Annotated in this window: 36 protein-coding genes, 1 riboswitch and 1 other annotated feature (1 of these 38 running past the window's edge); of the genes, 2 read left to right on the top strand and 34 right to left on the bottom strand. The window is 38.6% G+C overall.

The window, feature by feature from the left end; all coding sequences use genetic code 11:
• From WAA20_RS00180 to WAA20_RS00080, 21 genes are all read right to left on the bottom strand, one after another.
• Nucleotides 1–2039: the 5' portion of a hypothetical protein gene (locus WAA20_RS00180; RefSeq protein ID WP_073388337.1), read on the bottom strand. The gene continues 493 nt to the left of window position 1, outside the view; only the first 2039 of its 2532 coding nucleotides appear in the window; it begins with the start codon at nucleotides 2037–2039; its stop codon lies beyond the left edge, outside the window.
• Between the two features lie 145 nt (nucleotides 2040–2184).
• Nucleotides 2185–2895: a hypothetical protein gene (locus WAA20_RS00175; RefSeq protein ID WP_073388339.1), complete on the bottom strand. Its 711-nt coding sequence runs from the start codon at nucleotides 2893–2895 to the stop codon at nucleotides 2185–2187.
• Between the two features lie 44 nt (nucleotides 2896–2939).
• The gene (locus WAA20_RS00170; RefSeq protein WP_073388340.1) at nucleotides 2940–3278 is read right to left on the bottom strand and encodes a hypothetical protein; all 339 of its coding nucleotides are present in this window, start codon (nucleotides 3276–3278) and stop codon (nucleotides 2940–2942) included.
• 87 nt (nucleotides 3279–3365) lie between these two features.
• Nucleotides 3366–3674: a hypothetical protein gene (locus WAA20_RS00165; protein WP_073388342.1), complete on the bottom strand. Its 309-nt coding sequence runs from the start codon at nucleotides 3672–3674 to the stop codon at nucleotides 3366–3368.
• 42 nt (nucleotides 3675–3716) lie between these two features.
• Complete coding sequence (locus WAA20_RS00160; RefSeq protein WP_073388343.1) at nucleotides 3717–4016, bottom strand: hypothetical protein; 300 nt, start codon at nucleotides 4014–4016, stop codon at nucleotides 3717–3719.
• A 175-nt stretch (nucleotides 4017–4191) separates the two neighbouring features.
• Nucleotides 4192–4318, bottom strand: a riboswitch (cyclic di-GMP riboswitch).
• Nucleotides 4319–4584: 266 nt separating this feature from the next.
• Nucleotides 4585–4779: a hypothetical protein gene (locus tag WAA20_RS00155; RefSeq protein WP_073388345.1), complete on the bottom strand. Its 195-nt coding sequence runs from the start codon at nucleotides 4777–4779 to the stop codon at nucleotides 4585–4587.
• 49 nt (nucleotides 4780–4828) lie between these two features.
• Nucleotides 4829–5920 (bottom strand): hypothetical protein, encoded by a 1092-nt coding sequence (locus tag WAA20_RS00150; protein ID WP_073388346.1) that lies wholly within the window; start codon nucleotides 5918–5920, stop codon nucleotides 4829–4831.
• 131 nt (nucleotides 5921–6051) lie between these two features.
• Nucleotides 6052–7056 carry a leucine-rich repeat protein gene (locus WAA20_RS00145; protein WP_073388348.1) on the bottom strand — a complete coding sequence of 335 codons (1005 nt, stop codon included), beginning with the start codon at nucleotides 7054–7056 and terminating at the stop codon, nucleotides 6052–6054.
• Entirely contained in the window at nucleotides 7016–10372 is a 3357-nt protein-coding gene (locus WAA20_RS00140) for a hypothetical protein (protein WP_338801966.1), read from the bottom strand. Before WAA20_RS00140 ends, WAA20_RS00145 begins: the two co-directional genes overlap by 41 nt.
• Nucleotides 10373–10716: 344 nt before the next feature.
• Entirely contained in the window at nucleotides 10717–11520 is an 804-nt protein-coding gene (locus tag WAA20_RS00135; protein WP_073390568.1) for a hypothetical protein, read from the bottom strand.
• Complete coding sequence (locus tag WAA20_RS00130; protein WP_338801965.1) at nucleotides 11510–15178, bottom strand: hypothetical protein; 3669 nt, start codon at nucleotides 15176–15178, stop codon at nucleotides 11510–11512. The genes WAA20_RS00135 and WAA20_RS00130 overlap by 11 nt, the downstream gene beginning before the upstream one ends.
• 218 nt (nucleotides 15179–15396) lie before the next feature.
• Complete coding sequence (gene essC / locus WAA20_RS00125; protein WP_073389320.1) at nucleotides 15397–19977, bottom strand: type VII secretion protein EssC; 4581 nt, start codon at nucleotides 19975–19977, stop codon at nucleotides 15397–15399.
• Between the two features lie 52 nt (nucleotides 19978–20029).
• The gene (locus WAA20_RS00120; protein ID WP_073389322.1) at nucleotides 20030–21058 is read right to left on the bottom strand and encodes an AAA family ATPase; all 1029 of its coding nucleotides are present in this window, start codon (nucleotides 21056–21058) and stop codon (nucleotides 20030–20032) included.
• A 16-nt stretch (nucleotides 21059–21074) separates the two neighbouring features.
• The gene (locus tag WAA20_RS00115; protein ID WP_073389324.1) at nucleotides 21075–22796 is read right to left on the bottom strand and encodes an FHA domain-containing protein; all 1722 of its coding nucleotides are present in this window, start codon (nucleotides 22794–22796) and stop codon (nucleotides 21075–21077) included.
• Nucleotides 22796–23047, bottom strand: coding sequence for an EsaB/YukD family protein (locus WAA20_RS00110; RefSeq protein WP_073389325.1), 252 nt, complete (start codon nucleotides 23045–23047; stop codon nucleotides 22796–22798). The genes WAA20_RS00115 and WAA20_RS00110 overlap by 1 nt, the downstream gene beginning before the upstream one ends.
• Nucleotides 23048–23079: 32 nt before the next feature.
• The gene (locus WAA20_RS00105) at nucleotides 23080–24024 is read right to left on the bottom strand and encodes an FHA domain-containing protein (RefSeq protein ID WP_073389327.1); all 945 of its coding nucleotides are present in this window, start codon (nucleotides 24022–24024) and stop codon (nucleotides 23080–23082) included.
• A 323-nt stretch (nucleotides 24025–24347) separates the two neighbouring features.
• The gene (locus tag WAA20_RS00100; protein WP_073389328.1) at nucleotides 24348–27218 is read right to left on the bottom strand and encodes a hypothetical protein; all 2871 of its coding nucleotides are present in this window, start codon (nucleotides 27216–27218) and stop codon (nucleotides 24348–24350) included.
• Nucleotides 27219–27501: 283 nt separating this feature from the next.
• Complete coding sequence (locus WAA20_RS00095; protein ID WP_073389330.1) at nucleotides 27502–31071, bottom strand: glycoside hydrolase family 2 TIM barrel-domain containing protein; 3570 nt, start codon at nucleotides 31069–31071, stop codon at nucleotides 27502–27504.
• A 268-nt stretch (nucleotides 31072–31339) separates the two neighbouring features.
• Entirely contained in the window at nucleotides 31340–35596 is a 4257-nt protein-coding gene (locus WAA20_RS00090; protein ID WP_073389331.1) for an Ig-like domain repeat protein, read from the bottom strand.
• 593 nt (nucleotides 35597–36189) lie between these two features.
• On the bottom strand, nucleotides 36190–37698 hold the full coding sequence (locus WAA20_RS00085; protein WP_073389333.1) for an alpha-N-arabinofuranosidase: 1509 nt from the start codon (nucleotides 37696–37698) through the stop codon (nucleotides 36190–36192).
• Between the two features lie 264 nt (nucleotides 37699–37962).
• On the bottom strand, nucleotides 37963–38211 hold the full coding sequence (locus WAA20_RS00080) for a hypothetical protein (protein ID WP_242951218.1): 249 nt from the start codon (nucleotides 38209–38211) through the stop codon (nucleotides 37963–37965).
• Between the two features lie 36 nt (nucleotides 38212–38247).
• Between WAA20_RS00080 and WAA20_RS00075 the strand changes: the two genes are divergently transcribed.
• Together WAA20_RS00075 and WAA20_RS00070 are read left to right on the top strand one after the other, a co-directional pair.
• Nucleotides 38248–39405 (top strand): MBOAT family O-acyltransferase, encoded by a 1158-nt coding sequence (locus tag WAA20_RS00075; protein ID WP_330393666.1) that lies wholly within the window; start codon nucleotides 38248–38250, stop codon nucleotides 39403–39405.
• A gap of 134 nt (nucleotides 39406–39539) precedes the next feature.
• Nucleotides 39540–40628: a hypothetical protein gene (locus WAA20_RS00070; protein WP_073389336.1), complete on the top strand. Its 1089-nt coding sequence runs from the start codon at nucleotides 39540–39542 to the stop codon at nucleotides 40626–40628.
• A 201-nt stretch (nucleotides 40629–40829) separates the two neighbouring features.
• Here WAA20_RS00070 and WAA20_RS00065 read toward each other — a convergent pair whose 3' ends face one another.
• From WAA20_RS00065 to dnaA, 13 genes are all read right to left on the bottom strand, one after another.
• Nucleotides 40830–41426, bottom strand: coding sequence for a zinc ribbon domain-containing protein (locus WAA20_RS00065; RefSeq protein ID WP_073389337.1), 597 nt, complete (start codon nucleotides 41424–41426; stop codon nucleotides 40830–40832).
• A 203-nt stretch (nucleotides 41427–41629) separates the two neighbouring features.
• A complete protein-coding gene (gene trpA, locus WAA20_RS00060; RefSeq protein ID WP_073389339.1) occupies nucleotides 41630–42424 on the bottom strand; it encodes a tryptophan synthase subunit alpha in 795 nt (264 codons plus the stop codon).
• 104 nt (nucleotides 42425–42528) lie between these two features.
• The gene (trpB, locus tag WAA20_RS00055) at nucleotides 42529–43716 is read right to left on the bottom strand and encodes a tryptophan synthase subunit beta (protein WP_073389340.1); all 1188 of its coding nucleotides are present in this window, start codon (nucleotides 43714–43716) and stop codon (nucleotides 42529–42531) included.
• 69 nt (nucleotides 43717–43785) lie between these two features.
• Nucleotides 43786–44466, bottom strand: coding sequence for a phosphoribosylanthranilate isomerase (locus WAA20_RS00050; protein WP_073389342.1), 681 nt, complete (start codon nucleotides 44464–44466; stop codon nucleotides 43786–43788).
• Nucleotide 44467: 1 nt separating this feature from the next.
• Entirely contained in the window at nucleotides 44468–45289 is an 822-nt protein-coding gene (gene trpC / locus WAA20_RS00045; RefSeq protein WP_073389343.1) for an indole-3-glycerol phosphate synthase TrpC, read from the bottom strand.
• Nucleotides 45290–45370: 81 nt separating this feature from the next.
• Nucleotides 45371–46399: an anthranilate phosphoribosyltransferase gene (gene trpD / locus WAA20_RS00040; protein ID WP_073389345.1), complete on the bottom strand. Its 1029-nt coding sequence runs from the start codon at nucleotides 46397–46399 to the stop codon at nucleotides 45371–45373.
• A 188-nt stretch (nucleotides 46400–46587) separates the two neighbouring features.
• Nucleotides 46588–46885, bottom strand: a binding site (T-box leader).
• A 136-nt stretch (nucleotides 46886–47021) separates the two neighbouring features.
• Nucleotides 47022–48491 carry a GGDEF domain-containing protein gene (locus tag WAA20_RS00035; protein ID WP_073389347.1) on the bottom strand — a complete coding sequence of 490 codons (1470 nt, stop codon included), beginning with the start codon at nucleotides 48489–48491 and terminating at the stop codon, nucleotides 47022–47024.
• A 293-nt stretch (nucleotides 48492–48784) separates the two neighbouring features.
• The gene (gene gyrA, locus WAA20_RS00030) at nucleotides 48785–51475 is read right to left on the bottom strand and encodes a DNA gyrase subunit A (protein WP_073389348.1); all 2691 of its coding nucleotides are present in this window, start codon (nucleotides 51473–51475) and stop codon (nucleotides 48785–48787) included.
• A 101-nt stretch (nucleotides 51476–51576) separates the two neighbouring features.
• Nucleotides 51577–53526: a DNA topoisomerase (ATP-hydrolyzing) subunit B gene (gene gyrB / locus WAA20_RS00025; protein WP_073389350.1), complete on the bottom strand. Its 1950-nt coding sequence runs from the start codon at nucleotides 53524–53526 to the stop codon at nucleotides 51577–51579.
• Nucleotides 53527–53560: 34 nt separating this feature from the next.
• Entirely contained in the window at nucleotides 53561–54664 is a 1104-nt protein-coding gene (gene recF / locus WAA20_RS00020; protein ID WP_073389351.1) for a DNA replication/repair protein RecF, read from the bottom strand.
• Complete coding sequence (locus tag WAA20_RS00015) at nucleotides 54661–54876, bottom strand: RNA-binding S4 domain-containing protein (RefSeq protein ID WP_073389353.1); 216 nt, start codon at nucleotides 54874–54876, stop codon at nucleotides 54661–54663. The genes recF and WAA20_RS00015 overlap by 4 nt, the downstream gene beginning before the upstream one ends.
• A 12-nt stretch (nucleotides 54877–54888) precedes the next feature.
• Entirely contained in the window at nucleotides 54889–56007 is a 1119-nt protein-coding gene (gene dnaN / locus WAA20_RS00010) for a DNA polymerase III subunit beta (RefSeq protein WP_073389354.1), read from the bottom strand.
• 272 nt (nucleotides 56008–56279) lie between these two features.
• Nucleotides 56280–57671 carry a chromosomal replication initiator protein DnaA gene (gene dnaA / locus WAA20_RS00005; RefSeq protein ID WP_073389356.1) on the bottom strand — a complete coding sequence of 464 codons (1392 nt, stop codon included), beginning with the start codon at nucleotides 57669–57671 and terminating at the stop codon, nucleotides 56280–56282.

The following is a 57671-nucleotide window of genomic DNA, read 5'->3' as shown; positions in this document are numbered from 1 at the left end:
TTCGTAGCTATTCTATCAACATCTATCCTTAAACCTTCTGCTGCATTATTTGATGCTTGAGTAAATGAATCTCCCAAGCAAAAATCAAATTTGTAAATAGTAAATTCTTTATTGTAACTAAGAGCATCTGTTTCAATATTTGGTGTAACCTTATTCTTGTGGTATGTCTTTACACTGATCTTATACTGATCCCCTACCTCATTTATAGATATTTTTAGAGTGTCTCCATCATCATGCACACCCAAACCAGCTGCATTACTAAAAGATCCTCCTTTAAATGTACTATCTGTAGCATAAGTAACTGCATAAAGCAAATTATAATTATCCATTTTATGATTTGCTTTTTCAATTCTTTTTTTGGCATCTTCTGTTGATTCTCCATCTCTAAGAGTTACATCAAACTCAGAAAGAGACAATCCAAAGTTTTTACAATAAACTTTGGTAAACATTTCAAATGTTTCAGAACGTGTATATTTGTAATAACCACTTCCACCACCAGTTGTAGAATAATCTGTATATACCTTCTCGCATTTAAAACCTGCTTGTATAAACTGTTCCTTTTGAGAATTATCATTTGAATTTTTATCCATTTCATCGAACAGTTCACAAAGTGCTAAATATTCTGAGATAGTTATATCCAATGGCTCTTTGTTCATGTAAGCGCAAATATCATCCATCTTCAAAGAACCATCTTTATTCTTTAACTGACTCACATGATACTCACATAGCTCTGCAACAATATTGTTATATATTATTTCAGCATCCGATGTACTATGAGCATTTGCTCCATACAATTGACTTAACAGTTCCGGATGATTATCAATTAAGTACGTCATCTCTTCATCTGAGAATCCATACTGCGTCTGGAGAGATTCATAATTCGGAGTTTTCTGGTTTCCATTATTAGTTGTCTTGGTTCCTGTGTTTTGCTTGTTTTGGGTGTTTTTAATTTGGGCTATAGAGTTTCCATTCGAAGCATTAGATGTTTTATAATCCATATTTTTTGCTTTAAAAGAAGATGCATTATTTTTCAAAAGTTGATACATGCTTTTCCCAAAGATAGATTTTCCATTTAAAGAACCTGTTTTCAATCTATCACAACGCTCTAAAATGATACCAATTTGTGTAGCCGACAATCCCATTTCCATTAGAACTGCCTTTCGCTTATCTTCTGGAAGATTAATTAGTGCAATATCAAAATCCTTTTCGGAAAGAGAGGCAACATCAATAGCTCTTTTTCCAAAGAGCATTTTAAGAATATTGTCCAACTGCGCTTCAGTGAATTTGCCACCAATTTCCACGCCTTGATAGTCTTCAAGGAAATTGATAACATCTCCATCCTTCATATGAATCTGATCACCAAGTTCAAGGCATGAAGGATCAAATGGTTCAGGCACTGTTATTGGTGTTGCACCTAGTAGCTCATTTGAAAATGTATTATCCATATCCTGAGTCTTCTGCTCATAACGACTAACTGCGCTATTGTAAACACCTGTTCGATCTGCAACATTCTGTGTCTGAGTTTTAATAGGATCTGTGTATGATGAGTAATCGAATCTTGCTACATCTGTTTCAAGCTCTGCAAGGATACTTTCAGCACTTTCAACCTTACTCTTTACGTTTAATGCTCTCTGTCCAGCTTCAAGCATAGAATCAATAAGAGAAGAACAGCTGTCATCATCACATAAAAGATCTCCATTGCATACGCCCTGGTCTGACTCTGAAGGCATGGATCCACTTCTGAATATCTGCGGAAATCTGTTGCAGAAATTCTTTGATTCATATGCTGTCTTTTGAGCTTTCTGTATAGCTTCATTACATATATCAAGTTCTTTCCATGTCTCTGCCATCTCCTTGCTAAGAAGGTCATGAAGCTGGTCCCTTGCCATATCTGCATCTTCGCCTTCCCAGACCTCTTCTGTCATGGATGAAAGATCAGCTTTTCCGCTATTGATTACCTGTTCTGTTGTAGCCATTGCTTCATCATGCTGCTGCTTCACCTCTTCAAGAAGATCGAGGTTCCATTTTATTCTACTCATATACTCTCCCTAATATTAACTCTTTCCAATATATATAAAGATCACCTTATATATTGATCGCTATATTCCATTGTAATAAATAAGCAGAGAAGGAATCCCGCTCTGCTCATGTAATAATTCTTATTAATCTATGATTCATTTTTGTTTATACGCCTGCAACTTCGCCTGCTGCTTCTGCGGCTACACCTGCTGCCACAGCCTCTCCACCAGCAGCTGCTTCTACTGATGCTGATACAGATTCATAGGCTTCTGCACTAGCAGTGACAGCTTCCATTGCATCACCTACTATCACATTAGATGTAGACAATTCTTCCGCCCTTACTACGCCTTCGCTTTCAAATGGAATTCCAATTCCTATTTCAGGCATTGCAGCTTCTGATTTATATTCTCTGACTATTTCATCTGGTGTTCTCATATATTCTTCTGCTACTTCTCTGACAGATTCTGCTGCGTCAGAAACTACTGCTGCCGCTGTCGCACCTGCAACCGCTCCTGCTGTTGCCGCTGTCATAGCACCAGTCATACCTGTTCTGATCTTACCTTTTCTTCCTGCTCCAAGTGCCTCTTCCTGTGCAGATTCTGCGCCTTCGTCATCTAAAAGCAGTCTGTTATTTCCGGTAAGTTTATATACTATGTTAAAGCCAGTCATTCTTCCTATAGCATCATATGTTTCTAACTTGATATGGGTGGCTGCTGTTTCAAGACTTAATTTTGACTTTCCTTCCATATCATCAACCATCTTCATCGATGTTTCATAATATTTATCGATCATATGGGTCTGGTCGTCACTATAAACTCCCAGTTTGTCAGCTATATGGAATACCTGCGGCACTAACATGAATATTCTGTTTTTCATGACCATCTCTCCTTGTTAGTATTACGAGCCAAATCCACTTAATACTATGCCTCTTGTGCTTGTCTAGCTAATTCTTCATGATATATTCTATCTTCAGCATCATACTCATCGTATTTTGCTTTTACTCTTTGTTCTGCTGCGGATATTTCTGAAATACAACCAGAAATTTTTCCAGATACTTCGTTATGAACCTCATCTATAGAACCAAACAGTTCTCCTTCAGTATCTGATGTATATGACGTGGGCACCTTTCCTTTTGCACTATCAAGATTACTGTTCATGCTTGAATCTTCTGATGCGGCCTCCCCCATGTATCCATTAGCCTTAATTAGGCGACCTATATCTCTTAAGCACATGTCTTTTTCTGCACACCTGCAAGCCATTACTGTGTCCCTCCTAAACAGGTAATAAATTAATTAACTGTCTGCGCCTTATCAGCGCAGACAGTCATAAAATAAACATATTTATGCTTATTTACCCTGAGCAGCACGTGAACCTGCTTCGTCAACAGCTGTGAATTCAAGACCTGTTTTGCTGATAGCCTGCATTAAGCTCTGAGCATATCCAACTAAAGTCTTAATATCGTTTGTGAACTCTGAACCAGTTGCGCTGAGCTGTGTTGAAGAGTTACCTGCGATTGCATCGTTTGCAAGAGACTCGATTGCCTGCCAACCTTTTTCAGATACTTCTGAAATGCTCTCTGCTACCTTTCCTGTAGCTGTAGCTGTCTCATCTACTCCTATTGTATCAATTGCTATTGCACTTGTAGTTAATGCCATGTTAGTTTTCCTCCATTTTCTCTTATTCTTGTTATCTGTTAATTAAAGGAATCTTTCAAATAATGCTTTGCAGCTATCCTTAACGCTAATATATGAATCTACGAGATCTTTTCCCCATTTGATGTATGACTCTGTTGATTCATTTACCTGATCCATACCAGTAAGAAGCTTCTCACCTACTTCATGAACCTGAGCTCCAAGCTCATCTCCGAATACTTCGTTACAGTTATCTCTGTAAGGAAGATATGCATCTTTTGCCTCCTGAAGTAAGTCCATTACAGCCTGGAGATTTGTGATTCCCTCCTGTGCAATCTCTGGATCGATACCTACACGATTTGCCATTTGTTTTTCCTCCATTTTCTTAAACTTTTTGTTGTTATATGGTTACAGTCCGATAAATCTGCATTCTTCTTATCGTTCTGATACCTTCGTTTATTATTCTTGCTATCTACATGCTTTATTTCGGAACTATCAGATGGCTTAAGCCGTAAAAAAGGCCGCAAGAATAATCCAAAACTCTTGCAGCCAAACCATCTATCATATACAAAGTCCATCTTTGGACTCGGAGTCATTACTAAATAATAATCTCCAGTAGACTTACAGCTTTGCGTCCTACCGTCACCGGAAGTTTGCCAACCTCATTATGTCGTAGATAATGTTTATGAATAAAGATATCATTAACACTATCCTGAATTGTAATTGTACATAGCAGATCGCTTTTTGAAAGTACACAAAAGCTGTATTTATTATATCTATTTATATTAATTTGCAGTTCGTCATCCGACGAACGGTAAGATTTATACGACGAAATGCATTTTTGGATGACGAAATGCAAAAATTAGGGGGTAATGTCTCTGACATCATCCCCTAAAAAGGTACTAATAATTGCTATTATTTCATACTGATTCCCTTAAAAATCAGCTTCGATCTGTGCAGCTTCTTCCCAGAAATCATGCATGTCCCTTGGATCTGTTGTTCCTTTGTGTAATGCAGAATCAATATTGATCATCGCTTTATCAAATTTTGAATAATCAACATCAGCAAACGAGAATCCACCATGTAAAATATCATATTCCATGGTTCCTTCATCGAACACATCTGTCATTACTCGAAAATTGTATCTGTTTTCTTTACAATGACCTGTTCTTCTATACCTATTTATCTTTCTTTGTATATTCAGCATATTCTTTAAAAGAACTGACTACATGTTCCTTTCCATCGATTGATTCATAAGCCATTACACTTACTCCATCAAAGTTCCATTCTTCACCATCTTCCAGTAATAGTCCTGCTACATAATCAAGATCTGATTGATAAGGCATAGTTATAATAGTCCAAGATTTTGCATTATAAGGGTAATCCTTAAGATCCGGAAATCTTGAATACAACTCGCTGTTATTATCTGGCAGAGAATCTCCACAAAATGTTATTCTTGTATATAAACTATTGGACTCAATATAAACATAATCACGCAAGTTTTTTTCATTATTCTTTATGAACTGAGTATTATAAAAAATCTCATATTCATCATCAGTATACCCAGAAGTCATATTTTCCTCAGAATATGCAAGCGTTTTATACTCCGAATAATCTGTTATCCAACTTTCGCCGGCATTAACGTTATAGATAAGAATATTTTTTTCATTATCAGTACCATCTTTTAAATAATATTTAGTATTGTCCTTTATCATCCAGGCAATATAAGGTTGCTTCTCATATTCGAACATCCAGCTGCTATATATATTGTAATTATTACACTGTTCTTCACCAATGAGTTCAAGCACATCTATCGTTTTTACAAGGCTTCCATCCTCTGCGTCATATACTAAAGTATCAAAAAAGCTAAACTTATCCTTAACACGCCAGTTATATTTATAATCAGCCGTAGTATCATAAAAGAGTCCAAAATCCTCATAATTATATAGATATGCTGTCAGACCTCTTGCATTATTAACCATATAAAAACCATCTACAACTCCAGCACCCGGTATTGTAGTTTCAGTTTCATAGATATAACATTCATCTGTACCATTTGAATAATACATTTTCATATAATCGGCTGAAAGATTATAATCTTCAGAATCGGCAACATCTTCAGTCATGATGATATTTTCTTTAGATAAATCTATATCAAAAGTGTATATATTAATGTGAAAGCGAATCATATAATATAAAAATATACTGGATAAAGCAAATACAATAATGAAGCATATAATCAATAATATACTTAAAACTTTCTTCCTCATAAAGCCTCCTAACCAAGATAAGGGGCAAGGCACCTTTTTGCTGGGCAATCAATCCAGTCTCCCCAAAAAATTCCCGTGCCTGACGCATAGCGATTTGTACAGGCACGGGAATTTCCAACTTATATCCGTTTTTAGTTCTCCTGATAAGTTATCTCAGATGCTGCAGCCTCGGTCTTTTCACGCCACTCCTTTTCTTCCTCGTCTGTCATGACGCGGAAATTATAGCCATTTTCTTTGCAATATTGCTCAACATAAGAATTGGCTGGGGCTACAATGGTTCCTTTTATCCCTTCTGAAAGACAATTCAAATCTAGGTTTTCGATTTCTCCATCTCCAAAATAAAAGATATCTGCATCAGATACCTGTGTACGAAGTATTGATATTGTATCCGGAATATAAACATTTCTTGGAATTATTTCATCCTTCGGAATATAATCATCAAAACATTTTATCCCTATAGGTATAACAATTTCTTGATTGTAGTCTCCATTATAGAATAGTAATACTCCATCTCCTACCACATAATATTTTTCATTCTTGTGTAAGTCATATATATTTGAATTTTCAAAATCACGTTTTTTCGCCTTTTTTAAAGTACTAGGAAACTTTATATCTTCCAATGAAGCACATCGTCTAAAACACCCATTAAGTTCTATAACTCCTTCGGGAATAATTACTTCTTCTAAATTATCGCAATCAAATACCTGTATACTTAGTACGGTTGTTCCTTTTTCAAACTCTATCCTTTTTAGATTTACACACTCTTCAATACCTATAAGCACTTCTGGATCAAAATCTGAAGGTATATATAGAGATGTTATATTTTCATTTTCTCTAAATATACTAAAATTCACATGATTCACTGTAAATGGCCCAATTTGAGACGGAATTACCATTGATTCATCACCTCGATAATCTTCCAGGTGAACTGTTTTAAAATCAAAAGGAATTAGTATTCTATAATCACCTACCCATAACCAGTTTACATCAATGCTTATTGCTAATATTATAATTGCAATAAGCATCGCAAAAAATTTAAAGATTCGTTTTTGGGGTTGTTTTCCATAATGTTTCCATACTATTTTTCTCATTTTATTAACCATCGACATAATTTTGAATTTGATTTTGTATAGCATCTTCACCACCTCCTAACTCGTTATTAATTTTATTTTCACACATTATATATAAAGATTCAGGAATATCTTTTAATGAGTCGTAAGTATCATAACCAGAATCGCATCCAAATATAAATGTATTAAATGCCCTAGTAATTTCCTCTTCAGAAAAATCCTCACCAGAAAAAACTGTTGTATTAAATAAATGATCTAACCAAAACAATTTCTGATTAGTATAGACATAATGTGCCATAGACCCAACATCTTCTGCTAATTTATTTCCAACAGTATCGCCTACTAAAGCTTTAATACCATTCTTATTCCATTTTTGCATCAGCCTGATCTTATTCAAATCATCGATTTTACAATAATATCCCCCTATTCCAGCACCCGAATAAACATTTCCAGTGTAAAAGTTTGCAACGCCAGCCATATCTTTGTATTTTTTTATATCACCATCTATGTCCTCGTATTTGCTAATCAAATCAGACATTGCAGAATATAATGATACTCCTGTCTTTACTTTTTTTCCAAGGTCGACTATATCAGTTACCTCGTCCGCAAGTGCTGTACCATCATATTCTGCAACAGCCTTTACCACCTTTAGAAAAGCTGCTGCGGATTCTGAATATATTCCAACAATACTGATTGCCGTATCAAGTGATATATCTTTTGCTATTTCATTTTTTTTGCCTCTAAGATTTTTTATATTATCTTCTGTAAGATGACCTATTGCTTCAAGTCCACTGCTAGATGATAAATCTAATTCTTTTTCTTCAGTGGCTTCACTTAGCTCATACCCTTCAAAATCAATATAATTACCTCCATTATAACTTCCATTATTGCTCAAATCATAAACTGGATTTTTATTAATATTCTTAATATATAGTTTTAATTCTCCATCTGTATTATCAACCCTTACTTTTACTCCTACTACTTCAGATCCACTCTTCTGATCTTCGTTAGCTGCATATCCTTTTAATGAAAAAGCAATCAATTCATTTTCTTTTGCTAAATTAATACCTTTTAGCAACTCCTCATCTGAATTGCATAACTTATCCAGAAGTTCATCATCAAAAATGTCAAGCTCTTTTAATTTTTCTTTATCAAAATTCCAAGGATCTGTAGCCCAAGCTACTGTCAAGAAGGCGTCCGTAAATAAAGAACATCCACGAGCATATTTTTCTGGATATCCATTCTCGCTTATATTTTTATACTCACTAATATCATCCGTGTCTTGATAAGGGGTCACTATCTGACTTAAGAAATTATTATAGTAAGTTTCATAGTCTCCTCCTTTATCTTTGGAAGATGATAATAGATAACATCCATATTGTGCAAGAAGCATTGATCCTACATCACTTATCCTTGTAGGATCAACACTGAATACATCCATATATTTAGAGTCAGACCTCAATAAATTGTCGATAAGTTCCATGTCGCCTGATGTAATCGTATTATTGTACATCGCAACAATCTTATCTTCGCTCATTATAGAACGAGCATAGTCAAAACAACCAGGATTTTCTTTTTCACATTTATGCATGTATTCATTAGTTCGCACTATAGATGTATGGTGCATCATTTCAAACATTTCCCCATTTATATCCTCAAATCCCAAATACACTCCAGCTCTATCAACCCATATCTTTGGCAATGCAAATCCTGGAACATAGCCATTATAATCATAACGCTGGAGAGCCTCTAAATCTTTAATATACTTTTTAGAGATTCCGTTAGTCATGTAGCCATACATTTCTTCTAAATAATTGCAATTAAACACCGTTTCATCTATAGAGTCCTTAGGTGTAACCATATAAAGAAGAATATTATTTATTCTCTCTTCACTTTTTGCACATTCATCATCGGAAAAAGAGTGTTCTATCTTTTCAAAATCAACTTCTGCTATTCTAGATAATGCTCTTCTAGTAGTGTCAGATGCGGTTTCCCAACTAAAATCATCATCCTCATAACACTTAGACAGATCATCTCCATACGTTTCAAACAATCTATCTATTTCTGCATCCACTTTTTCATCACCTGTCTTATACTCGGCATAAGGATCAGCTGTAGATGTTGTATTATTTCCTGTTGATGTCGTGCCTGAACTGGATGGATTATTTCCTGATTTATTATCTTTAGGCTTTTGTTTAGGTTTTTGATTATCTTTTGATGTTGCTCCACCTGCAGCACTAGCTGCATCATATTTTTCAGAATTAGTATTTGCAATACCAAAATCTCTTTGACCTGGTTTTTTTAATCCAGCCAGACCTAAAGCTTTTGCAAGTCCTGCCTTATCTGTAACACTATGGTATTTATCTCTATTTTTACCTGCTATTCTATCAATAAGAGTTCTTGCAAAGGCTGAACCTGCACCTGGGCCTTTCTGACCTTTGCATGATTCAAGTATAGACTCTATCTGGTCGCTAGAGTATCCCATTTCAAGGAGTACTGCTTTTTTCTGTTCTTCAGGAAGATTAATAAAAGCAATACCAAAGTCCTCTTCTGATAATCCGGATACATCTATATCTTTCTTATCAAAGAGCATTGCCAGTATATTTTCAAGCTGTGCATCACTCAGTTTTCCACCAAGTTCTACAGCATTATATTCTTCAAGGAAGTTGATGATATCTCCATCCTTCATATGAACATCATCACCAAGTTCAAGACATGAAGGATCAAATGGTTCAGGTACTGCCACTGGAGTTGCAGCTATAAGCTCATTTGAAAAAGTATTATCCATTTCCTGAGTTTTCTGTTCGTATCTACTAACAGAACTATTATAAACACCTGTGCGATCAGCAACGTTTTGTGTCTGTGTTTTGATTGGATCTGTATATGATGAGTAATCGAATCTTGCTACATCTGTTTCAAGCTCTGCGAGGATACTTTCAGCACTTTCAACCTTACTCTTTACGTTTAATGCTCTCTGACCTGCTTCTGACATAGAGTCTTTAAGAGAAGAACAGCTATCATTATCACATAAAAGATCTCCACTGCATGCGCCCTGGTCTGACTCTGAAGGCATGGATCCACTTCTGAATATCTGCGGGAATCTGTTGCAGAAATTCTTTGATTCATATGCTGTCTTTTGAGCTTTCTGTATAGCTTCATTACATGCATCGAGTTCCTTCCATGTCTCTACCATCTCCTTATTAAGAAGATCATGAAGCTGGTCTCTTGCCATGTCGCCGTCTTCACCTTCCCAGACGTCTTCTGTCATAGATGAAAGGTCAGATTTTCCGTTATTGATAACCTGTTCTGTTGCGGTCATTGCTTCGTCATGCTGTTTCTTTACCTCTTCAAGTAAGTCGAGGTTCCATTTGATTCTACCCATAAGATTTACTCCAATACTTTATAAATTATTTAAAGATTTTCTGATTTTTATATGATGATCAATCAGAAAGGTATAAAAGCCCGAAATTATCTTACTCTTATTTGCATTTTGTCACCTTACTATCCGATGAAATGCATTTTTTATACGACGAAATACATCTAATGATTTTTTTACATCAACAACAGATTCATGTCACTTTCAAATCATTTCTTTTCTGGCAACAAAAAAGAGCGATGCCATGTGACATCACTCTTTATAAATAATAGACTCAAAATATCGAAATATAAATTATTCATAACATCATTACTGAAATTCCAACATTTCTTCCATTTTCAATAACACATTTATTCTTTTTCCATCTTTTCAAACTGAATATCAAAGTACGTATCATGTGAATATGAATAAAAGTAAAACTCTACAAAAACTAGATCTCCCACCTCAAAATTGTTAGATCCGTTATATGTTCCAATATACGTAATAACATCTCCATGTTGTTCGTTTTCAAGCGTAAAAGTATCTCCTTCAATCTTTGTTATAACAAGGTGTTCCTCATACTTTGTTCTTCCATCAAATGGTTCATCTGTTTCCATTTTTTTATCATCCAATACATAGGAAGCATCATTATACATTTTATAGAACTCTTTTTGCTGCATATACTCTAACTTACAGAGTTTAATACGACTATCGCCATAATAATTTAAAACAAGTTTCTGTTCTTCTAGATATATTTCCATTACTCTATCTTGTTCTTCTGATGTAAGATGACTAAATACAGTCCTATATTCTTCCCAAACAATAATATCTAATGAGTCAAATAATTCCTCCGGATAATATCTTACCTCAAAATAAGTATCCATATAATCATAGAACAAGGCATTTCTTTCATAATATGCATTTTCAAGATCCTCTAAAGTATAGCTTTTCCCATATTCCATATTAAAATAAAAAGCTTGAACTTTAAGTTCATACTCTTCAATAGTCTTTTCACCATCACTATTTTTTATGAAAAAAAACTTATCTGCCCATTCGTTATAATACTCTTCTCTTTTATAATTTTGATAGTATCCATATGCTTTATATATTATTGCCACAGATATAATAAGCACTAAAAACAGGAATATTAGATAAATTATCTTCTTATTCTTCATCAATTATACCTTCTTCCAATTGATATAATGTTTGTAATTCAGCATCAGATAACTGTTCCAAATTTTTAACATCACCATATTTTTCAGGATGTTGTTCGATATACGTTTTCATACGAGCATAAACTTCTTCCGCTTCATTTACTTGCTCAGGTGTTATATCATTTGAATCTTCACCTTCTTCATTTGCTTGCTCAGGTGTTATATCACTTGAATCTTCACCCTCATACATATATCCTGCAATTAAGAGTATCTGATATACTTTTTTTAATTCAATATCAGTTAACTGTTCTAAATTTTCAACACCTCTATAATTTTGGGGATATTGTTCAACATACTCTCTCATACGAATGTATACTTCTGCCGCTTCACTTGCTTGCATAGATGTTATATCATTTGAACGATAAAAATAATCACCATCATTCAAATATCCTGCAATTAAGCCTATCGTATAGCTAATATCATCAATTCTATCTTCGCCCCCATTTTCGAAAAATTTACTATAATTTATAGTAGTTTCATTCTGCATTAAAAATGAATCTTTTAGCTGTTGTGTGGTTATTGGTTTAGCACCAGAATTATTAGATTGACCTGCCATGCACTCATTATAATAAATTGTCGCTGCATGAATCATGCTCTCATCAAATGAATCTATGACAACGTTGTATTCAAGTGCCCCATTTATTGATTGTTCTACCAAATAACCATGGACCCCGTAACTTAGAACCATACTTTGTAGGTCCAATCCGCCTTCAGCACTACTAAAGGCACGATAATCTTCCAAATAGCTGCCTGCTACACCACACGCAGCGGCTATACCTCCAGCTATAGTAGATGCAAGATATTCTGCTACTGCACACCCAAGATATGAAAATGGCATTGCTCCTATAGTTGCACATTGCAAAAGTCCATCCAGAATTGAAGCTGCACATCCCATCTTACTAGGTTCAATAAGGTTAAGTATACCATCATTTATCTTTTGACTCATATTTTTTGCTGCATAAGCCGGATATACCTTTATATAGTCTTCTTGAGTGATATATACGCCATTATAGCGATCCAAATTAACTATATATGAGCCCTCTTCTTCGTCAAATGTTAAGCTTGAATATCCTATACATTGAGATCTCTTAACTGTAGCAACTGCCTGTGAACAGCAAATAGCTCTTGTATAATTCCGAGTATTCTCATCACTATCTATTGCTACCACTAGGTCCTTGGCTTTTTTTTCATACTTTGCCATTAGTATCATAACTTGATCTGAATAGTCATATTCATATGCCTTACCAAAAGATTTAATTATTTGTGCATTGTCCAAAAAATTATCCATATTCGTATCGCTCATTTTTACAAGACAATCTACAAGGAAATCATATTCTACTTCCTGTGCTAAAGGCAATTCTAATTGGCACCATTCCTTTATTGCATCCCAATCATACTCATCACCATTCATAAAAAAATTTTTTGTAGAAGTTTTGGTTACAGCATATGCCACCACTTCATTAATCTCATCAGAATAATCCGAAATAATTGATAGTTTTACTCCAGCTCCATATTTTTCTGCCTTAAGATATGTATTTTCAATAGTAGCCAAACTTGAAGTTAATTCCGCAATTACTGTGGGGTCAGGTTCTCCACTTTCTCTTCTCATTTCAATTTGTTTATCGAGAGAACTAAGTAATTGATGGGCTAATCCATCATATTTGTATGCCAACACATCCTTGATTAACTTTTCATCATATGCTACATATCTCTTTCCGTCTTCTTCTTTTTCAATTATAAAATTTTTCATCCACAAATCTATTCCTTTGATAGCCGATTCATCATTTGAATTATCGTCGTCACATAATAATTCAAGATATCCATCCAAATTTGCAGCTATCACTTCTTCTTTAATTCTCCAATCTGATTTGTGACATAAAATCTCTGTTATATCCATTGAAATATTATCTATCAGCTCAAATACCACTCCATCTGGTCCTATATGTACATTAGGCCATACTCCTCCTACCGTATACGAGTAATCTTCTTGTTTTAATGCCTTCAACTCTTCCAGATACTGCTTAACAATGTCATTTGACATATACCCATACATTTCATCTAAATAATTACTATTAAATACCGTCCCTTCGGGCAGGACACGATCATTACATAAATACAACAGTATATTATCAACGCGTTTTAAGCTTTCTGCGCATTCCAAATTAGATAAAGAATACTCTATCTTATAAATGTCAACTTCAGCTATCCTTGATAACGCTTTTTTAGTAACATCATCCATTTGATCCCAACTAAGATTCTCGTCATCAAAACAACCGTTTTCTTCATACTTATCTAACAATCTTTTGATTTCAGCATTAACTTCTTCATCTTCTGTCATATATTCATCATATGTACCGTTTGAGTCTGCTTCACCTGAATACGTAATCGTACTCGTATCATTATTCGCTTCCTTTTTCTGTTTTTCTTTTTGCTTTTCTTTGTGTTCTTTTTTAGTTTCTTCAGATGCTTTTCCGAATAATTTTTCATCACCAGCATATGTTTCAGCATGAGTCTTAGCAATTCCATCGCCAGGTCTTCTTAATCCAGATAAGCCAAGCGCTTTTTTTAATACTGTCTTATCATCACCACCATGGTATCTATTCTTATTTTTACCTGCTATTCTATCAACAAGTGTTCTTGCAAAGGCTGAACCTGCAGCTGGGCCTTTCTGACCTTTGCATGATTCAAGTATAGACTCTATCTGGTCGTTAGAGTATCCCATTTCAAGAAGTACTGCTTTTTTCTGTTCTTCAGGAAGATTAATAAAAGCAATACCAAAGTCCTCTTCTGAAAGTCTTGATACATCTATATCTTTCTTATCAAAAAGCCTTTCAAGTATATTTTCAAGCTGGGCATCACTTAATTTACCACCAAGTTCTACAGCATTATATTCTTCAAGGAAGTTGATGATATCTCCATCCTTCATATGAACATCGTCACCAAGTTCAAGACATGAAGGATCAAATGGTTCAGGTACTGCCACTGGAGTTGCAGCTATAAGCTCATTAGAAAATGTATTATCCATTTCCTGAGTTTTCTGTTCGTATCTACTAACAGAACTATTATAAACACCTGTGCGATCTGCAACATTCTGTGTCTGGGTTTTGATTGGCTCTGTATATGAAGAGTAATCGAATTTTGCAACATCTGTTTCGAGCTCTGCAAGGACACTTTCTGCACTTTCTACCTTACTCTTTACGTTTAATGCTCTCTGTCCTGCTTCTGACATAGAGTCTTTAAGAGAAGAACAGCTATCGTTATCGCATAAAAGATCTCCACTGCATGCGCCCTGATCTGATTCTGAAGGCATGGATCCACTTCTGAATATCTGCGGGAATCTGTTACAGAAATTCTTTGATTCATATGCTGTCTTTTGAGCCTTCTGTATAGCTTCATTACATGCATCGAGTTCCTTCCATGTCTCTACCATCTCTTTATTTAGAAGATCATGAAGCTGGTCTCTTGCCATATCGCCATCTTCGCCTTCCCAGACGTCTTCTGTCAAGGATGAAAGATCAGATTTTCCGTTATTGATAACCTGTTCTGTTGCGGTCATTGCTTCGTCATGCTGTTTCTTCACCTCTTCAAGTAGGTCGAGGTTCCATTTGATTCTGCCCATAAGTTGTGCTCCTATACTTTTTGAAAATATTTAATATTTCTGATTTCTATATGTTAAACGATCAGAAAGTTATAAAAACTCAACAATATCTTACGCTCATTTGCATTTAGTCACCTTATTATCCGACGAAATGCATTTTTCATGCGACGAAATGCATTTCGTCGGATACCTTCAACAGAAAAAGCGATGCCATGCAGCATCGCCTTATCATTCCAAATTTATGCAATTATATCATTTTCATCTTCATCTCCAAGCTGATCTGGTTTTACTGTGCGCAGCTTTGTGATATGAGAACCTTCAACATAATAGCCTTCATTAGTTGTAAGCGCTTTTGAAAATTCTCTTGTAACAGACATTGAGAAATCCAGGTTTCTCTGTTCATCAAGGTTACAGAACATGAAGAATCTAAGAGCATCTCTTGCATTCTTGATACACTGTGCAGCACCATAGCTAAGTCCGGTATTAGGAAGCTGTCCCATGATAATACACAGGCCCATCTGTCTGTACTTGTTAGTAAGTCTTGCAAACATCTGTGATGCCTCAGCATTATTATCAATAGCACTGTAACAATCCTGGTTATTGATGAACAGTACCATCATGCCATGTTCATCTTCAACGTTCTTACCTGCAAGCTTGTTATTATATCTTTCAGCCATAACCTGCTCTATATCTTTTACAAAGAAAGGAGCATTTCCAGGGTTCAAAGTATACAATACATTGTCTTCATATTTCTTGGTCCACTCGAAGTGTCTGTCAATTCTGTCAAGGATACGGATTTCAACAGGATGTTCCTTCCTTCTTTCAAGCAGTGTTGAAATGATATAATCCTCCATATCATAAAGACCATGCTCTTTGACACCGAGCATTCCAAGGAAGTCATATTCCATGAGATCGATGGATTTAAGCGATGTTGTGAGATAATCAACACCGACAGGAATCTCATATGGCGCTTTGGCCTGATATCCAATCTCGTCGAAATATGCTCTTCCAACAACGTTAGGCATGATAGGAATACGTCTGATCTTAGAATCTTTGAATCTCTCATTTACTGATTCTATATATTCATCAATGATTTCAATTCTCTTACTATCATCCTCTGCATCAAATGCCTCATAGGTCTGTCCTTCGTAGATGGTTCTGTCAATTGAAATAAGGAATCGACCCGGAGTATCATCAGGTTCCATCTTGCACTTTTCAAACAAGCTGGAATACTCTGCTGATGATGCACAGTGATAAGCCAGCATCTGTCCAAAGTTTGCAATGTATTTGTAACCGATTCTTGATGCCTGGGTAACTGTTGTAACTACAGTAATTCCTACACTGTTACCGTCTCTAAAGAGCATAAGGAATACGTCAACATACTTTTCATACAGCTCTTTCAGGTTACCAAAGTTATCTATCATAAGGATGATCTGTGGAAGATCTCTATGACCACTTTGTCTGTATATGCTGTATGAACCATATCCGCTTTCTGCAAGGATCTTCTTACGCTTTTCGACCTCTTCATTTATCATCTTTACAAAGGTCTTGAGCATATCATCATCTCTTGGTGTGATGACACCAGCTACAAACTTAAGCTTTTCAAACTTCTTAAGGATCATGGATGCAAAGTCGATAATGTAGATATTTACATCCTGCGGTGTATATAATTCACATACTGATCTGATGATCAGCTGAAGAAGGCTTGTTTTACCTGATCTTGATGCACCTGCAACAAGTGTGTTGTTCATGGTCAGGTTAAGCTCTGTTGCCTTCTGAACCTGATTATCAGGATCATCATATATTCCCAGAGGAATACATATATCGCTTTCGCTCTTTTCAAATCCTTCAAGAGTAAATGGTATTTTATTCTCAATGGGCGGCAGACATATAGGTGACATTTTTGCGATCTTATTTTTTTCACAATATTCATGAATATGTGCTACGATCGCATCCATCTGAGTATCTGCTTCTTCCTGCTTCTTCTTCTCCTGATGGTAGATGATCTGTCGCTGTCCACCAAGTCCGACTGCTCGAAGCTCAAACTCTTTCTGTTCATCTACGCCCAGCATTGTTGCAGGCGCTCCACTATATGCTGATTGGAACAGTAAGAATATCTCGTTATTACCAACTTCAAGATATGCACGTCCCGGTTCCTTGATGTCAGCGGCAAGAGGGGACTTAAGTACTTCTTTGGAGTCTGATGCATCCTGAACCTTCAGACAGAGTTTGAACTTGGAGTTACTCCAGATCTGATCGTTTACGACACCTGCAGGTTTCTGGGTTGCAAGTATCATGTGTACGCCAAGTGATCGTCCGATACGGGCTGTACTGATCAGCTCTTTCATGAATTCAGGCTGGTCTGTCTTAAGTTCGGCAAACTCGTCGACTATAAGTATAAGGTGAGGAAGCGGTACCTTGGCTGTTCCTGCCTTGAAGAGCTTGATATAATCGTCGATCCTGTTAACGTCAAACTGTGCAAACAGTCTCTGACGCTTCATCAGCTCTGCCTTGATCGATTTAAGTGATCTGTCGATCTGCTTACCATCAATGTTTGTGATAGCACCGTTAAGGTGTGGAAGGTCACGGAACTGGTTGGCCATACCACCACCCTTAAAGTCGATGATAACAAAACTAAGTTCATAAGGATGGAAGAGGGTTGCCAGAGACAGTACAAAAGTCTGTAAAAGCTCTGATTTACCGGAACCTGTAGTTCCTGCTACAAGGCCGTGAGGGCCGTGTGCTTTTTCATGTATATCAAGACTAAGTACGCTTCCGTCTGCAGTAACACCAATAGGAGCTGCCATACTTTTTGTTATATCTGAACTGCTCCATCTATTATCCAGATCAAGATCATATGCACTCATTACTTTTAAGAGTGAAAAGAGTGACATGTTCTTAGGAAGTGAACTGTCGATGTTGATCTCTTCAACATACACAGGAGCAAGCTTTATAGCTGCATCTGATACCTGCTTTAATGAAAGAACAGGATACTTAAATTCCTGAACGATCTCAGCTGATTCCACATCCTGAAGTGTTCCTTTATTGTCACCATCTTTAAGGAATATAACCTTGTTAATTGCATAATGGATCTGCTCAGGATACTCATCAAGAAATACAAAGGTACAGTCAAGATCCTTGGCATCTTCTGCAAGTTCTGTAACAGGATGTCCGTTTATCTCATCTGATCTGTATACGAAAACAATTAAATGAACTCTTACTACTTTATTAGAGTTCTTATCATTTTTTCTTGCGCTAAGTTCTGAATAAAGATACTGCAGTAATCTTTTTCTTGTGTCTTCATCATAGGATATATAACGGATTCCGCTTTCATCATCTGTCATATGAGGAATCCATCTGGTCCAGTTAAAATCAGCTATATCTTCCTGTTTGATGATCAGGAACATATGTACCTGGTTGAAGAAGTGCTGGGCTGATATTGCAATGATAAGGTTATACAGGATATTGCGAAGGCCCTGTCTGTTGCCTACAATTCCAAGTCCGCTTATTTCCTTAAGATTTACAGTTACTGGATTTTCTTCTATGTACTGATATTTATCATGAGCCTTCTCCGGATATTCCATAAGAGGGTCGTTCAGTTCAATATAATCGCGGTCTTTGAAAGTAACCTGTCTTTGAGATTCTACTCTTCCGACGCCTATTCTTATATTCAGGAAATCGTCCTGATCTCTGTCTTTTTCAAACAGGTGTGCATCGAAGTCTCTGATACGATCAACAGCTTCTGTGACCGAAGGATTCATGATCGTCAGTATTTCTTTTTCCTGCTGACGGGCTTCCTGTACTTCTTTTTCCTTACGGTCCATGTATTCTTCATATTTTTCATATCTTTCAACATCTTTTCTGTGCTGCTTCTTTTTGCTTCTGAAGAAGTTGATGATTGTCATAACGATACTGACACCCATCATCGCTCCCATGTATAAAGCAAATTTAGCTCCGCCCTTAAATACAAAGCTTCTAAGACCAACCATTATACAAAGAGATGACAACATTGGAAGGATAGTCCAAAAGAGTTCCTTATCATCTTTATCACCCTTTTCCTGAGGGTCTTTGATCTCAAGCTTGTCTGAAGGGACCTTATACTGAAGTCTGAAATTTCTGACAAATTTAGGATATTGAAGTTCATTATTGGACTGCTTGATGTGCTGGCAATCAAAGGATGTTGTTACCTTTCCATCATCACTTACATACCAGGCACCGTCTCTAAAATAGAAATCATGTCCGTATACTGAAAGAAAACTATTTTCAGTAAAAATAGCATTATCAGCTCTTACCGGGAATCCGTTTACAGATACTGCAAATGGTGCATGAGATATATCAAGTTTATATTCACATCCTCTTTCGGTTTCTACAGAAGTTACAGAAAGATAGCTTTTACCTATTACGGGATCATTTATGATGATCTCGCATCCTGACATTGAACCCATCAGGAACTGTCCCTGCCTTGGGACATTTATCTTCATATTGTAATCTTTTGAATGTATACCAAAATCATATGCAAATTCTACATAGAGAAAAGCTATACCGGAATCTTCATAATTAACGGCAATGCGGTCTCCGACATTAAGGAAATGAACTTTTTCCTTTATTGTCTTATCCGTGCTCATGTCGATATTACCTGATACTGTAAGGATATATTTGTCTTCCTGTTTCAAAACATCCAGGCGAAACTTTTCAAAGAATCTGTCCTTACCAAATCTCAGCTGACATTCCTTGGTATTACCTATTGAGAGTGAGGTTTTGTTCTCAAGGGGTATCTCTTTATAAAACTTGTTACTGTAAATTATGATACTGTAGTTCATTTTGGTTTCGAATTTCTCCGGTTTTATCGGGTGTTCGCATTCGCGTTTCTTGTTAGATTAACGCTGCTGCTGTGTTTTTATAGCATCCTCTGTCTAACAGATTATCTATACTATAATCATTGATCTGTGGAACATATTCACATACCGGGTATCCAAGGTTATGTGAAATCTCATTGATATGATTTTCTTTATTGGACTCGCATCTTCCACATGTTATATAAAGCTGTCCTGACAGAGTTTTCATTATTTCAGCAAAGGCTTTTATTCTCTCTGCACTATCCTTATTCTGCATACATGTAACAAGGATAGTCTCGCTGGAAAATAGTCTCATCTGTATTTCTGAAGTCAGGCCTTCAGGGAATTCTGCAATTATATAATCGTATATCTGTCTTCCTGCAAGCTCATCGATAAGTGCAAGCAGTGATGTAAATGTTATCTGATATGTTCCTGTAAGTCCCTTAAGCTGTGGTAATATATCGATCTGTTCATGGATCATTTCTTCAAGTGCGCAATCCGCAGCCATATGGGGGTTTATTGCTATTGCATGAATAAGCTTGTCAGACATATATCTTCGTGTTGTGTCCGGATTTAACAGGTTGTAGAAATGCTGAAAGGGTTCAAGATTCACATACAGGACCTTCTTGCCTTTTTGAGCCATCCTGATTCCTGCGCATATGGCTGTAGCTGTCTTGCCACTGCCACCTGCCACGGAGCAAACATCTATGATGTGCGTCTTTCGGCTACTGAGCATTCCGCTTCTTATAAGATCTGCCGGAAGACTTCTTATGATGGCCTGTGCTCCGCCGAACTTACTGATACGGTTATCACTTTTAAGTATCGTATCTTCACTCAGTAACAATACTTTTTCTGCCTGAAGATTCTGGCTTATCAGTGATACGCTTTTTTCTTCAACTATCAGTAAGCTGACTTTTCTCGGTTTCTTCTGGTATTCTTCCAAATACAGGATGTCAGATATGATCTCAAGTACTACCGAAGAGGAAAGCTGCAGCGCAAGCTTTGTTTCAATATTCAGGTTGTATTCTTCATCTGTTGAAACGAGAAGTAATGTTTTCTTGTTCATTTACCTTAATCACTCTTTAATTGCGAAATTCAAACTCTTCATCGCCAAAGCTGATAACATTTCCCGGATGCAGTGGTATCTGCTGACCCTGAGGAATTCGGTTACCACTTACGAATGTTCCGTTTGTAGATCCGACATCTATGATCACGGCGCCCTGCATTGTTCCGTGAATCTCGGCATGCATACGGCTTACGGCTGTGTTATTACGTATGCAGTAATCGTTATAATTTTCGTTCTTGCCTATACGATATACGGGCTTATCTATTACTATGTTCTCTCCTGTACGTTTACATATAAGAGTTCCGATAGCATATGAATTCGGAGAAGGGTTCATTCCTGCGCTTAGTACGGTTGTTTCTGATGATGCGGCAAGATTATCAGAAGGGTGGAATTCTCTTACATTGCTTGTGTCTGGCTGAATCTCAGGTTCTTTCTGAAGTTCTCTTGATTTTGACTTTATCTCTCCTGATACAACAGGCTTCTCTTCCTCTTCGACTTCACTCTGATCTTCAAATCTTTTGCCTGACATTATTGCTTCTTCTTTTTCTTTCTGAAGCTGTCTCTTGCTCTTTTTCTTTGGCTTTGAGTTTCTTATTATAACTACTATCAAAGTAATAAGAACTACCAGGATCACTCCTATAAGAGCAAATATCAGAATGAATATCTTTTTGGGAATTACCTGTACTATTGTCTCTTTATTCTCAACATCACCATTGCCTTTGTCGTCTTTTTTCTCATTTTCAGGTGGATTGAGATACTCATCATATTCTGTTGCTGTCATAACGTTGACTGTGTCGAGGCCGACAGCTTTAAGAACTTTCATGATGCTGTTGGAGCTGATAGATATAAAATAGTTGCCTTCCTTATCAAGGGTGTTCATACCTATTAGCAGTCCGTGATCATTAACAAGTGGTCCGCCGTACATGCTTGACTGCATTGCTACTGTCTGAAGTATGACTTCGCTGCTGTTCTTCTCTGTGATATTTGTTATCTTACCTGAGAGGGTAACAACATCCTTTGTGCTGTAATAATCGATCGCATCATCAAGGATCTTACTCATGCTTGGAAAGCCAAGGGCGTATACATCATCTGCTTCTGCGAAAGCTCTTTTATCTGATTTCTCTTTATCATCAACAAGGAGAGTAAGTGGTGTACGGTTATATACCTTATCGTCCAGTTTCAGTACTGCCAGATTCATCTCTTTGGATGAATAAGCGACGCTTGCAGATGTTGCAACGTCTCCTTCGTAAGCAACTTCTATCTGAAGTTTGATCTTGTCCCATGCGTCATCTTCGTTAGAGATTCCAAGCTGCTGGTATACAGATTCTCTTGTTTTCTTGGAAGGAGACACGATATCCTTTGTAGATATAACGTACTGGTCGCCTTCTGATGTCTCCAGTAGGAATCCAACTCCGCATGTGACCATATGTCTTACTTCATTGTCATCTATGAAAAGAACATTGATCTCAAGAATAGATTCCGTCGCATCCTGAACAGTTTTCGTTGTTGGCTCTTTAGGATTTATAAAGTTTTCGATATCTTCAGCTTCTGCATTGGCATCTTTGGTTGCTGCCTCCTCTGAAGCAGTGCTTGATTCATTTGAAGCTGAACTTTCCGCAGAGCTCTCTGTTATACTGCTTCCTTCTGCCGCAGTCTCTGTTGCATATGAACTTATCGAAAATAACTGAATACATGTAAATGTAATTAGTAATGCTGATAATAATCTTCTCTTTTTCATCATTCCTCCATAACTATCACAGAACCATTTCTTATCCCTAACTCTTCAATGGTTACATCACCTCTTATTAGCGCTATGGGATTCTCTGCCCTCATATATGCATGAATCGGATCGTCTACATTTATACCCAGATGAAGTCCCTGATTAAGTCCATATATTAATTCTGCTGCCGTTATATCTGTTGGGATCTCGATGTCTATTCCCGGATCTGACGACCTTCTTTTAAAAATAACTATTACTTTATCTTCCATTATTCATGGCCTCTATCTTTTTAGAAAAATTTTTACATTTCGACGAATTTCTCTATGTGTACCTGAAAGTCCATATTGGCAAGTCTTAACATGTCATCCTCTTTGAGCCTTGCAGGACTACCTGGCGAAAGCAGCTGACCATTAAGCCATGTATGATTAGTGCTTCCAAGGTCTTCTGCATAGCAGCCGTCAGGTCTTAGTATTATTCTTGCATGATTTCTACTAATGGCACTGTTTATGGATATTACTCCATCACAAGTCGGGTCCTTACCGATTATGAATATCTCTTTACCAATATAAATTCCAAAGGAACCATAAGCTCCATTATATCTTAGTTCGACTCGTTGGATTCTGTTTTCCTGTCCTGCACCCTCATCTATGTAATCTGAAACGCTATCATCTGCTGCCCACTTATCAATAAGATATGAAATAAAGATCTTGGCTTCCTGCTGAATGTCCGTTTCTTTAGTTTCTATAGCCTTTGATAATCTATCGAGCATTGAGATAAGCTCTATGAAGTTCTCAGACATTTCTGATTCTTCAACGGGTACGAGCATTTTTATAACATCTTCAAACTTTGCTATCCAGCTGTCTTTATCTTCTGTTACCCACGATTCTACGGGAGTCAGTATAAATCCTGGTGTTCCGTTCGCCATGTCGATGAAAATGTACTGTTTTCTTATATCCAGATATTCCTTTTTCCAGAAGGGCTGCTCTTCGATCATATTAAGTGTCTGTGCCAGACCTCTGAGAATCATTGACCTATAAGAAACGCTAAGTTTATCCGCAACTTCGGAAAGGCTTGTCATTCCTTCTGTACTGTATAAAAGCCTTGTCTGTCCGTTCTTCAGGATCTCGAGTATCGGTATAAGATTGGCATGATATGTTTCTTTTAATATTTTCTGTCCAAGATATACTATGTGTTCATCCTGACTCATCGAAAATGCGACATGGTCGCTGTACTGAACTGATTTCATAAGGATTTCCCCAAATATATTTAAAGCTGCAAGAAAACATCCCGCTTTTCCTGCAGCTAAACTATCTATTACATCATCCTGTTTTTTTGCAATAGTGTGTAGCTGATTTCTTTAAGACTTGCCCATTGATGCGCTTTAAAACTGATGTAATTATACCTTTTTTTACACTTTGTACGTTCGTCATCCGACGAAATGCATTTTTTATCCGACGAAATGCATTTCATCGGACAAAATGCTGTAAAAATCAGGAGCGATGCGCTTTTACACCGCTCCCGAAATTTATCAAAAATGCTTCATATTTACTTTTATGACTATTTTATATATCAGTCCTCTAAATCATCAACATGAGAGGAATACTCCTCATCAACATTTCCATAGTTACTATCGTTATTGATATTGAGCTGATCTATGCATGCAATTCTTAATTCTGTCGGAATATCTCTTACAGATTTATAATCGCCGGAACTGTGATTTGGATCATTACATCCGTATACAATTGCGTTAAGTGCAGCCTTTATTTCTTCGTCAGTATAATTATGGATTATCCAGAGCGATGTAGTATTTTTCCTGATATTATCAACTATCTCGTCGTTCTCTATAAGACCTCCCCAGTATGCTTCTGCTTTATCTCCGTCAGTTCCATAAAGGGCACTGCATCCATCTTTATCCCAATCTTTGAGAGCCTTGATTCTATAATAATCATTTAATTTAGTGTAATAGTACGGTTTGCCGTCACACTGATATGCCATTACAGTATCAGCCAACGCTGTGTCAGAGATTTTTCCAAACAGATCTTTCTGTGTATTGTATCCGGTTATCTTGGAGAATAATCCATCCAAAGCATTGAAAAGTGTAACCTGGGATTTTTCTGTTTTTCCTATGTTTCCGTAAGCGTCTAATGCCTGATCTTTAGCTGTTCCTGCCTGATCTTTACTGAAATCCACAATAAGCTTCAAGCCTTCTCCGGCTTCTTTACAATAAATTCCAAGGAGAGAACATGCTGTATCAATAGCAACATCCTTTGCAGCTTCTTCTTTTAATCTCTCAAGCTTTTCTATTTCTGCTCCACATATCCAGTTTGTAGCTGATTCTCCATTTAATGCATTGATAACAACTTTATGATCAGATCCTAAGTCTGCTCCATTTCCCGTACTAAGTATAGACCATGAGAATGTAAAGCTGTCTCCATTTTGGAAGTCAACGCCACCATTAGGATCTATCTTCATATTGCAGACCATGCCATCTTTGGATTTCTCTTTATATATTCCATAGATAGAATTCCACAATAATTCATTATTATTAGCTTTGTTAAGCTCTTTTATTACAGCCTGTTCTGCATCACCGGAATAATCTTTTGCCCATACATCCTCTATGATACTATCTGCAGCAAGTCCACTTCCGACAGCTACGCTTTCAATATATTTATCTGCATATACAGGATCGCTTATTACAGCGTTACAGAAATCGAAGTATTCTTTATAATCAGGGCCATTTGAGTCAGCCGCAAGTATATTGGCATGATTACCCAGAATCAGCTTAACATTGGAACTGAGTTCTCCAGGATCTCCGGAAAATACATCCTTGTAGCTTTCATCTGACTTAAATAACCTGTCAAGGAAAGTCATGTCATCTGAGCTTTTTGCCATAGCATACTGCTTAGCAAGTGCTTCCTGAGGAGTTCCTTCCTGGGGATCAAGCAGGGAATATTCATGCTCAAAGCAGCCGGATTTTTCTCCTTCACACTTCTTGATATATCTAAGAGCCCTGTCTTCACTTGTATAGAATGCACTCTCTTCTACATCATCTGCATTATCCGGATCTCTGAAGCCAAAAGATATTCCGGCATCAACAATGCTTACATCAAGATATGAGAATGCCGGTACATTATTACCGCCACCCTTTTGAGCTTCTTTTAGTGTTTGAACTATCTCAAATCCAACACCATCTTTTTTCAGATATGTTTCAAAATCTGCGATTCTTTCAGGATTGAAGACCTCAGGAACATCGCATCCGCCAAAATCTGCCACAGTATGCAGGATATTTCCTACTCGTGCTCTGTCTTGCTCACATTCGGAATTATCAAAGCTCTGGTCAACATTTTCAATGCTTACATCATATATAGCAGCAAGAGCTTTTTTGGTGGTTTCATCGCAGTCTTCCCAGATTACGCCCTGTTCTGCAAGGCCATTCAGGTCATCACCATATTCCTCGAATAATTCGTCTATGCGCTTATCAATTTCTGAAATTCCTGTTTTGTACTGGGCATATGGATCAGTAGCTCCGCCATTGCCAGCACCGGCTGCATAGGATTTTGCATTTGTAACACTTTTAAGATTTGTAACTGTACTGTTGGAAGATGTATATGCAAGATTCGTAGCTGTATAATTAGACTTTTTATACACTGTATTTATAGCGCTTGGATCTTGGGACATACTAAGAGTATTAGAAACTTGAATGCTTTTAGATGCATCGAGAAAATTAATTACGTCTCCGTCTTTCATATGAACAGAGTCTGCCTGAAGGAGGCATGAAGGATCAAATGGATTCGGAACCATTGAAGGTGTTGCATCTAACAACTCCCTGGCCAGATCGTTATCCATTTCAGTTGTTTTGACCACATATTTGCTTACGGCATTATTATATGTTTCTGCTCGATCTGCAACTTTCTGAGTCTGTGTTTTGATCGGATCTGTATATGATGAATAATCAAACTTTGCAACATCTGTTTCAAGCTCTGCCAGAAGGCTTTCAGCGCTTTCGACCTTACTCTTTACGTTTAGTGCATCCTTACCGGCTGCATCCATAAAACTTTTGAGTTCTTCACTATTTCCAGAATCACAGAGCAGTTCCCCACTGCATGCTCCCTGATCCCCGTCTGAAGGCATAGACCCGCTGTAGAATATCTGCGGAAATCCATTACAAAAGTTCTTGGATTCATACGCTGTTTTCTGAGCTTTTTGTATTGCACTATTACATGCATCAAGCTCTTTCCAGGTCTCTACCATCTCTTTATTAAGAAGGTCAGATAATTGATTTCTTGCTATATTTGCATCTTCTCCTACCCACACTTCTTTTGTCATTGATGCAAGGTCAGCTTTTCCATTTTCTATGACCTGTTCGGTTGATGACATCGCTTCTTCGTGCTGCTGTCTTACTTCCTCGAGTTGATCAAGGTTCCATTTAATACGACTCATAGTAATCCTCCCACTTGCATTATCAATATACATATAGTTCCAGTTTACTATTTATATATTTTTGAAAGTTTTGTATCCGACGAATTGCACTTTTTATACGACGAACTGCATTTTTTATGTGATGGATCGCAATTATTTTGTGATAAGTCGCAATAATTAATACTTTTTGTATATATTTAAATAGATATCTCTAATAAAAAATAAGCAGTGAATGCTTATGGTTAACAGCATTTCACCGCTTATTGAAAATTATTCTATTTGAGATATCTTCTTTTAGTATTTATTACTTTCCAAATCTAAAGCTCTTCATGTCGAAATTACTTCCAGGAAGGAATACAAATGTGATAGTTCCATCACCTTCTATATTACCTATATCAAAAGAATACTCGGTGATGTCATCGCTCTCATAAGCTTCAAGTATCTCTCTTGTACTTATACCGTCGCCTTCAAACAGGATGTGGATGGTATTCTGTCCATCTCTTGCCCTTCCGCAGATAGTAACCTTGGAAGGCTTATCATCTCCAAAGTTCATATCTTTATAAACGAGTGATACGTTATTGCCAATTCCTGATACAATATCCGCTTCCTTAGTGTAAGTATCACCATAGATCTCATCTGCATCCACAGCAAGGTGTTCATTGAATGCTCTTTTATTTTTCTTAAACTCAAAGCCTTTGATATGGAGCTTATTCCAAGTTTCAAAGCTAAGATCACACACTCCTGTAAGGGGTTTTTTAAGCTTCCATGTCACTTCCTGATATACATTCCACATAAATGGCTTATCGTATATCTCATCCAGTACAACCTCTCCGTCTGACCATAACTTGATCCTACTGGTTCCTTCATCTAAAGCAAAAACCGGAATTGTAATCTCATCAGCAAGGTCTCTTCCAAAATCGAGTCTGTTAAATGTAACAATCGTCTTCTGGCCTCTAGCAGTAGCAAATCCCTTATCATTACCCGTACCAATCTCGCCTTCAAAGCTTTCATACATACTTCCTGATACAAAGTTGTATGGATCAAGGAACGCAGCTCCCATTCCCTTAACTTCAAAGTCCATGTATGAGATGATTCTTGTCTTGTCGCTACCATTCTTTGAAAGCGCTCTTACGAAGAATCTTCCATCACCCTTGGCTCTTACTACAGCCTTTCCATCTATAACTTCAAGCTCTGCTATATTGGACTTTGCTCCAAACTCAGTTACAGCCTCGAATGTGGCATCCTTATAGCTTGCATTTTCAGGAAGGATTTTAACTGATAATACCTTTTCTCTATCATCCTGGGTAAAGATATTGCTGCCGCTTTCATTTACAAGCTCAAGCTTACGGATCGGTACTTCGTCTTTTTGACCAAGGTTTATGACTCTGTCTGAGCAAGCTTCTAAGGCTTCAAGAGGTTCATAACAGAGTATCTTTTTAGTATAGCTGCTACCTATTTCATCTAACCTATCACTCTTAACAGAATGTTCGATGCTATCTTCAAAGCTCTTTACAGTGTATTCAATACCTCCTTCAAGTCTTTTTACACTTCTAAAAGTATACTTTGATTCCTCTAACCCTTCACCAGTAACTGTTACCTCTATATCGCCTTCCTTGCCAGTTGTCTGTATTATTGCAAGAAGCTTACCACCAAAAAGTCTTCGGCTGTTTCCTTTATAGCTGTCAAGATCAGAGCTGTCGCCGTTATCAAGGCCAACCAGTCTTCCTGCTCCTGTTACTGTTACTGTAACTCTATCCTGGGCGTTGGCTACCTCTGTGCCGTCTTTATCCAGCGCAGATATTTCAAGATATGCAAGGTCTTTAGTATTTGCTATAAGATCTTTTCCCTCTTCAAATGGACGCTTTATGCAAAGTTTTTTTGCATCTTCAAAGCTCTTAATGACATCAATAGCTATGACTTTACCATTTGTATCAAGAGCCCTTGCCTCAACTATACCTTTTGTATATGGAATCTGAAGATTCCATTCTATCTTGCTTCCTGAGCCAGGCTTATTAGAGAATTCGTGATCTCCAATTCTTTCTCCGTTTACATACAGCTCTGCCTTAGGAGCATTGGTCACGATCCTTATATCAATAGTCTGACCTTCATTGAAATCCCAATAAGATGGACAGATGTGGATCATTGGTGCTTTACCAGCATCAGTCCATGCGGCCTGCCATTCATAGAATACGTCTTTGGGGAAACCTGCCGTATCTATCTGGCCAAAGTATGAGTTCTTGGTATGATACGGAGTCGGCTCTCCTATATAATCAAAGCCAGTCCACAGGAACTGTCCCATGGAAAAAGGCGTATCCCTGTCAACTCTGATACAACTTTCCGTGCTCTTAGCTCCCCAGCTCGTCTGGCTGTTACCAAGGCTTGAACACTGCTCATCATCATCTGAAAGGACACTTGCCGATGCAGGGAAGTGATATATGTTTCTGCTCTGTACTATTGATGAAGTCTCACTTCCATAGATGACCCAGCCAGGATGTGCCTTGTGGTGCTCTTCATAAAACTTCTCTGCATAGTTATATCCGGCAACTCCTAATATATCTGCACACTTCTGAGCATTCTCCCATGGCATGTAGTTTGAGCCTATTGTTGGTCTTCCGTTACCATTGTGATCAAATTCCTTAACAAGATCGGAAAGCTCCTTAGTTATCCTCTGGCCATCTTCATCCGCATGGGTGTCATAGATTTCGTTACCGATACTCCAGAATGCCACACATGCATGGTTCCTGTCACGACGAACCCAACTTGCCACATCTCTCTTGTGCCAGCCGTCAAAAAATCTTGCGTAGTCATAGGTAGTCTTAGACTTCCTCCACATATCGAAAGCTTCGGAGATAAAGACAAAGCCCATCTCGTCCATAAGATCAAGCACATCTGGAGCCACCATATTATGAGTTCCTCTTATAGCATTAACTCCCATGGACTTAAGCATAGTGAGCTTTCTTCTCATGGCTTTGGAATTATATGCACTTCCAAGAGCGCCATGGTCGTGATGCTCGCAAACACCGTTAAGCTTTATATTTCTGCCATTAATGATAAATCCCTTATCAGGATCAAGAACTATATGTCTGAATCCTACTCTTGTCCTGTATTCATCAACTTCTCTGCCATCAACAAGCAAGTCCACTTTTATGTTATAAAGATTAGGACTATCCGGATCCCACTTCTTAGGATTTTTTACAAGATATTCGTTTACATATCTGTATCTTTTTATCCCGGACTCAAGCTCTTTGTAGTCGCAGTAAGGAGCATCTATGATAGATACTTTTTCTGATAATCCAAGTTCTTCAATATCTACGCCATCCAAAGCCGCGCTGATAGAAGCTGTATCTGCCTTACTTCCGCTAACTTCCGACTCAATTCTAAGTATGAAATCATCCCCGCTTGGCCTTGAAGATATATAAACGCCATCATTTGAAAGGCAAGTTTCGCTAGTTATGTTAAGCCATACATCTCTGTAAATACCGGCGCCAGAATACCATCTAGTATTTAAGCTCTGATACCTTACAGATACAGTGATATTATTAGTACCCTTTTGCAGATAATCTGTTAACTCGAAGGTAAAAGAGGAATATCCGTACTTCCAGGTCCATACACTCTTTCCGTTAACATAAACTTCACTGTCCATGTAGATTCCTTCAAAGGTTATGAAGCATCTTTTGTCAGCATCCTCTTCGTATTCAAAATCCTTAGAATACCAGCCAAGTCCGTCTCTATACAGATCTGTACTGTCATAGATCAGCCAGTCATGCGGAATCTCAACTTTCTTAAAGTCGTCTTTAATCTTCTGAATATCATCAAATGTAGTATCAAGGCCTGTCTCAAGAAACTTCCAGCCTCCGTCAAATAAGTATCTCATGTGTCTGCCTTTCTTGTATTAGTACGATATTTAAAGCCAACTATTTGTATTTTAGCAAACATGTAGATATTATTCGATAGCAATGAATTTATTATTCCTTTTAATAAATCATCTTGAAACATACACCACTCAGCGTACAAAAATAAGGCCGCAAGAATCATATCCGATTCATGCGACCTTATTATTCATAATATCAAAACTATATAAAAATTAGTTTTAATTTAACGTCTGATCAAAATCATTTCAAAAGCTATTTTGATCTAGCGTCTTATTTTTTTGTATTTGGTTCTACACCAAGTTTCTTCTTGCGCCAGAAGTATACGCCTGCTCCTGCACAGCCTGAAGCTCCTACAACTCCTCCAGCTACTGCTACCCAGATTTTAAATGGATCTGTATCCGGCTCAACTAAAGGCTTGATCTCATCGTTTTTAGATACTTCCTCGTCTTCTATAATCTTTTTCGCCTGACGTGAAACCAATACGTTGTTAAAATCTTTCTCAGACTGATTTCCAGCAACATCTGTTGCAAGGATCATTACATTCTGATATTTGTCATCTTCAGGAAGGCTAATTGTTAATGTACCGCCCTGCTTCTCGATATCCTCATCTGTAAATGATACAAGTTCCTCAAGTTTATCCTGTCCTACATATACTACAAGACTCTCAAATCCCATGTTATCAGATACATTGATGATGAAATCGTGGCCTTCTTCCTCGTATACACCTTCTTCTTCAATTCCGGAAGTTACGATAGAAGGAGCTGTCTTATCAACGGCAAACTCGATCTCTTTTTCTGCAGAACGGTTGTCCTGTGTATTGGTAGCTCTGTCCTTGGAATATACCATTACAGAATAGTTACCATCTTTTTCGAAGTTATCTGCCTTGACTGTATATGTCATGGATTTCCATGACTTGTCATCACCCTGGACAGTTACTGTGTAGTCTTTGCCCTCTTTAAGAACTTCACTATCACCATCTCTGTCGACTGAAACCTCTTTATATGTTAGGCTGTCAACATTGATCTCTGTGATAGTAACATCCTGAGGCTCATTTGTATAATACTGCTCTGTAAGTTCCTGAGTGTTTTCACTAATAACATATACAGAACCAAATCTGTTTACAGAGAATACAAGCTCTTCTTCTGCTACGTTACCTGCAAGGTCTGTGATCTTAACGCTAAGAGTGTACAGATCGTCAGTATCCTTGTCATGAGTAAAGTCACTGTATGTGATAGTTACTGTGTCAAATACTGTAGACTGCTTGGACTCTGGTGTAACTTCTCCGTGGTTTGCACCCTTCATAACAACAGTTGTATTAGAGAAGTCAATATTCAGATCCTTGTAGATAAGTACAGGAGCAACTACTCCGTTATTAGCTGAATAGTTCTCAACACCTGTGAATGTGATATCAGGAACTGTAGTATCAATTACGAAAATATCACTTGTAAATATCTCTGACTTATTACCTGCAAGGTCTTCTACTACAATTGTATATCCATACTTACCATCTTTAGCAAAAGACATTGAAGAAGTATATACATTCTTCGTTTCATTTGCAGCAAAGGTTGTAAGCTTAGGAAGCTCAGCCATTGGTGTGTCATCATCAGATGCCTGTGACTTTACATCAACCAAAGTCTCATCAAATGACATTTCATCAACCTTTATGGTCGCTTTTCTCACATCTTTGTAATAATAGGTATTTTTAACATCGTTGTTATCATAGGTTACTGTAACAACAGGTGCTGTAGTATCTATTATGAAAAGACTTATAGTATGTGTCTCAGATTCGTTGCCTGCTTTATCTGTAGTCTTGAACGAGAAGTCGTAACGTCCATCTTTTGTAAATGCTACAGTCTTTACATAAGTCTGATCACCGGCTGCTGCCCATTCTCCCTCTGCAGGAAGATTGTCAGGAGCGTTCATTGTAAGCTCACATTTACTGCTGTCAAATGTGTAATCCTTAACAGTAATTGTAGCTGTTCTTGATGCGTTGTAATAATAACCGTTCTTAGCAGAGTTATTATCAAAAGTAATAGTTACAACAGGAATTGTACGGTCAATAGTAAATCCTGGGCCTTCATATGTGTCAGATGTATTACCTGCTCTATCAGTTGCAACTGCTCTAAGTGCATATTCACCATCATCAGAAAGCTCAACTCTGGCTGTCCAGTGATCTGAACCTTCACTGTGATTCCAATCTGTAACCTTGAGTTCTACAGCTGTTCCATCTGCTTTGGTTCCTGTGATTACAGCATCTATTCCCTCTTCAAGAAGGTGTTTTTCTTCAATGCTGATCTCTACATATACTGTATCTTTGTAATAACTCTTATCTTTGCCTTCAGGCTTAACATTTTCGCCACCTACTGTATATGTTACAGTGATCACAGGTGCTGTTGAGTCGATTACAAAGCATGGACCATCAACAGGATCTGAGATATTACCACTCATGTCTTCTGCCTTGGCACTAAATATATAGTCACCATCACCATTAGATGTAAATGTATACTCAGAAGCAGCTTCAAGTTCGTGATTCTCTTCTCCCTGACCTGACAGTCCTGGTTTTTTACCACCGTCTCTTTCGCTAAGAGTTACTTCTTTGATGTATCTTTCTTCTACCGTGAGCTTTCCTGAAATATCATGATTGAAGAAATATGTTGTTGATGCAAGGTCTGTTGGATATCCGTCGCCAAGTTCCTCGCCCTCAAGTTCTGTAAATCTGATTACAGGTACTACACTATCTATTACATAGCTTACAGGTTCTATTCTGTCTGTAGCTGTATAGTTATTATAGTTTTCGTCTTCCGTATCACCTTTAATTACATATGTCAGGTTGCCAGCCTCGTCAACAAGCGCAACACTTCCAATCTTAACAGGACCCTGATTCTGGCTTTCGTAAGGAAGAGTGATCTTTATATTTTCACACTCATCAATAGCTTTATCCGAAATTTCTATTTCTTTTATTTCGCTTCCATAAGGGCATAGATCATCATATATAACGTACTGTAATTTAGAAAGACCTGAAGCCGTGCTTACTTCTGCATTTGCTTCATTGATCGAAGGGTCATAGGAATTTGATGTATTGATAGTCAGAGTAAGATCTCTCTTTGCATATACAACGCTTTCCTGACCTTCACCAAACTTATATGTTCCGGATACTCCCTTATCGTCACCATCATCATCTTCGTCATAGGTAACTTCGATATCTTTGACAACAGGGCTTGTACTGTCGATCTTAACGTATATAAGACCATCTGCATTAACAGAGTTTACTGCTATATTAAACCAACAATCTCCTTCAGGTTTAAGCTTATATATCTGATACTGATCCTTATCATCAGGAAGGTCGAAGGTTATTTCGTAATATGGACAAAAGATACAGCCAGATGACTTGATAGTTCCAGCTATTGGTGTACCTGCAACCTCGTTACCACTCTCATCTACAGGAACAAGTGAAACCTTGAAATTACCACTATCATAAAACCATCCTGTAAAGAAAACTGTCAAAGATACTGATGGGTCTTCTTCTCCCTGAAGTGAGATCCAGTCGCTATCTTCATATGCAGGAGATGCATATTCTCCAGCAACCAGACATCTTTTTGAATTAGCAATATATTTCTTAGAATTATCAGGAGAATCTGTCCCAATAAAGTGATCTTTTTCTATAGATATATTGCGGAAGATATTGTTTTCTTTTTCTTTACCACTTGCATCTTCTTTAGAATAAGAATCTTCTGTAGCAACGCCGTAAATATCCTCGGCAGTTATTTTTATTATCTCATATGCAGCTACATTTGAAGGGAATGTATATGTATAAGTTCCGTTCCCTGCATGGTGCATTTCAGCATAAGTTGTACATTCTGTCTCAATGTTCTTATATTCTATTTCAACATAAACGCCATAAATTGCCGGTGATGTTCTTTTTTCTGCCTGGGGATTAGACGGATCTACAGCTTCAACATTAACATCTACTGAAATAGTAACTTCATCTCTTGTTCTAAGAAGGTTGTCCTTATCCCATCTGTAATCATTTTCTTCCTCTGCGTCATTCGCAAATATAATCTGTCCATTAGAGATGACCAATGATTTCTTAAGTCTGGGTGCGCCAAGTACCTGAGGTGCTTCTTCTGTAGAAGCTTCCTCGGCTGCATCTTCAGAAGAACTCTCTGTAGAAGCATCAGAAGCCGATTCTGTAGAGCTTTCTGCTGCAACGTCTGAAGTTGACTCAGTTGAAGAGTCTCCTGTTTCTCCATTGTTTTCATCATTAGAACTTGAGAATCCTGCATCAGCAGGTTTTTCATTCTCCTCTAAAGAACCACCTGCACCAGCAGAATCTTCTTTATGTTCCTCTTCTTTCGCCTGATTCTTATTCTCCGATCCACCTTCCTCAGTCGTTACTTCTGTCTGTGGAGCATCTGAGCTTCCTCCACTTTCTGCCAGTGTCTGAATGCCGCTCATACCAATTACGATAAAACATGCTGTCAAAAGCGCTGTAACTCTAAAGAACAAGTTACATTTTTTACTGTGCATCACTTTAATTTCCTCCTTGAATACCTAACCATCTCTACAAGCATCAGCCCCTTACAACGACTATGTTGCCAATCCCTTTTGTTTATAGACACAAAAAAAGCTGCAAAGATCCTTCTTTGCAGCTAAACCATCTTGCATTTAATTGTAATACATATCAGTAAATCGGAATCCCCCCGAATGGTCTCCCCAAAAACTTTGATTACTCACCAAGATTTACAGCTTTGCGTCCGCCCGTCACCGGAAAGCGTTTGCCTATAAATAATTATTAAAAATCTTTACCCATAATATATTGTTGGTATTATTTCGTCAATACTTTTGCAGTAATTATCACATATTCGAACATTTTCTTTTTCACGAAAATATATTTAAAAAATTCTTTAATTGCACTATATTTCAGCACAATATTATTATTTTTTAGCGTTAAGGAAACGTTTTTTCGTAGATGAACAAAATCATTGTTCTGTTAGGAAATCATCCGTCTATCATCCACATTACTTCCATAATGAAGAGTTTTATTGTTGCACTTTTTCGCGCAAAAAATCCCTGCCACCACCACAAGGCGCTAACAGGGATCATAAATCTAAATAACTATCTTATTTCTCAAGTCTGATAACATTCCAGCTTCTTGAAGGAAGAATGCTTGTAAGTACTCCATTATCAAGCTTTGTTCCATTGTAAGCTACAGGTGCTACATTATCAGGATTCTCTTCTGTATTTACAGCTTTAAGGTCATCGTGTGTGAGCATGATGTGCTCTTTTACCTTATAATCAGCGAACTGGCGAAGGTCAGCTGTAAGCTCGAAGTCATTCTCAAGGTCTTTGTTTACAGCAAAGATAGTAACTGTGCCGTTCTCCTCATCCTTAACAACAACGCTGTCAATGTAAGGAGCATCGCCGTGCTTGGACTCATATGTAGGAGTCTTAACAACAGATGTAAGAACTGTGCCTCTACCGAACTGGCTTGCGTGCATGTAAGGATAGAAGATTGTCTGCTTCCATGCACCTGTGTCTGAAGTCATGATAGGTGCAATAACGTTAACGAGCTGAGCAAGACATGCAATCTTAACTCTGTCAGCGTGGCGCAGGAGAGTGATGAGCATACTTCCTACAAGGAGGGCATCTTCGAAGTTATAGATATCTTCAAGCTGGTGAGGATGCTCGATCCACTTCTCAAGCTTCTTGTCCTGCTCGTTGGAGTGATACCATACATTCCACTCGTCAAAAGAGAGGTTGATCTGCTTGTTAGACTTCTTAACAGCCTTAACGTAATCACATACAGATACAACAGCGCTGATGAACTTGTCCATATCTACAGAAGAAGCAAGGAAATCAGGTGTGTTGTTCTCGTGGTTACCATAATATGTATGAAGTGAGAGATAATCGAATGTATCATAGCCCTCTTCAAGGACTGTAGCTTCCCACTTACCGAATGTAGGCATGCCCATATTTGAACTTCCGCAAGCTACAACTTCAATAGAAGGATCGATCCACTTCATGATCTTACCTGCTTCGTTAGCGATACGTCCGTACTCAGTAGCTGTCTTGTGCCCCATCTGCCAAGGTCCGTCCATCTCGTTACCAAGGCACCATAACTTAATATCAAATGGATCCTCAGCACCATTTTTGCGACGCATATCAGAATAAAGAGTATTCTTCTTAATATTACAGTACTCTACAACGTTCTTGGCATCTTCGATTCCGCGTGTACCAAGGTTGATAGCGTACATTGTCTCTGTTCCGGCTTTCTTGGACCAGTTCATGAACTCGTGAAGACCGAATTCATTGGTCTCAATAACGCCCCAAGCAGGCTCGATGCGATGAGGACGTTTCTCAACAGGTCCTACGCTGTCTTCCCAGTGGAAATCTGATACGAAGTTTCCACCCGGATATCTTACGATCGGCACTCCGATCTCTTTAATAAGCTTTATTGTATCCTGACGAAGTCCCTCATTATCTGCGAACTTGTTACCAGGCTGATAGATTCCTTCATATACTGCTCGTCCAAGGTGCTCGATAAAAGAACCATAGATTCTCTTGTCAACTTCCCCAACTTCTATGTTTCTGTCTACATAGAGCGTAGCTTTCTTAACTTCTTTGCTCATAAAAAACCTCCCACTATTTCTTGTTTCTTTGATCGAATTAAGATATTAATTCATTGAATTACAAAAACCGCAGAAGCTACGCATTTTTGTAATTATCTTTACATCATCAATAAATTCTACAGATACAGTATTTGTATCTAATCGTTGAGGTTATTCTAAAATATTTTAGTATGAATGTATAGTCATTTTTTGCCCTATTTATATCAAAAATAATCATTTTTAATCCTATTATGTTTGTGATAGTATAAAAACATGGTTTTTAATTCATTTGGATTTATCTTCATATTCTTGCCCCTGCTGCTTGCAGGATGGAACCTGTTGCTTAAACTCGGCCACAGGCGACTTGCCATACTCTTTATTACCCTGATGAGTGCAGTGCTCTATGGGATCTTTAACTGGAAGTACCTTGTTATAATCGGTATCTCCATGGCAGTCACATATCTTTTTTCCTATATTATAGAGAAAAGAAAAAAAGCTCCGAAAATGCTGACCGCCCTCGTGGTAATATTCCATGTCGCCGTCCTCGGTTATTTTAAATACACGGGATTTTTGGTTGATAACATCAATGCGATCTTTAAGACGGATTATACCTTTACGGCTTTCCTTCTTCCTGTGGGAATCAGCTTTTACACCTTTTCCCAGATCGCATTTGTTATAGACAGATCTAAAGGCGAGATTCCTCATTACGATTTTCTAAGCTACGCTTTTTATGTGCTTTTCTTCCCAAAGATCATGCAGGGACCTATTGCTTTCCCTTCTGAGATCATTGAACAGACACATGATATAAAGAAGCTTTCCTTTGACCCTGACAGATTTGCAAGAGGCATTATCCTCTTTATTATAGGTCTTTCTAAAAAAGTTCTGATGGCTGACACCATCGCTCTGATCGTTACTTACACTTATAGTCAGGCATATTATCTTGATACCTTGTGCGTTATCGTCGCAGGAATCGCTACAGCACTTAATATATACTTTGACTTTTCCGGCTATTGCGATATGGCCGATGGAATCTCACAGATGCTTGGATTTACGCTTCCCCAGAATTTCAACTCGCCCTTCAAGGCAGCGAGCGTTCAGGAACTGTGGCAGCGCTGGCACATGACGCTTTCAAGATTCCTTACCAAGTACGTTTACTTCCCACTTGGCGGAAGCAGAAGAGGAGTAGTAAGAACTGTATTCAACATTCTCCTTATCTTCTTCATTTCAGGACTCTGGCACGGCGCCGGCTGGAACTACGTTGTATGGGGACTTTTGAACGGAATCCTTGTTATATTCGATCATTTCCACAAGAAAAAGATCCTTCCAAAGAAAATAAGACAGGTGCTGACTTTCCTGTTTTTCTCCTTCAGCGTTATCATCTTCCAGGCCCCGGACCTTGTGACTGGAGGTGTTATGGTTAAGAAGCTCGCCTTCTTCACCTTCCCTGGATTCCTTTACAGGACAGCAGCTAACCTTTCTCTTTCAGAGACCTATGTATTAGAAGAAGCAGTGCAGCTCTTTGCTCCAAATATGCTTAACATCTTCTTCTTCGTGCTTATGATAGTCATACTTGCATTTTCTCTTTTCCTTATGACAAGGAAAAATGCCAGAGAGATAGCACAGGAGAGTACATTTAAAACCAGCCAAATCGTGGTTCTGGCAGTACTTGCAGTATTGTCTATCCTATCATTATCTAATGTACAGACTTTTATATACTTTACGTTTTAAAAGCACAACACCCGAATTATGTTTCTGATCTCTCCTCTAATGAACTCTATTTTTTCTCAAACCAAGGAGATATCTGATCTGAAATCTGATCTATTATAGATCATACAAACTATTGTTTATAAATAAGGAATGCTATGAATACACCAAAGGAGTTTATCAAAAAAATACTCATCGGCATTGTCGCACTTCTTCTTGTAGTTGCCCTTGTCGTAGTCATATTCGACCCCTTCTATCATTACCACGGCCCTTTATTTGGAATGACCCCTGTTCTTACGGAAAAAGAGTACCAGTGCGTTGGAACTCTTCGCAATTTCGAATATCAGGGACTTATCGTCGGTTCATCTGTTGCAGAGAACAATAACAACTCCTGGTATGAAGAAGATTTTGGATGCGAAACTGTGATCAAGGCTATCCGCTCCTATGGCGCAACCGCAGATCTTTGTTACCTTCTCGATGTTGCTTTTGAAGACCACAGCCCTGAATATGTTTTCTACTCAATAGATACAACTTCACTTTCGGCATCACCCGAACCAACCTACGAAACAACCGGCTCTCCAACATATCTTTATGATAAGAATCCTTTTAATGATTACACCTACCTTTGGAACAAGGATGTCCTTTTTAAAAAGATCCCTTATATGATGGTCCAGTCCGTGTTCGCGCATTATGATGATAACCTCTCTTATAACTGGGAAGCAGGCAAAGACTTCTCCGAAGCTGGAATGCTCAGTCACTATGCAAGATCATCTACCATAGCTGAAATGAAAAAAGAAGATGAGTACGCAGAAAATCTTGCAGCAAACATAGAACTACTTACCACGCAGGTTGCGAATCACCCTGAAACCAACTTCAAGTTTTTCTTCCCTGCATATTCAATTCTTTTCTGGGACAGTGCTTACAGACAGGGAGACTCAGACGCATACCTCTATAATGAGGAAACAGCCATCAAAGCCCTCCTTGAGTACGACAATGTTGAAGTTTACTATTTCAAAAATAACGAAGAGATAACTTCTAATCTTAATAACTATATGGATACCCTTCACTTTACTTCCGAGATCAATCACTTCATGGAACAGCAGATGGCAGCGGGAGAGAGCAGAGTAACAAAAGAAAATGTAGATATACTATTTGAATCAATGCATGAATATGTTGATAAGATAGAGAATGAACTTTTGATATATTACGAAGAGAACGATATGTTCCTGTATGACGTTGCATTTTAAGGTAGTTCAAAACATAAATGTTTCGAACTACACGTAATCAAAATGTTGCACATTTTGATTTCCAGAATTCTATTACTAGATTTGTACAAAAAATCAGCCCCGATGACCTTGGTCACCGGGGCATTTTTTCTTAACTATGGTAATCAAAATGTGTAACATTTTGATTACTAGTAGTTTAAACCATTTATGTTTTGAACTACATTATAATGTCTTTCCACAGTTCTGGCAGAATTTGTCACCTTCGTTGTAAGGTGTTCCGCACTGAGGGCACATAAGAACTGGTGCTTCAGCAGCAGGTGCTTCTTCAACAACTGGAGCTGCTTCAGCAGCAGGTGCTTCCTGGTTAAGAGGTGTTCCACAGTACTGGCAGAACTTGTCGCCAGGTGTGTTTTCCTTACCACAGCTTGGGCAAGGATTTACAGGCTTAACTTCAGGTACAGGCATCTTGTTACCGCAGTTAGGGCAGAATGCTGTTCCCTTCGGTACTGCGCTACCGCAGTTAGGGCAGATCTGCTCGTTACGAAGATCCTGAAGCTGCTTCTTAAGTGAATCGATCTTAGCATCGATGCTGTCCATGTCTGCAATTACTGCATCATAGTCCGGTTCTGCACTTCCGGGGTTCTTCTTGAAGTTGTATAAAAGCTGACCAAGCTTAACGATATCAGCTTCCTTCTGAGCCTGTGCAGCCTTGATATCCTGGTTAAGCTTGTTTGTCTCCATAAGGTCATTAGCCTTCTGGTTAACTGTTGCAGCTCCCTTAGAAATGCTGTCCCCGAGTTTTTCAAAGAAATTTGCCATTTATTCGTCCTCCTGAAAAAACTTTCAATTTATTATTTTCTAATTAACTAGCTATTGAGATTATAGCATATAGAGTTATTATATGCTGTGTTTTTTTGACGAATTAACAGTTTTATTTCGTGAAATGCACAAAATTAAAAATTTAGGTCAGTTAGCAGCATAAAAGTTTGAATATTAAATGATTTCAAGTTCCGTAATCAGTATTATGCTGTTGCCTTCTGAACTCCATCCTTTAACTGTCTCGCAAATTCTGCTACATGGGGAACACAGTCTTTTCCATACTGGCCTACGATCTTAACGATAGCAGATCCTACTATGGCACCATCTGACTTTTCAGCCATGCCCTGTGCCTGGTCAGGGTTCGATATTCCAAATCCCACAGCGGCAGGGATGTCTGAAACTTCTCTTACTGTAGCTATCATGTCTTCGATGTTGGTAGCAAATTCTTCTCTTACTCCGGTTACGCCCATTGATGATACAACATAAAGGAAACCTTTTGCTTCTTTTGCGATCATTTTGATCCTGTCTTCAGAAGTAGGAGCGATCATAGATATAATTGATATACCATTTTCATTTGCCACATCTTCAAATTCTTCCTTCTCTTCAAATGGTATATCCGGAACGATGATTCCCTGCATTCCGCTTTCAACGCAACGCTTCATGAATTTCTCTTTTCCATAGGCAAAAATAGCATTTGCGTATGTAAGGAATACCATGGGAACTGTAACTTTACCTTCATCATGAAGCTCTTTTAACATATCAAAAAGTTTGTCTGTTGTGGTGCCTGCTGCAAGGGCTCTTTCGTCAGCTTCCTGAATTACAGGGCCTTCTGCGATAGGATCGGAGAAAGGAATTCCAATCTCGATAAGGTCGCTTCCTGCATCCTGAAGGGCTAAAATAAGCTCTTTTGTTGTATCAAGGTCAGGGTCGCCGCCTGTTATAAATGGTATAAATGCCTTACCGTTTTTGAAGGCATCAGCTATCTTAATATCTGTCATTTTTTAACCTCATGTCGCGAGTGAAACGAGTGATTAATGGTTGAAGTGGTGGAGCTCGCGACACCACTTCGTGAAGTTTGAAAATTTTATATTTTCAAACTTCCTTAGTCCTGAAGATTCTCACCGCGGTAGCGAGCGATTGCTGCAACGTCTTTGTCCCCGCGACCTGACAGGTTAATTACGATGATCTTGTCCTTACTCATCTTTGGAGCAAGCTTCATGGCATAAGCAACGGCGTGTGAACTCTCGATCGCAGGGATTATTCCTTCAGTTTTTGAAAGGTATTCAAAAGCCTCTACAGCTTCTTCATCAGTAACAGCCACGTATTTAGCTCTACCTATATCGTTAAGATATGCGTGCTCAGGTCCGATTCCGGGATAGTCGAGACCAGCTGAGATTGAATATACCGGTGCGATCTGACCATCTTCATTCTGGCAAAAGAGTGACTTCATACCATGGAATATTCCAAGCTTACCTGTAGCTATTGTCGCAGCTGTTCTTGGTGTATCAGCGCCTTCGCCTGCTGCCTCGCAGCCAATAAGCTCAACTTCCTCATCTTCGATAAAGTCGTAAAAAGCTCCGATCGCATTTGATCCTCCGCCTACGCAGGCGAGAACTGCATCGGGAAGTCGTCCCTCTTTTTCCAGCATCTGGGATTTGATCTCCCTGGAGATAACTGCCTGGAAATCGCGAACGATAGTAGGGAAAGGATATGGTCCCATAACTGAGCCAAGTACGTAGTGGGTATCAGCTACGCGGCTACTCCATTCTTTCATGGCTGCGTTAACGGCGTCTTTAAGTGTTCCTGTTCCTGACTCTACTGCGTTAACCTTGGCACCAAGAAGTCTCATTCTATATACGTTAAGAGCCTGACGCTCTGTATCAAGCTTACCCATGAAGATCTCACATTCAAGACCCATGAGAGCAGCAACAGTAGCAGTAGCAACGCCGTGCTGGCCTGCACCTGTCTCAGCTATGACTCTTGTCTTACCCATGCGCTTTGCAAGAAGGCACTGTCCAAGTACGTTGTTGATCTTGTGTGCTCCTGTATGGTTTAAGTCTTCACGCTTAAGATATATCTTTGCTCCGCCAAGATCCTGTGTCATCTTCTTAGCTTCATATAAAAGCGATGGACGTCCTGCATAGTTATTAAAAAGATCAGTAAGTTCCTTATTAAACTCAGGGTCATCCTTATATTTGTTATAGGCTTCTTCAAGTTCCGTGATCGCATTCATAAGTGTCTCAGGAACATACTGGCCACCAAATTTTCCGAATCTGCCTTTTGTTACCATGTTAATTAATTCCTTTCGTTATCATTAAATAAAACGATTCCATCGGTAAATAGGCTTTATGCCTATTTACTATACAAAGAGAGTTTGAGGTCTGTAAGCTTCCATAACTCTCATGAGCTTTTCAACCTTTTTCCAGTCCTTATGTCCGTCGGTTTCAACAGCAGATGAAACGTCTATTGCATATGGTCTTGACTGAACAAGTGCCTGAGGGATGTTATCAGCAGTAAGGCCGCCGGCAAGGAAATATGGCTTATTAAGCTTTGGTATCATTGAAAGCTCAAAGCTTTGTCCTGTTCCTCCCGGAAGCTTTTCAACATAATTGTCTAAAAGGAGCATATCTACAGGAAGATCATCTATATTATCAAACTCTGATCCGTCCTTGACTCTTATGGCTTTCATGATTGGAGCGCCTTCGCCGAATTCATCGTAGTGGCGCTTTTTGTCAGGACCTGATGCTGCGATCTTTTCTCTAAGAAGATTTATGTAGGCTGCGTCTTCATGGCCGTGGAGCTGGATTATCTGGATGATGGCGCTATTATAAAGATCTACGATGTGGTTCATATCATCATCTACGAATACACCAACTGTAGGTATTGAGATATCCAGTGTGTTTCTGAGATCTCCAGCCATCTGGTCTGTCAGATAGTGCCTTGTCTTAGCAAAAACAAATCCGCAGTAATCCGGCTTGAATCCGTTCATTATTACGCAATCTTCTTTGGTCATCAGACCACAGATCTTAATCTTAACCATTTTAAATCCCTCTCTTAAGTCTTTGTATCATGCCGCCCTTATCATCTGACCTCATAAAAGTCTCGCCTATAAGAACTGCATTTACGCCTGCATCCCTAAGCTTTATCATGTCTTCTTCAGTCTTGATCCCGCTTTCAGCAACGAATATCTTATCCTGTGGGACTAGCTTTCTAAGTCTTATGCTGTTGCCAAGATCAACTGTAAAATCCTTAAGATTTCTGTTGTTGACTCCGACGATCTCAGCGCCTATAGCAAGAGCTCTTTTTACCTCATCCTCGTCATGGGTTTCAACTATTGCAGAAAGCCCAAGGGATGTTGCAAGCTCGTGATAGGCTTTTAACCTTTCATCATCAAGGATCGCACATATAAGAAGTATTGCTGATGCGCCGTATACCTTAGCCTGGTAGATCATATACTCATCGATCGTGAAATCCTTTCGAAGCAGGGGAGTAGTGACTCCGGCATCAAGTATATCTTTTATATATTCGATATTACCTTTAAAATAGTCAGGCTCTGTTAGTACAGAAATAGCGTCTGCGCCTATCTTTTCGTATTCTTTTGCTATATCTATGTAAGGGAAGTCCTCAGCAATTATTCCTTTGGAAGGAGATGCTTTTTTTACCTCACAGATAAAATGGATTCCCGGGCCTTGAAGATTTCTTTTAAAAATAAAGTCTTTATCCTTGCTTGCATCGCCAGCCGTATCTTTTAGTTCACGCTCTCTGATTTCAAGAGCCATTTCTTTCATCTTTTCAGGTGAAATCTGACTTTTTTCTACTTCGAGTCGCTTACTGGTTGCAGCTACAAGATCATCAAGTATCATATGCTTCCTCTAATAATTAAATCTATGTATCTGTGTACCGACTTTCGTATCACCGTAGCCGGTACACTATCTGTTCTTTGATTATGCGCTAAGCTCTGCGTACTTATTGGTAGCAGCTACAAAGTTTTCAAGTGTCTCAAGAGCCTTACCTGAATCGATAGTCTCTTTTGCCATATTAACTGCATCTGCCATTGAGATTCCATCAACTCCAAGATAGATAGCAAGAGCTGCATTCAAGATTACATCATCTCTCTTAGGTCCCTTTTCCTTGCCTGAGAGAATGTCGCGTGTTATCTGAGCATTCTCCTGCGGAGTTCCTCCGATCAGGTCTTCAAGCTTGCAGAGCTTTAAGCCGAAGACTTCAGGTGAAAGCTCATAGGTGTGAAGGTTACCTTCTCTTATCTCACATACTGTTGTAGGACCTGTAAGAGTAACTTCATCTATTCCATCGCTTCCACACACTACAACGCCCCTTGTAACTCCAAGGTTAGACAGAACCTGTGCAAGTGGCTCAACAAGCTTTTGGTCATATACACCCATTACCTGCATCTTGGCTGCTGCCGGATTGGTGAGCGGTCCAAGGATATTAAATATTGTTCTGATTCCAAGCTCTTTACGAACAGGTGCTGCATACTTCATGGAAGAGTGGTACTTCTGTGCGAAGAGGAAGCAGATGCCTGTTTCATCAAGTACTTTCATCATCTGGTCAGGCTCAAGTGTAATCGTTGCTCCAAGCTTTTCAAGAACATCTGCTGCACCTGACTTTGAAGATACGCTTCTGTTACCGTGCTTAGCTACAGGTACGCCTGCTGCCGCAATAACAAATGCTGAAGTTGTTGAGATATTGAAAGTTCCAACAAGGTCTCCGCCTGTTCCTACGATTTCCATAACGTCTGTGCTTGGCTGAACTCTGACGCCTTTTTCTCTCATAACGTTAGCGCATGCTGTGATTTCAGTAACTGTCTCGCCCTTCATGCGAAGTGCTGTAATGAATGCTGCTATCTGAGCCTGTGTTGCTGTTCCGTCGAACATCTCGCTCATTGCTGCCTTAGCTGTCTGCTCGTCAAGATCCTTACCTGCTACTACCTGTGCGATTGCTTCTTTGATCATTGCTTTTTCCTCCATTTTTGGAAATGATTCTTAAATCAAGAATTCTGGTTTTGAAGCATCGACTTGTTCTATTGGAATAGGAATGTCTATAAATTCTTGCTCAGCAATGGATATCATCTTTACCGAACTTTTTACTAGACAAGATTTTCCTATTTTGTAATAAAAAAAGCCTCTGCCTCAGTTACTATAACTGGGACAAAGGCTTTGAATTTACTATCATTGTACATTCACAGCTTCTGCGGTACCACCCATATTGGTGCGTGACCTTTCGGTTCGTTTACCCACTCTTTCAGATACTTTGTATCGTTACGATCAACATATCTGCCTGGCTGATAACGGTTCAGGTTCCCGTCAGCACCTACTCGGAATGATCCTTTCAGGCTGCCCTCGCAGGTCCATTCGGTATTTCGTCATTGCTGTTTCACACCAGCCAACAGCTCTCTGAAAATAACAGCCATACTTACTCGTCCTGTTCAACGGTTTAACTACTTTTTTGATTTAATGAATTAAAGTATAAATGCATAAATAATAAAAGTCAATCCATAAGATTGTTTTTATTTCAAAATGATAAAATCGCTACATCGTACATTAATTTCATCATGTATTTATAGCTTTATTTTGTCTAGATCATGTCTTTCATGTTTCTAAGACTCTGATCAGCTTCCTTGAGCATATCCTCAAGTCTTATGTTTTTATTATATTCAAAACTGCTTATTACAAACATCAGGTGTATCGTATATGGTTTATCCTGCTCGGCCATAAGTCTTGCATTCTGCTGTTGCATGGATGCTCTCAGATAATCGATCTTGTCTTTTCTGTCTGTTATGAGAAGTACTGCGAATTCATTTCCTCTTATCCTTCCCACAAGAGCATCTTCTCCAAATACATTGTGAAGGACTTTCGCAGTTCTTTTTACAGCATTATTACCTTCAGGTCTTCCATACAGGTCGTTGATAGTAGTAATAGTATCAAGGTCTACATAGGAGATGATGGCATATCGGCCTTCTGTGTATTCGTTCTGCATATAATCATAAGCATGGGTAAAGAAGCCTCTTCGGTTGTACTCATTTGTCATAAGATCTTTTTCTCCAAGACGGTCAAGAATAGAATCGCCTCTTTCGACCTCTTCCTGAAGTGCTCTGATCTCTTCAGCCATGCTCTGGCATATCACATTTTTAAATGCATCATTAACAGCAGCCTGTATGATCTCATACATCAGACTCTCAAATCCCGGGATCATATACTGGGGACTAACCTTTATTGCAATTACACCATTCTGGTTTTCATTGTAAAAAAGTGTTCTTACTATCCAGCCTCCCGGATTCATGGCTTCTTCTGTTGATTCATCAAGAAGATTCATGGTGCCAACGATCGTTCCTTTAGGCAGATCCAGTATTTTTCCGTCATTAAGGATTCCTTTAACAAGGATCGTTTCTGGCATTATCCAAGGATTTTTGGGAGTATTTGCTATACCATCTCCATATACCAGAATTATGGCATTTTTGACTCCACCATGAGCAAGGGTTGTCATTATCTTTTTATAGATGTCTACTCCGTTACCTGACGTATGTATGATCTTATCTACCATGATCCCAAGCTGTTTCATCGTATCAGCTGCAGTTGTCTCGATTGGAGGTATACAGATATCATCCTTTGGAAGCGGGAGTTCTCCTGCTGTAATATAGTTTTCCATATCAAGAACAGCCTGATATCCCTGGATCATATCATGCTTTTTCCATGGATTATTAATGGTCTTGTGGTCTCTGAATTCTGACAATGTCAGGAAGGGAATCCTTTCAGAAAGAAAACGCCCAAGGAATCTGTCTTTATCAAAATCAGATACGTCTTCACCGATCTTATCTATATCGATCAAAAGTCCGTCAAAGTTATCTCCGTTGACATAGTCAAAGATAACCGTCTCCTGGTATTCGAAGCTTTCAATATTTTCCTTCTGCTCATCAGACAGGATCTTTCCTCCGGGAAGTATGGTCAGAAATATTCCTTCTTTTTCCGCAGCACGAATTGCTCCGGCACAAAAATTGCTGATTTCTTCACTTTTCAGATTAGATACTAACAGACCTATTTTCAGCATGGCTTTACTCCTTTTTAAAGAGCAAGATAATGGTTTGATTACTTCTTGAAAAGTCGCGCTTCTACAAATATATATCGGTCTATAAGATTAATTTAATTAGTAATATATCTTTATTACATGACTTTTGGAACGAAGTGACAAAAAGTCATACTTTATGAAAAAAGAGAGATGAAACCGCAGCGATTTCACCTCTCTACTAATTCTAATTATTTTTTACAGATCAATGACCCTATTACTTTTTTCAATTCGTTCAATTATTTTATCACTTCGTTTAAAAAGTAATATCTCTTCAATCATTCATCTTCAGATTCATCAATATCCTCAGACTCTTCAATATCTTCAGCATCTTCATCGTTTTCTTCTGAATCAGCCATATCATCTTCATCATAGTCGTCAGACATTGTCACTTCATCTTCGCCTATATCTTCCATGGCATCGTCCATATTTTCATATTCAACGCTTCCATCTGATACCTTCTCACGAACCTTGGCGATACTTACAACACTTGCACCGTCGTCAAGCTTTATAAGTCTTACGCCTGATGTGATACGGCTGTATATAGATACATCGCTCATTCTAAGCTGGATGATAGTACCCTGATCAGTGATCATCATAACTTCGTGCTCATCATTAACAGCTTTAACACCAACAAGACGACCTGTCTTTTCTATGATCCTGTAACACTTAAGTCCTTTACCGCCTCTGTACTGAGTCTTGAACTCTTCAAGCTTGGTGCGCTTACCGTATCCATTCTCTGATACTACAAGAAGAGACGAACCCTGAGAGTCTATCTGCATTCCGATGATCTCATCATCACCGTCCAGCATCATACCACGTACGCCCATTGCGTCACGTCCCATTGCACGAACGTCTGTTTCCTTGAAGCGTATGCACATTCCGTTCTTTGTTACAAGGAAGATATCTGAGCTGCTTCTGGTAGTCTTAACTTCGATAAGCTCATCATCCTCTTCAAGATTTATACATCTAAGACCGTTCTTACGGATATTGGCAAAATCCTTGATAGGAGTCTTCTTGACTGTTCCTTTCTTAGTAACCATGAACAGGTGCTTGCCTTCTTCTTCGAAGCTTCCAACAGGGATGATAGCTGTTATCTTCTCATCAGGTCCCAGCTGCAGGAGATTGACAATAGCTGTTCCTCTGGATGTTCTGGATGCTTCCGGAATCTTATAGGTCTTCATTGTGTATACACGACCTGTTGATGTGAAGAACATCACATTGTTGTGCGTTGTAGTCATGAGAAGATCTGTTACATAGTCTCCGTCAATAGTACTGATACCCTTGATTCCGTGACCGCCTCTGTTCTGAGCCTTGAAGTTATCAATAGCCATTCTCTTGATATATCCAAGAGATGTAAGAGCGATTACTGTATTAACATTCGGGATGAGGTCTTCATCTTCGAATTCAGCTTCATCATGTCCGATCTGAGTCTTTCTGTCATCGCCGTATTTATCAGCGATCTCAGTGATCTCTTTCTTGATAACTCCAAGAAGGAGATTATGATCAGCAAGGATTGCCTTATATTCAGCGATCTTCTTGAGAAGTTCTTCATGCTCAGCCTGAAGCTTGTCTCTTTCCAGACCTGTCAGAGTACGAAGTCTCATGTCTACGATAGCCTGAGCCTGTGCTTCTGAAAGTCCGAAACGAGCCATTAACTGATCTTTGGCACTCTGAACTGTATCACTTCCGCGGATGATCTTAATAACTTCATCGATGTTATCAAGCGCTATAAGGAGGCCTTGCAGTATGTGATCTCTTTCTTCAGCTTTACCAAGATCATACTTTGTTCTTCTTGTAACTACTTCTTCCTGATGTAAGATGTAGTATCTGAGCATCTTATCAAGAGAAAGGATCTTAGGCTCATTGTTAACAAGAGCAAGCATGATCACACCAAATGATGCCTGAAGCTCTGTGTGTTTGTAGAGCTTATTGAGCATTACCTGTGCGTTAACATCATGACGAAGCTCAATAACAATGCGCATACCGTCCTTATCGGACTCATCACGAAGAGCAGTGATACCGTCGATCTTTTTGTTCTTAACAAGATCTGCGATTCTTTCGATGAGCTTTGCCTTGTTTACAAGGTAAGGAAGCTCAGTAACAACGATCCTGTTCTTACCGCCGTTCATAGGTTCAATATCTGTAACGGCTCTGCAGATTACTTTACCTCTACCTGTTCTGTAAGCTTCTTCAGCTCCTCTTGTTCCAAGGATTATTCCACCTGTTGGATAATCAGGAGCTTTGATGATAGGAAGAAGTTCATCTATTTCTGTCTCTCTGTTCTCGTTAACCTTGTTGTCGATCATAAGATTGATGGCTCTTACAACTTCGCGAAGGTTGTGAGGCGGGATATTAGTAGCCATACCTACAGCAATACCTGTAGTTCCGTTAACCAGAAGGTTAGGGATCCTACTTGGAAGAACAGCAGGCTCTTTTTCTGTCTCATCAAAGTTAGGTACGAAGTCTACTGTATCCTTGTTGATATCAGCCACCATCTCCATAGAGATCTTGGTAAGTCTTGCCTCTGTGTATCGCATAGCAGCAGGTCCGTCGCCATCGACTGAACCGAAGTTACCATGACCGTCTACAAGGCAATATCTCATATTCCAGGGCTGGGCCATATAAACAAGTGCACCGTAGATTGATGTATCGCCGTGTGGGTGGAATTTACCCATTGTATCACCAACGATACGCGCACATTTACGATGTGGCTTATCAGGTCCGTTATTAAGTTCGACCATGGAGTAGAGTACACGTCTCTGAACAGGCTTAAGACCGTCTCTTACGTCAGGGAGCGCTCTTGATGCTATAACAGACATCGCATAGTCTATATAGGATGTCTCCATTGTCTTCTTTAAATCTACTTCCGTTATATCTGTCGTATTGGTCGCTTCTGTCTGATCAAAGACATCATCTGGAAGATCATTTCCGGAGTTTATTCCGTTCTGATTTTCATTGTCAGCCATTATTTTTTTCCTTTTCTTTTTTCATGGGAAAAAATATATCTTTTCCATGAATTGTTATTTATCTTTAAGATCTCAAAGTCATAAACCCAAATGCAATTGTCTTAAATATCAAGGTTCTGAACAAACTTGGCATTTGCTTCTATGAACTCTCTTCTTGGTTCTACCTTGTCACCCATGAGAGTAGTAAAGGTTACATCAAGCTCTGAAACTGCATCTTCATCCATGTTTACACGAAGAAGAGTTCTTGTCTCAGGATTCATTGTTGTCTCCCAGAGCTGCTCGGCATCCATCTCACCAAGTCCCTTATAACGCTGGATCTTGTTGTTCTGGTCACGTCCTACCTGAGCGATGATGTTGTTAAGTTCTTCATCAGAATATGCATACCATGTTTTCTTATTTCTTTCGAGCTTATAAAGCGGTGGCTGTGCAAGATATACATGGCCCTGCTTGATAAGTTCAGGCATGAATCTGTAAAGGAATGTCAGCATGAGTGTTGCGATATGAGCACCATCTACGTCGGCATCGGTCATGATGATGATCTTGCCATAACGAAGCTTTGAAATATCAAAGTCTTCATGGATACCTGTACCAAATGCTGTGATCATTGTCTTTATTTCAGCGTTTCCATAAATACGGTCAACGCTTGCTTTTTCAACGTTCAGAATCTTTCCTCTAAGAGGAAGGATAGCCTGTGTAGCACGGCTTCTTGCGTTCTTGGCAGATCCTCCTGCGGAGTTACCCTCAACGATGAAGATCTCGCAATTTTCAGGATTCTTGTCAGAACAGTCAGCAAGTTTTCCCGGAAGTCCAAGTCCGTCAAGTGCTGTCTTACGTCTTGTAAGATCTCTTGCCTTTCTTGCAGCATCTCTTGCGCGCTGTGCAAGAACTGCTTTTTCTATGATAGTCTTAGCAATCTGAGGATTTTGCTCAAGAAAGTATGTAAGCTGCTCAGATACGATACTTGCTACAGCTCCTCTTGCTTCGGAGTTACCGAGCTTTTGCTTGGTCTGACCTTCGAACTGAGGATCACCTATTTTTACAGAGATGATCGCTGTCATACCTTCACGGATATCTTCACCTGTAAGGTTTTCATCAGATTCTTTTACCAGCTTTTGAGCCTTGGCATAATCATTAAAGATCTTGGTTGTAGCAATCTTGAAGCCTTCAAGATGTGTTCCGCCTTCAGGTGTATTAATATTGTTAACGAAGGTATAAATGCTTTCGTTATATGCATCATTGTGCTGAACAGATACTTCTACATGTACTTCGTTCTTGTCTCCTTCGAAATACATGATCTGATCATAAAGAGGAGTCTTGGACTTATTAAGATAAGCAACGAATTCGCTTATACCACCTTCATAGTGGAAGTTCTCAACTCTTGGCTCCTTGATCTCAGCATCCTCAGGAATTCTCTCATCCTTAAGTGTGATCTTAAGTCCTCTTGTAAGGAATGCCATCTCACGAAGTCTCTGTCTTAAAACATTATAATCAAATACAGTTGTCTCTTTGAATATCTCTGCATCAGGCTTGAATTCTACAGTTGTACCTGTATCGGAGGGTTCGCATGTTCCAATCTCTTTGAGAGGATAGCATACGTGTCCTCTTTCATAGCGCTGCTGGAAGATTTTGCCGCCCTGTCTTACTTTAACCTCAAGCCATTCTGAAAGGGCATTAACTACTGATGCACCAACGCCGTGGAGACCGCCGGATACCTTGTATCCTCCACCGCCGAACTTACCGCCTGCATGCAGGATGGTAAATACTACCTCTACACCTGTAAGTCCTGACTTGTGGTTGATACCTGTAGGTATACCACGTCCATTATCTTTTACGATAATAGTATTTCCGGGTGTAATTGTAACTTCGATGTGGTCACAAGCTCCTGCAAGTGCTTCATCTACTGAGTTATCAACGATCTCGTATACAAGGTGATGAAGACCTCTTGCTGCAGTTGTTCCAATGTACATACCAGGTCTTTTACGAACTGCTTCGAGTCCTTCAAGAATCTGGATTTGATCCGCGCCGTACTGTACTGCTTCGTTATTAGACATTTATAAACCTCTTTTTATCTGCTGTATTTTGGAATCAGTTTTCTGATGTAACAGTTCCGTTTACTACTCTGAACAGCTTATTTATTTCAAATCTATGATTAACAAACTCATCATAACCGGTGCAGGTGATTATGGTCTGAATATCACCTATGGTATCAAGCAGGTAGTTCTGCCTGTTTGAATCAAGCTCAGAAAGCACATCATCAAGAAGGAGTACCGGATTTTCCTTCTTGGCCTGCTTTACGATCTCTATCTCAGAAAGCTTAAGTGAGAGAGAAGCAGTTCTTTGCTGGCCCTGGGAACCGAATTTCCTGATATCTATGGCATCACTTCCTGTAGCTGCCTTAACAATAAAAGAGAAATCGTCCTTCTGCGGTCCAACACTGGTCTGCTTTAGGAACAGATCTCTGTCTTTAGCTTTTTTTAGCTTACTTTCATAATCATCAGCTGATACATTGGGTTCGTAGAAAATCTTGAGATTTTCGCGCCCACCCGTAAGTTTTTCATGTATAGGCTCTAATATGCGGCAGAGATTACCAATAAATTCTTCTCTTGCCTTAATGATCTGTGTTCCGTAAGTGATCATCTGATCATCCTGCACATCAAGAAGCGGTCTGTATTCCGGATGATCATACATCTCTTTAAGCATCTTGTTGCGCTGAACTATGAGCCTGTTGAATCTTGAGAGATTATAAAGATAAGTCTCATCAAGCTGGCACAGTTCAAGATCCAGAAATCTTCGCCTCTCGGAAGGTCCGTTTTTAACTATTGCAAGATCTTCCGGTGAGAAAAAAACTGCATTTAGATGCCCTACATAATCAGCTGCCTTTTTAAGCTTCTGTCCATCGATTGCAAGGCCTTTGGTCTTACTTTTTCGAAGGTGCATATCAAGCTTATACTCGGCATGGTCTCTTTCAATTATTGATCTAATGTGAGCTTCATCATTACCAAATCGTATTACTTCACGATCTTTTGAACCTTTATGAGATTTGGTCGTTGCTGACATGAATATCGCTTCAAGTATATTGGTCTTGCCCTGAGCATTGTCGCCGTACAGAATATTGGTTCCTCTGTCGAAATCAAGATGAAGTTCTTCATAGTTTCTGAAGTTTAAAAGCTCCAGCTGTTTTATTATCATCTTTCGACCTTAAAACTCCTGCCTCTGTACTCAACAACATCACCCGGAACAAGCTTCTTACCGCGTCTTGTATCAACTTCGCCATTAACCTTTACAAGACCTGCCTGGATATCTTCCTTGGCATCTGCTCCGGACTGCTCATAACCAGCCTTCTTAAGGGCCTGTCCAAGCTTTATAAAATCGTCTGTTTCTCTTAACTTAACTATATCCATTTCTAACCTCTATTAATCTACTGTGGTAAAGTTTACCGGAAGGATAAGATATGTATAACTTGCATCTGAATCCTTGATAAAGCATGGAGCCTTAGGATTTACAAGATACATATCGATATTGTCATCATCGATCGCACGAAGAGCGTCGATAAGGAATTTAGGATTGAAACCGATCTTAAGATCCTTACCCTGCTTCTCAATATCAACCTTTTCATCCATTGAACCAACAGCAGAGTTGATCTTCATTTCAAGAAATCCGTTCTCGATTGAGATAATAACAGGTCTCTTGTCACCCTCTTTTACAAGGAGAGTAGCACGGTCTATACAATCAAGGAATTCTCTTCTGTTGATAGTAAGCTTGGTCTCATAGTCAGATGAAAGCATCTGATCGATGTTGAAATACTCACCCTCAAGAAGTCTTGATACAACTACAGTCTTCTCAAACTCAAAGAGAACGTGCTTATCTGTGAAGAAAATGCTTACAACTGATTCTGTAGAATCTGTAAGGATCTTGGATACTTCAGATAATGCCTTTCCCGGTACGATAACCTTTTTATAACCATAGCTCTGAGCAAGTTCTACCTTACGGATTGAGATTCTGTGTCCGTCAAGAGATACCATCTTAAGCATGTTTCCATCAACTTCGAACAGCTCACCGCTCATGACTTTGTTAGTATCATTCTCTGAGATTGAGAAAATAGTCTGAAGGATGATGTTACGAAGTGTGTACTGTGAAACATGGATTCCGTCTATTCTTTCGATTGATGGAAGATAAGAGAAGTCATCTCCGCTTCTTCCAAGAATAGTAAATTTAGCCTTTTCGCAGCTGATAGTAACTTTGATATTACCCTCAGAGTTCTGGGATTCAATAGTTACATCGTTATCCGGAAGCTTTCTGATGATGTCAAAGAAGATCTTTGCATCTATTGCGATATAGCCTCTGTCAAGGATATTACCCTCAACTATAGTCTCTATACCAAGCTCCATATCATTAGCTATGAATTTTATTACTCCTTCTGTGGTGTCGATTAATATACACTGAAGAATAGACATTGTTGTCTTAGCTGGAACAGCCTTAGAAACAATCTGAAGTCCACTAACAAGATTTGATTTCGAGCATACAAATTTCATAGCTCCGATACTTCCTTTCTGTCGTCAAAAATTTATATATACAGGTATTTGTTTTATCCACCTAAAAATTTCTAATGGGAGGTCACCCCGGTGAAGATAAAAGAAAAAGAATAAAATAATAATCTAAATAATATAGAATGTTTATAAGTGCAAAACCTTTATTATTATACAATTTTACATGCTTTTTTACAATGAAAAGACTGTTGATAAATAGGACACGAACTGTGCAAAAAAGTGAATAAATAAAATATATTTTCCACTTTTAAGATCTATCAGGATGTCGGTCCAAGCTTTTTCTTGATTATATCCACATTCTTAACAAGATCCTCATCTGTAGAAAGCTTGGCTTTTATACGACTTATACCCGACATGACTGTGGTATGGTCTTTTTTACCAAGGATCCTTCCAATCTCTTCAAGTGATATATCTGTCATCTCCCTGCAAAGGAACATAATGATCTGTCTTGGAAGAACGATCTCTGAGTTACGTTTTCTGGATACAACATCCTCCTGTCTTACGCCGTACTGCTCACATACAGTGTTTACGATAAGCTGCGGAGTGATGATCTTATTTTCTTCAGGAGAGATGATGTCTCTCAAAGCTTCTTTTACATTATCAATATTGATCTCTACATTATTAAGACGAGAGTATGCGATTATCTTATTAAAAGCACCCTCAAGCTCACGGATATTACTCTTGATATTTGTAGCTATATACTCAAGGATCTCATCATCGATGTGATTACCGAAGTTCTCTGCATTTTTACGAAGAATCGCCATTCTTGTCTCATAATCAGGTGCCTGGATATCAGCGATAAGTCCCATTTCGAAACGGGATCTGAACCTTTCTTCGAGTGTTTCCATTTCCTTTGGAGGACGGTCTGAAGAAAGAATTATCTGTTTTCCAGCCTGGTGAAGCTCATTAAAGGTGTGGAAAAATTCTTCCTGCGTAGACTCTTTTCCTATAATAAACTGAACATCATCGACCATAAGTACATCAACTGTACGATACTTCTCACGAAGCTTGGACATTGATTCCTGCTTACCGGAACGGATGGATTCGATAACTTCGTTAGTAAAAGCTTCCGATGTTACATATAAAACCTTTGCAGATGAATTATGCTCCATAATGAAGTGACCGATGGAATGCATAAGGTGAGTCTTACCCAGTCCGGGACCTCCATACAGGAAAAGAGGATTATAGCTTTCTCCTGGAGACTCAGCTACTGCAAGGGATGCAGAATGCGCGAATTTATTATTGGATCCTACTACAAAAGTATCAAATCTGTATTTTGGATTTAGATTTGAATTTTCATAGTTAAGACTTGAGGATTGAGTCTCTTTTTCCGAATCAAAATCAGATGTCTTTTCATTATTAATATTGGCATCTTTTTGAAGTATGAAAGAAACATCAACAGCTTCTCCTATAAGCTCAGAAATAGCGACCTTAAAGAAGTTCTGGTAATGAGTCATTATGTAGTTGTGGGCGATTGAATTATCAGAAGGTATTAGAATAAAAACAACGCCGCCGTTATATTCATAGAATGAAAGAGGTTCGATCCAGGTACGATAAGAAATATCAGTTATGCCTGATTCTTCCCTAACGGCATCTTTAACATGATCCCAGCTGTCACTTAATATTGATGTAATTTCATCGGATAACAT

It is taken from the genome of Butyrivibrio fibrisolvens (genome assembly GCF_037113525.1).
Taxonomy (GTDB): Bacteria; Bacillota; Clostridia; order Lachnospirales; family Lachnospiraceae; genus Butyrivibrio; species Butyrivibrio fibrisolvens.
Note: the sequence above shows the minus strand (reverse complement) of the source record. Positions and strands in the feature narration are given on the sequence as shown.

Bases quoted from the DNA above. Each gene is read 5' to 3' on its own strand.
- WAA20_RS00175 (WP_073388339.1), bottom strand. From the start codon at position 2,895: ATGAAAAACAGAATATTCATGTTAGTGCCGCAGGTATTCCATATAGCT.
- WAA20_RS00170 (WP_073388340.1), bottom strand. From the start codon at position 3,278: ATGGCTTGCAGGTGTGCAGAAAAAGACATGTGCTTAAGAGATATAGGT.
- WAA20_RS00165 (WP_073388342.1), bottom strand. From the start codon at position 3,674: ATGGCATTAACTACAAGTGCAATAGCAATTGATACAATAGGAGTAGAT.
- WAA20_RS00160 (WP_073388343.1), bottom strand. From the start codon at position 4,016: ATGGCAAATCGTGTAGGTATCGATCCAGAGATTGCACAGGAGGGAATC.
- WAA20_RS00155 (WP_073388345.1), bottom strand. From the start codon at position 4,779: ATGACAGATGTGTTCGATGAAGGAACCATGGAATATGATATTTTACAT.
- WAA20_RS00150 (WP_073388346.1), bottom strand. From the start codon at position 5,920: ATGAGGAAGAAAGTTTTAAGTATATTATTGATTATATGCTTCATTATT.
- WAA20_RS00145 (WP_073388348.1), bottom strand. From the start codon at position 7,056: ATGCTATACAAAATCAAATTCAAAATTATGTCGATGGTTAATAAAATG.
- WAA20_RS00140 (WP_338801966.1), bottom strand. From the start codon at position 10,372: ATGGGTAGAATCAAATGGAACCTCGACTTACTTGAAGAGGTAAAGAAA.
- WAA20_RS00135 (WP_073390568.1), bottom strand. From the start codon at position 11,520: ATGAAGAATAAGAAGATAATTTATCTAATATTCCTGTTTTTAGTGCTT.
- WAA20_RS00130 (WP_338801965.1), bottom strand. From the start codon at position 15,178: ATGGGCAGAATCAAATGGAACCTCGACCTACTTGAAGAGGTGAAGAAA.
- essC (WP_073389320.1), bottom strand. From the start codon at position 19,977: ATGAACTACAGTATCATAATTTACAGTAACAAGTTTTATAAAGAGATA.
- WAA20_RS00120 (WP_073389322.1), bottom strand. From the start codon at position 21,058: ATGAACAAGAAAACATTACTTCTCGTTTCAACAGATGAAGAATACAAC.
- WAA20_RS00115 (WP_073389324.1), bottom strand. From the start codon at position 22,796: ATGAAAAAGAGAAGATTATTATCAGCATTACTAATTACATTTACATGT.
- WAA20_RS00110 (WP_073389325.1), bottom strand. From the start codon at position 23,047: ATGGAAGATAAAGTAATAGTTATTTTTAAAAGAAGGTCGTCAGATCCG.
- WAA20_RS00105 (WP_073389327.1), bottom strand. From the start codon at position 24,024: ATGAAATCAGTTCAGTACAGCGACCATGTCGCATTTTCGATGAGTCAG.
- WAA20_RS00100 (WP_073389328.1), bottom strand. From the start codon at position 27,218: ATGAGTCGTATTAAATGGAACCTTGATCAACTCGAGGAAGTAAGACAG.
- WAA20_RS00095 (WP_073389330.1), bottom strand. From the start codon at position 31,071: ATGAGATACTTATTTGACGGAGGCTGGAAGTTTCTTGAGACAGGCCTT.
- WAA20_RS00090 (WP_073389331.1), bottom strand. From the start codon at position 35,596: ATGCACAGTAAAAAATGTAACTTGTTCTTTAGAGTTACAGCGCTTTTG.
- WAA20_RS00085 (WP_073389333.1), bottom strand. From the start codon at position 37,698: ATGAGCAAAGAAGTTAAGAAAGCTACGCTCTATGTAGACAGAAACATA.
- WAA20_RS00080 (WP_242951218.1), bottom strand. From the start codon at position 38,211: ATGGAATATTACCACGAGGGCGGTCAGCATTTTCGGAGCTTTTTTTCT.
- WAA20_RS00070 (WP_073389336.1), top strand. From the start codon at position 39,540: ATGAATACACCAAAGGAGTTTATCAAAAAAATACTCATCGGCATTGTC.
- WAA20_RS00065 (WP_073389337.1), bottom strand. From the start codon at position 41,426: ATGGCAAATTTCTTTGAAAAACTCGGGGACAGCATTTCTAAGGGAGCT.
- trpA (WP_073389339.1), bottom strand. From the start codon at position 42,424: ATGACAGATATTAAGATAGCTGATGCCTTCAAAAACGGTAAGGCATTT.
- trpB (WP_073389340.1), bottom strand. From the start codon at position 43,716: ATGGTAACAAAAGGCAGATTCGGAAAATTTGGTGGCCAGTATGTTCCT.
- WAA20_RS00050 (WP_073389342.1), bottom strand. From the start codon at position 44,466: ATGGTTAAGATTAAGATCTGTGGTCTGATGACCAAAGAAGATTGCGTA.
- trpC (WP_073389343.1), bottom strand. From the start codon at position 45,289: ATGATACTTGATGATCTTGTAGCTGCAACCAGTAAGCGACTCGAAGTA.
- trpD (WP_073389345.1), bottom strand. From the start codon at position 46,399: ATGATCAAAGAAGCAATCGCACAGGTAGTAGCAGGTAAGGATCTTGAC.
- WAA20_RS00035 (WP_073389347.1), bottom strand. From the start codon at position 48,491: ATGCTGAAAATAGGTCTGTTAGTATCTAATCTGAAAAGTGAAGAAATC.
- gyrA (WP_073389348.1), bottom strand. From the start codon at position 51,475: ATGGCTGACAATGAAAATCAGAACGGAATAAACTCCGGAAATGATCTT.
- gyrB (WP_073389350.1), bottom strand. From the start codon at position 53,526: ATGTCTAATAACGAAGCAGTACAGTACGGCGCGGATCAAATCCAGATT.
- recF (WP_073389351.1), bottom strand. From the start codon at position 54,664: ATGATAATAAAACAGCTGGAGCTTTTAAACTTCAGAAACTATGAAGAA.
- WAA20_RS00015 (WP_073389353.1), bottom strand. From the start codon at position 54,876: ATGGATATAGTTAAGTTAAGAGAAACAGACGATTTTATAAAGCTTGGA.
- dnaN (WP_073389354.1), bottom strand. From the start codon at position 56,007: ATGAAATTTGTATGCTCGAAATCAAATCTTGTTAGTGGACTTCAGATT.
- dnaA (WP_073389356.1), bottom strand. From the start codon at position 57,671: ATGTTATCCGATGAAATTACATCAATATTAAGTGACAGCTGGGATCAT.